We start from the raw sequence: 57,671 nt of genomic DNA on the forward strand, positions 1-57,671 counted from the left end.
ACAGGAAGCACAATGCGTTTACTTCATCTTGGCGACGTTCTGGGGCAATCCGGTCGCAAGGCAGCGCTCGAAGCGCTCCCGATGCTACGTGACCGTCTCTCGGTTGATATCGCGGTGGTGAATGTCGAAAACGCAGCCCACGGCTTTGGCGTGACGGCAAAGATTTGCAAGGAATTCTACGCCGCCGGTGCCGATGTCCTGACCACAGGCAACCATGTCTGGGATCAGCGCGAAATCATCGCCTATATCGACGAAGATGAAAAACTGCTGCGTCCTTGGAACTTCCCGGACGGCACGCCGGGCAATGGCGATTACGTTTTCAAAACCAAATCAGGCAAGAAGGTATGCGTGATCAACATGATGGGCCGCCTGTTCATGGATCCGCTATCCTGCCCGTTCCAGGGGGCGGACAAGCTGTTTGCCAAACACAAGCTTGGCAAGAATGTCGATGCGATGATCCTTGATTTTCATGCTGAAACCACCTCGGAAAAAATGGCGTTTGGCCATCATTGTGACGGTCGGGCATCGCTCGTGCTTGGCACGCACACCCATGTGCCGACTGCCGATGCCCAGATCCTGCCAAATGGCACGGCCTATCAGACCGATGTTGGCATGTGCGGTGATTTTGATTCCGTCATCGGCATGAAAAAGGAAAACTCGGTCCGCAAATTCATCACCAAAATGCCGTCCGGCCGGTTTGAGCCGGCAGAAGGCCCGGCGACGGTGTGTGGCGTTTATGTTGAAACCGATGACAAGACGGGCCTTGCCAAACGCATTGAATCGGTCCGTATCGGCGGCCGCCTTAAAGGCAGTTGGCCCAGCGCCTGACCCAAGGCCGCAGGGATGCGAGCAAAGAAAAAGGCCCGCCAAATGGCGGGCCTTTGTTGTTTTAGGTGTTTTCTAGAGATCAGGCGGCGCGATCACAGGCCTGCTGGCGCAGGTCATCAAGGATCGCGGAAATACGCGTGCGCATTTCGCTGACTTTCTCTGATGCAGTGCGCGAGGTGGTCAGAACCTCACCCGACAGCTGGCCGGTACGACCAGTTTCATTGGCAACCTCGGCAATCGATGCCGAAACCGCACGGGTGCGATCCGCCGCACCACGCACGTTGCGCGTGATCTCATCGGTAGCGGCCCCTTGCTGTTCAACAGCTGCCGAAATGGTCGTGGCAATCTCATTGAGGCTATCAATGATCGAGCCGATCTCGCCAATCGCGCTGACAGATTCCCCGGTGGCTTTCTGAATGCCGGTAATCTGGCCCGAGATTTCCTCGGTCGCTTTTTCTGTCTGGTTGGCAAGGTTTTTGACCTCGGCGGCAACAACCGCAAAGCCCTTGCCAGCATCACCTGCACGCGCAGCTTCGATGGTCGCGTTAAGTGCAAGCAGGTTGGTCTGCTCGGCAATGTCGGTGATCAGTGCGATCACCTCGCCAATACGGCTTGCCGACTGCGACAGGCTGTTGACCAGCTCGTTGGTGTGCTGGGCACGCTTGGCAGCTTCGTTCGAAATGCGGGTGGTTTCCGCCATCTGACGGTTGATTTCCGCGTTCGAGCTTGAAAGCTGCTCGGTCGCCGAAGCAACCGTTTCAACATTGCCCGTGGCTTCATCTGCCGATTTCGAAACTTCGTCACTCTGCCCCGAAACCAGTTCGGCACTGTCGGTCATCTGACCCGACACGCCCTGAAGCTGCTCGGCCAGTGTGGCGATTTCATTTACCGCACTTTCGACCTCACCCTGCAGGGTATCGGCCAGTGACAGCAACTCGTCACGAAGGGCTTCGTTGCGTTCACGGTTCAGGCGTTCTTCTTCGGCCTGCATGTCGCGGACCTTGATCGCGTTTGCCTTGAAGACGTCAACCGCGCGGCCCATGGCGGAAATCTCGTCACTACCGCCTGACGGGACAGCGGCCTCAAGATCACCATCGGCCAGCGAAATCATCGATTTCTGCAGACCGGCCAGACGACGCAGCAGGTTGCCACGCACATAAACCAGATAGATCAGAAGCGGGATCACGATTGCGGCTGCACCAACGCCATACATCACAAACGAGCTCTGCTGGGTGAGTGTGCTTGCTGCATCGGCCGAACCATCAACACCGGACTGAAGATCAGCCACAAGGGCGTTCACACCGTCTTCCATGGCAGCAGCGAATTCAGCACTGTCTTCGACGATGTCGATCTGCTCGTCGGCGAGCTTAAGTTCGTTGCTGCGTAGCGACGAAATGCTTTTGCGGCCCATCGACAGCTTCTTGATATCGCCCAGCAGCCCGTCATAGAACTTCTTGAGCTTCTCATTGGGCAGCTCGGCAATGGTGTTGGCGACAAGGCCAACCGCACCGCGCACCTGAACCCCCATGATACGAAGCTGCATGCGATCATTCGAAGACGCTGCTGACAGAACCGTGTTGGTGATTTCCGCACCGTTATTCGAAAGTGCCAGGATCGGGGCCTGAGCTGCCATCAGTTCATCAAGCTCGAACAGAAGACCCTTGATCGAGGATTCCTGCTCCTGGGTCATGAAGGCACCTGCCTGACGCAGATCATGAACCTGGCTGGTCACAGCGGTAATCTTGGTCTGGGAGGCCGACAGGATCGGCTGGATCATAGAATTGAATTTGCCGGTCAGCTGCTGGAACTGTGAGATGGAGGACGACAGTTCGCCAGCAACTTCAAACCGCTCGATCGTGGTGTCGTGAAGTTCCTGCAGCGCCTCGGCAAGGCTCTGGCCATTGGTTTCGATCACTGACAGAGTTTCTTCCGGAAGACCGGACTGGCTCAGTACACCGAGGTTTTCCTGCAAGGTGGCCAGCATGACATCCAAGTCAGCCTTGACGGCCTGTTCCTCTTCAACAGTCGAGGCGGCAACAATGCGCGGTGCGGATGCCACGATCTTGGCGCTTGTGGTGGCAAGCTGCTGTGCGGCAAACATCGGCGGAAGCTGCTCATAGGCAATCTTGTCAAGCTGGTTGCCGAATTTCGTGAAAGAGAAGACCGATACGGCCGCGGCGAGGATTGCAATCAGACCGACTAGAAAAAAGGCACCTGCCAGTTTTTCACGTACGCCCAGTCCTGCTTTGTTCGTTTTCTTAACGTTCTTCTTTTTTGGCGAAGACGGCTTGGCGCCGCGCTTGATACTTAAAGCCATATTCAACTTACCCCATAGACCAAAGAGACAAGCGTCAACACAACTTGTGCCGACGCATGTATGTACGTCGTTTGAACGTTTGTTCCCTGCCAAGCCACATTTTGGGGATACCCGATGCCTGCCCCGAACAGGATCACGGGAAGTAAAGTGGGGCCTGATTTATTATTATTAGGGTCAGCTATAACATAGCAACCCTGCCGCAATCATGGGTTTTTGGCCAAACCTGTACGTCTGTATAGCGACGGGTGTTGAATTCAGGTCATTTTTTCATCGGCTGTATTGCGTGCCAGGTGGGGGAGGCGGGTTTTTACGGACGCGACTCACAAAAAAGGCCCGCCATTGGCGGGCCTTTCGATTTTAAGCATATAAGAATTATCAGGAAGCAGCGCGGTCATGTGCCTGCTTGCGCAGATCATCGAGGATACCGTTAATTCTCGACCGCAGGTTTTCAACCTTCTGCGAAGCATCCTGTGCCGTGGCCAGAACCTGACCGGAAAGCTCGCCGGTCTTGCTGGTTTCATTTGCCACTTCGTTGATCGATGCAGACACCGAACGGGTACGGTCCGCAGCCCCTCGCACGTTGCGCGTGATCTCGTCGGTGGCAGCACCCTGTTCCTCAACGGCAGCGGAGATCGTGGTCGCGATTTCATTGATGTTTTCAATGATGCGGCCAATATCGCCGATGGCATTAACGGACTCACCGGTGGCTTTCTGAATGCCAGAAATCTGGCCAGAAATTTCCTCGGTGGCTTTTTCCGTCTGGTTGGCAAGGTTTTTGACCTCGGCGGCAACGACCGCAAAGCCTTTACCGGCATCACCCGCACGGGCCGCTTCGATGGTCGCGTTAAGGGCAAGCAGGTTGGTCTGCTCGGCAATGTCGGTGATCAGGGCGATCACTTCGCCAATGCGATCTGCAGACAGCGACAGGCTGTGAACCAGTTCGTTGGTTTCCTGTGCGCGGCTGGATGCTTCGTTGGAAATACGGGTCGATTCCGCCATCTGACGGTTGATTTCCGCATTCGACGCCGACAGCTGTTCGGTCGCGGCTGCAACCGTTTCAACATTGCCGGTGGCTTCCTGTGCAGAGCTTGCAACGTCTTCGGTCTGACCTGAAACCAGTTCCGCGCTCGACGTCATCTGGCCCGAAACACCCTGAAGCTGATCACCAAGGGCCGCGATTTCATTCACTGCACTTTCAACTTCGTTCTGCAGCGTATCGGCCAGTGCCAGCAGCTCATCACGAAGCGCTTCGTTGCGTTCATGATTAAGACGCTCTTCCTCGGCCTGCATTTCCTGCACCTTAAGGGCGTTCTTCTTGAAGACCTCGACCGCACGGCCCATGGCGCTGATTTCATCATTGCCCTTGGCCGGAACCGCGACCTCAAGATTGCCATCGGCAAGCTGGACCATGGTTTTCTGCAGAAGTCCAAGACGACGCAGAACGTTGCCACGAACATAAAGAACATAAATCAGAAGCGAGATCACAACACCAATCGCTGCAACAGCGGTCAGCGCGGTCAGGCTCTGTTTCTCGACAACCGATGCCTGGGCGGCAGCTTCGTCCACTTCGGCATTCAGGCCGGCAACCAGCTCGGCAACGCTGTTACGCATTGCGTTGGCATATTCGCCACTCTGTACGACAAGTGCCTGGCTTTGTTCGGTTGCTTCAAGTTCGCGCTTGCGAAGGTCGGGCAGGCTGCCGTCCCCAACCGAAAGCTTCTGCATCTTGTCGATCAGATCGACATAGAATGCCTTGAGGCGATCGTTATCAAGTTCTTCAAGCTTGCTCAGCGCGTCGGTATATGTCCCGCGAATACGCACCGGAATGATCGACAGGCGCACGGCCTGGTTTTCCGTGGTGCTGGCGATGATCATGTTCGCAGCCGACGAACCAAGGCGTTCGATATCAAGGATCGGGCTGCGGGTTTCAATCGCGCTTGCGTATTTCTGGAAGGACTCAAGGATCTCGTCCTTGTCCGCGCCGTATTTCTTTGACGGATCATCGGCGAAGGACGCGGCATATTCGCTGCCCTGTGCGATGTCATTCTGGGTATAGGACAATACCGGTTTCAGGGTATCGCCATACCGTTTGGCCAGATTCTGGAACTCTTCGAGCTTGCTTGCTTTCTCGTCGCTGATCTGGAAGCGTTCCTGCGTGACATCGTGCAGTTGTTTGAGGTTGTCCTCAAGCAAGGCGCGATTGTCATTGATGCTTGCGATCACAGCGGGCATGAAGCCTGTAGCTTCAATCTCGGCGATGCGCACACCAAGCTCTTCAAGGCGAACTGCAAGTTCGTCGTTGATCGCGGTTTCTTCTTCCGGATTGGTCGCGGCCACAATGCGTGGGGCGATTGCGACAATTTCCGCACTGCCGGTTGCCAGTGCCTGCGCAGCAGCAATCGGCGGAAGTTTTTCTTCGGTAATGGTGCTAAGCGCGTTACCGAACTGGTTGAAGGAGACAGCCCCGACGATGGCAGAAATAACCGCCATCAATCCAACCACAGCAAACGATATCAATAGTTTGCTTTGGACCCCGAATTTAGTTCCCATTCTATCTAACCTTTGTTTCCTAGCTGTTCCCGCATGGCTTCTTTGTCCATTCGGTTTGTGTCTGGCGCCACAGGATCCTTTTAAATCCTGTGTGGGTGGCGTCAGCTTGGACCCCTGAGAGTGTTCTTCTTTAGTTTAATGTTCTACTGCAATGTTTATTAATGAAAGAATATCATGTGGTCTGCAACATCTATCCGCGTATAGGGCAGGACTATCCTCGGATAGGATAGGGTTTGAATACGGTTGAAGCTCCTTCAACCTTGCCGTTTCTTTTCGATATTCTGCGTTGTGACCAAGCATGGCTGGACCTCGCAGAGCAAACAGGATATAGGAGCGGTCGAAATTTTCGTTCGCGTATGTCGCAGATGTGAATGCTCACCCTGTGCATGCCCGAACGGGCTGGTCTGTCAGGGAACGCCCGTATGACCGGCGAGGTATCGCCCGATACCGTTCCAAAATGAGTTCAATGACGACAGGTTTTAGGTTATGGCCGGCCATTCCCAATTTAAGAACATCATGCACCGCAAAGGTGCGCAGGATAAAAAGCGCGCCAAGATCTTCACCAAACTCGCGCGCGAAATCACCGTTGCCGCGAAAATCAGCGAAGATATCGACAGCAACCCGCGTCTGCGCGCGGCGATCTCTGCTGCCCGTGCTCAGAACATGCCCAAGGACAACATCGATCGCGCAATCAAAAAGGCGACTGGTGCTGGCGAGGGCGACAACTACGAAGAAGTCCGTTACGAGGGCTATGGCACCGCCGGTGTTGCCGTCATCGTCGAAGCACTGACCGATAACCGCAACCGTACCGCATCCGAAGTGCGCGCTGCCTTCACCAAGCATGGCGGTAACCTTGGCGAAACCGGATCGGTTGGTTTCATGTTCAACCGTCTGGGCGAAATCGTCTATCCGGCTGACAAGGCCGATGCGGATGAAATCTTCGAAGCAGCGCTTGAAGCCGGTGCGGCCAACGCGGAATCCGATGAAGAAAACCACATCATCGATACCGAGATCGAAGACCTCAACACCGTGCGTGAAGCCCTGACCGAGAAATTCGGCGATCCGGAAAGCGCAAAGATGGTGTTCCGTGCCACCACCGAAGCCGACATCACGGTTGATCAGGCACAGAGCATCATGAAGCTTGTTGATGTTCTCGAAGACAACGATGACGTTCAGAATGTCTGGACCAACGTCAACTGGACCGACGAAATCGTTGCTGGCCTCGACAGCTAATTAATATTTGCCAACACCCGCCTTTCGCTTTTGAATGGCGGGTGTTTTGTATCTGGAACCCGGTTTTCTTTGGGGGATGTAGTGGTCAGAGTGCTCGGGATTGATCCCGGTCTGCAACGTACGGGGTGGGGGGTCATTGACCTTGATAACAACCGTATGCGTCATGTCGCCAATGGTGTGGTGACATCTACCCAGTCACTTACCCTGGCCGAACGCCTTGATCAGCTCCATACCGGCCTGATGGAAGTCATCAAGGTCTGGACACCCGATGAAGCCGCGGTCGAAGAAACGTTCGTGAACAAGAACCCGGTCTCGACCCTGAAACTGGGGCAGGCGCGTGGTGTTGCGCTACTCGCCCCGGCACGCAATGGCATTCCGGTAACGGAATATACACCCAATGCCGTCAAAAAGACTGTGGTCGGTGCCGGTCATGCCGCCAAGCAACAGGTCGAAATGATGGTTTCGACCCTGCTTCCGGGATGTGACATTGCCGGGCCGGATGCTGCTGACGCCCTTGCCGTTGCCATCTGTCACGCGCAACATGCCGGGAACCGGTCGCTTGCCAATTCAATGGCATCAAAGCCAACACGAAACGGGAGAAAATACAGGTGATCGCCAAACTGCGCGGAATTGTGGATTTCATCGGCGAAGACAGCGTCATCATTGATGTCAACGGTGTCGGATATCTGGTTTTTGCCTCCCGCCGAACACTTTCCATGCTGCCGCCCAAGGGCGGGGACGCCGGGTTGATGATCGAAACCCATGTCCGCGAAGATCACATTCATCTCTATGGCTTTGCCGATAACGCTGAAAAGCAATGGTTTGCATTGCTCACCACCGTGCAGGGTGTTGGCGCCAAAGTCGCACTGGCCTTGCTATCTGTGCTGACCCCGACCGACCTTTTGCGCGCGCTGGCAGCCCAGGATACCACGGCCCTGTGCCGCGCACCGGGAATCGGCCCCAAGGTCGCGACCCGTATTGTCGGCGAGCTTAAGGACAAGGCCGCCAAGCTCAACCTTGGCCCGGTCGCAGCCCCCGCAGCGCCGGCAGCTGATGACGCCAAGCCCGCAGCAAAATCAAAGAAATCGACCAAACCGGCTGCTGATGTGAGCGCGGACACAGCGCCAAGCGAACCGGTCGTTGATGATAGCGTTGTTCTGGCAGACGCCGTATCCGCACTGGTCAATCTGGGCTATGGCCGCTCCGAAGCCTTCGGCGCGGTCGGCAAGGCCGCCCAGCAGGCCGGTGATGACAAGTCGATTGATACCCTGATCCGTCTGGGACTAAAGGAGCTTAGCGCGTGAGCGAAGAAGAAGACCGTCTGCTCAGTGGTGAGCGTCGCGAAGAAGACCATCAGGATGGATCGCTGCGTCCCCGTCGGCTTGATGATTTTACCGGCCAGAAAGAAGTCCGCGAAAACCTTGATGTCTTCATCAAGGCTGCCAGTGCGCGCGAAGAAGCCATGGACCATGTCCTGTTCTTCGGTCCGCCGGGACTGGGTAAAACCACACTTTCGCAAATCGTTGCCAGTGAACTTGGTGTCGGCTTTCGTGCAACCTCCGGCCCGGTGATTGCCAAGGCCGGCGACCTTGCAGCCCTTCTGACCAACCTGCAGCCGCGCGACGTTCTGTTTATTGATGAAATCCATCGCCTTAACCCGGCGGTCGAAGAAATCCTGTATCCGGCGATGGAAGACTTCCAGCTTGATCTGATCATCGGCGAGGGGCCAGCTGCCCGCTCTGTCCGGATTGATTTGCCGCCCTTTACGCTTGTGGGCGCAACAACCCGTTCGGGCCTTTTGACGACCCCGCTACGTGATCGTTTCGGTATTCCGCTGCGCTTGCGGTTCTATGAGCCCGAAGAACTGGTCAGCATCGTTGCGCGTGGTGCGAAGCTTCTGAATTTCGACATGACCGAAGAAGGTGCGATGGAAATCGCACGCCGTTCGCGCGGTACCCCGCGTATTGCCGGTCGCTTGTTGCGTCGTGTGCGTGATTTTGCCGCAGTGGCGGAAAAATCACCGGTCGATAAATTTATTGCCGATGCCGCACTCACCCGGCTTGAGGTCGATAACCTTGGTCTTGATAGCCAGGACCGTCGTTATCTTAGTTGTATCGCCAGCAACTATGGCGGTGGCCCGGTTGGTGTCGATACGCTGGCCGCAGCCCTTTCGGAAGAACGCGATACCATCGAAGATGTGATCGAACCCTATCTGCTCCAGCAGGGGCTGATCCAGCGCACCCCGCGCGGGCGCATGCTGGGCGTTAAGGGCTTCAAGCATCTTGGTCTGACCCCGCCGCGCGAAGCCGGTGGCATGCCGCTTTCCGATCTGTTTGATGGTCAGCCCGGGGACGATTCCTGATGTCGCAAAAAAATCATGAAGTCCTTCTGGGGCACCTTGAAGGCAAGCGGCATATCTATCCGCTTATTGTTTATTACGAAGATACCGATGCAGGTGGCGTGGTCTATCACGCCAATTATCTTGCCTTCGCCGAACGGGCGCGTTCAGCGATGCTTAACCTCTTGGGCTTTACCAATCGAAATGTTGCAGAACGCCACAAAGTTGCCATAGCCGTTCGACACTGTACGCTCGACTTCAAACGTCCAGCTCTTTTGGAGGACCGTCTGACGGTCGAAAGTCGGGTGATCAAGCTTGGGGGCGCATCGCTTGGCTTTGAACAAAAGATCATGCGTGACGGCGACGAACTTGTGGTGATCGAGATTTATCTCGCCTGCATGTCGTTGGAAGGACTTCGGGCACAACGCCTGCCCGATGAATTAAGAACAGTATTTAATCGATGTCTCGATGTGACAAAGGACTGACGGGAATATGGAAAATCAAGTGGTCGACGCGGTAACGCTGGGGCAGTCGGTCATGGCGCATGACATGTCTCTCTGGGGGCTGTTCATGCAGGCTGGACTGGTCGTCAAAACGGTGATGATCGGGCTTTTGCTGGCTTCTGTCTGGGTATGGGCGATTGTGATTGAGAAAATCCTGCGGCTGCGCAAACTGCGCGCTCAGGCCCACACCTTCGAAGAAGCCTTCTGGTCGGGCGGATCACTTGAAGACCTGTATGACCGCATCGCCGATCAGCCGCGCGATCCGATGTCAGCCATCTTTGTTTCGGCCATGCGTGAATGGCGCCGTTCAAACGCCAAGGGTGTCCATGGCGACACCATGCGCGCCCGCCTTCAGCAGCGCCTTGAAAAATCCATGGAAATTACCCTCGGCCGTGAAATGGACCGGGTGGAACGCTACATGACCTTCCTGGCATCGGTCGGTTCGACCGCACCGTTTGTCGGTCTGTTCGGGACCGTCTGGGGCATCATGGTGTCGTTCCAGTCGATTGCGGCTTCCAAAAACACCTCGCTTGCGGTCGTTGCACCGGGTATTGCCGAGGCACTGTTTGCAACCGCCATGGGCCTTGTTGCCGCCATTCCGGCCGTGGTTGCCTATAACAAGATTTCCAGTGACCTGAACCGGTACAGCAACCGCCTCGAAGCTTTCGTGGACGAGTTCTCCTCGATCCTTTCGCGCCAACTTGACGACACGAGAGACTGATTATGGGCGCTCAACTTGCCAAATCAGGCGGAGGACGCCGTCGCGGTCGCCGGGGGAACCGGCGCGCTGCCATGAGTGACATCAACGTCACCCCGATGGTTGACGTTATGCTCGTATTGCTCGTGATCTTCATGGTCGCAGCCCCGCTGATGACGGTCGGGGTCGAGGTCGATCTGCCCGAAACCAGTGCCGCCCCCATGACCGGGCAGGATGAGCCGCTGGTGGTGTCGGTTTCGGCCGAAGGCACGATCTACATCATGGATAGCGAAATCGCGCAGGACACCCTGACCGAAAAGCTCGCGGCGATTACCGAGAACAAGGCCGACACCCGCATCTTCGTGCGCGGTGACAAGGCAATTGATTATGGCCGCGTGATGCAGGTCATGGGCCTGATCAAGGATGCCGGCTTCACCAAAGTCGCCCTGATCGCCGAATTGCCGGCAAAGGGTTCGTAATCGAATTATGCTGCGTTACGCTCTCATATCGCTTGGTCTGCACGTCGCCCTGTTTTTGGTGGCGTGGCTTGGGCTGCCCGATCTGTTTGATGAAACACCGCTGGATTTGCAGTCCATTTCGGTGGAAGTCGTGACGGTGGATGAATTCTCTGCCGCGCCGACCAAGGCTTTGCCAAAGCCTGAACCGAAAGAGGAACCCAAACCGGCGCCGAAACCGGAACCAAAGCCCGAACCCAAGCCGGAACCGAAGCCCGAGCCAAAACCAGAGCCCAAGCCGGAACCAAAGCCAGAGCCGAAACCCGAACCAAAACCGGAACCCGTGCCTGAGCCGACCCCGGAACCTGCGCCAAAGCCAGAGCCGGTCCCGACGCCAGAGGTCAAAAAAGAGCCTGATCCACAACCGACAGAGCTTGCCGCTGTAAAGCCGGCTGCTAAACCGACGCCGCCGAAACCGGAACCGGTCAAAAAGCCGGAACCGAAAAAGGAAGAGCCGAAGAAACGCGACCTCATGAGCGTTCTGAAGGATGTCAGCAAGCTCAAGGAAACCTCGCAGGCAACACCGGAACCGCAGCAGGAAGAAACACCGCAGGAAAATGCCAGCGAGGTTGTGGCAACGCGTCTTGATGCCAATCTGACCATGAGCGAGCTTGATGCCGTCAAACGTCAGATCGAAAGATGCTGGAGCCCGCCGGCAGGGGCCAAGGAAGCAGGCAACTTTGCGGTTGAAATTCATGTCAGCGCAAACCCTGACGGAACCGTCCGTCAGGCGCGGATCAGCAACCTGAACGAAATTCAGGGCGATACTTCCCGCCGTACGATTGCGGAAAGTGCCCTGCGAGCAGTGCTAAATCCGCAATGCAGTCCTCTAAAACTGCCGCTGGATAAATACGAAATGTGGCGCACATTCACGTTCAATTTTGACATGCGTGAAATGCTGGGCCTTTAACAAACAAGTTCTTGAACACGCGTGGAAAATAGCGAGGCAGGATGACGATCAAGACCAACGCAAAAAAACGATTTTGGGCTAAAGGCAGTGTCGCGGCACTGTGCGCCCTTGCCGTTGTCGCTGGCCTGAATGTCGGGTTCATGTCGCCGGCAAAGGCGGAACTCCGGATTGATATCACCCGGGGTGAATTGAAACCGATGCCAATTGCCGTCACCCGCTTCCCGGGCGAAGGCGTTGCCGAAACCGAAATCGGTCAGAACATGACCCAGGTGATTGCCGCCGATCTCGAACGGTCCGGGCTGTTTTCACCGATCAATGAAAATGCATTCATTCAGAGTGCAGCGTCATTGGCGGTGAACCCGAACTTCGCGGAATGGCGCGCGATCAATGCCCAGGCACTGGTCAATGGTCGCGTTGTGACCGAAGCGAATGGTCTTTTGCGCGTTGAATTCCGTCTGTGGGATGTGCTGGCCGAAACCCAGATGTCGGGCGTTGCCTATCGCACGCAGCCGAGCAACTGGCGCCGCATCGCGCACAAGATCGCCGACGAGATCTATAAGCGTATCACCGGCGAAACCGGCTATTTCGATACGCGCGTTGTTTATGTTTCTGAAAGTGGTCCGGCCGATAACCGGACCAAACGTCTGGCCATCATGGATCAGGATGGTGCGAACCACCGCTTCCTGTCCGATGGCCGGTTCCTTGTGCTGAACCCGCGTTTCTCGCCGACGGCACAGGAAGTGGTTTACATGTCGTACTTTAACGACAAGCCGCGCGTCTATGTACTTGATATTGATAGTGGCGAGTTGGAATTGCTGGGCGATTTTCCGGGGATGACCTTTGCACCCCGATTCGCGCCAGACGGGAACTCGGTTGTGATGTCGCAAGCGCTTGACGGTAACAGTGAAATTTACAGTCTCGACCTGCGTACGCGCGAAAAACGTCAGCTGACGCGTCATCCGGCCGTGGATACTTCGCCTTCCTATTCGCCAGACGGGTCGCGCATTGCGTTCAACTCCGACCGCAGTGGGGCACAACAACTTTATGTGATGAATGCTGATGGTGGCGGGGCACAACGCATCAGTTTCGGTGGCGGGCGTTATGCCACACCGGTCTGGTCGCCACGCGGTGACCTGATTGCATTCACCAAATCCGAAGGAGGTCGTTACTATATCGGTGTCATGCGGCCAGACGGCAGTGGAGAAAGGCTGCTGGCCGAGGGGTATCTCGTAGAGGGACCCACATGGGCGCCGAACGGTCGAGTTTTGATGTACTACCGCCAGCACCCGTCCAGGGACGGGACCAAGGATCGCTATCGTTTGTATTCGATTGATCTTACCGGTTATAACGAGCGAGAGATCGTTACACCGGCGGATGGGTCGGATCCTGCATGGTCGCCCTTGATTCCCTGATATCTCAAGAGTATAGTCATCGCGAAGCACTGAATGCGATTCGCTTTAATCGCGGGCATTTTCGGTGTCGCGAGACATGGAAAACACCAACCTCGGGCGAATGCGTCCGGTGTTAAGGGGAAAACTTAAATGAAACTTCGTATTCTCAGCGTTTTTGCAGCTGCCGCTCTTCTGGCTGCTTGTGAAACTGCACCTGATAGCACGGCAACCACTGGTGGCGACGGTGCAAGCACTTCTTCTAGCGCGTCGTCTTCGAGCTCTCTGGCTGAAAACAGCCCTGAGTGGTTCGCTGTCAACGTTGGTGACCGCGTCTTCTTTGGTTTCGATAAATACGATCTTGCCGGTGAAGCACGTCGCACCCTCGAACTTCAGGCCGCTTGGCTGAAGAAATATCCGCAGTACAAAGTTGTTGTTGAAGGTCATGCCGATGAACGCGGCACCCGTGAATACAACCTTGCACTCGGCGAACGCCGCGCGAACTCGGTCAAGGATTACTTGATCGCTCTGGGCATCGACCCGTCGCGCGTTGAGACCATTTCTTATGGTAAAGAGCGCCCGGTTGCTCTTGGCCATGACGAAGAAAGCTGGGCTAAAAACCGCCGCTCTGTTTCGGTTATCCGTTAAGCGCGTGCAGGTGAAAGCCTGACTTGAAGATCAAGGCGCCTGTCCCGCTCGGGGCAGGCGCCTTATTTTTGCCGCCTGAAAATGTTTGAAAGTCACGACATGAATTTTCATAGTGACCTTTCAAAGACTGAATTGACGACAAAGGACCCGAAAATGATCCGTGTTCGATCCGCCATTTCGCCAAGAAGCCGGTCCAAAAGCCGCAACCTCCTGATGGCCCTTGCCGTCGGAGCCGTGTTTGGCATGACATCACTCGGGTCTCAAACGGTCCACGCGCAAGACGCCAACATGTCGCGTCAGGTCGAACAGCTGCGCAAGGACCTCGATCTTTTGCAGCGCTATGTCTATCGCGAAGGCACAGGTGATGCTGCGCAGGCCGCTGCATCTTCTGGTGATGGCGGGGCTGCAACCCCAGCTGCTGCCCGTCAGCAGGTCCAGATCAGCGCGCTTGAACGCACAACCACCCAGCTGACCGGCCAGCTTGAAGAATTCGACTTCCGCATTCGCAAAATGGAAGACCGTCTCGAACGTCTGGTCTCCGATATCGATTTCCGCTTAAGCCAGCTTGAAGGTGGTGCTGTGTCCACCAACGGGGCTGCCAGTAGCGCGGCACCTGCTGCTGGTGCAGCAGCCCAAGGCAACGCCGCTGCTCCGACGGCCGGGCAGGGCGGTGCAGGGACTGGCGAACAGCTTAATAATCGTGGCACCCAGCTGTTTGGTGTGATCGAAAGCGAAGGTCAGCCGCCGCAAATCCCGACAGGTGCAGCTGCAAGCAATAACGCCGCGCCGGCCCAGAGTGCTGCGGCAACCACCGGCACCCCGGAAGAACAATATCGCGAGGCCTTTGGCCTTCTGCGCCGTCAGGATTTTGATGCCGCCGAACAGGCGCTTGGCAATTTCGTCAGCAACCATCCCAATGATCCGCTGGCCGGCAATGCGCAATACTGGCTGGGCGAAACCTATTATGTGCGTGGCCAGTATGAAAATGCCGCCATCGCCTTTACCGAAGGTTTCCAGACCTATCCTGACAGCACCAAGGCACCGGACAATCTCCTGAAACTTGGCATGTCGCTCGGAAATCTTGGCAAGAACGAAGATGCCTGCACGGCGTTTGGCCACCTGCTGGATAATTTCCCGAACGCATCCAACGTCGTTCTGGATCGTGCCCGTCAGGAACGCCAGAACCGTGGTTGCCCGCAGTAATCAAATTCAATGATCGACAACGTTACGTCATCATATGATCAGGATACGGCGTCCCGTGGAACTCCACTGGACGCCGTTGTCTTTGATAAGCTGATGATGGCATTCGCCCCGTTTGAAAGCGTGCCCAAGCTGCTTGTCGGTGTTTCGGGTGGGGCCGACAGCATGGCCCTTGCCGTGCTCGCCCATGACTGGTGTCAGGCCCGCGGCGGGCAGGTGATTGCGGTGACGGTCGATCACGGCCTGCGCAAGGCCGCTGCCGACGAGGCCCGCTGGGTCGCGGCTGAGCTTGCCCGATACGAGATCGAACACATCACCAAAGTCTGGCAGGGCGCAAAGCCAACGGGCGCGGTCCAGGAAAAGGCCCGTCAGGCCCGCTATCAGATTTTTAACGACCTGATGCAGGAGATCGGCGTCTTCCATTTGCTGGTTGCCCATCACGCCAGCGATCAACGCGAAACCATCGCCATGCGCCGCGACCGTGGTACAACCCCGCTGGGGCAGGCTGGCATGTCAGCGCGCCGGTTTTTGCGCCATGGCCGTTTGCTTCGGCCACTTCTGGGCATTGCCAAAGCCGATCTCGTCGCCACCTTGTTGGCCCGCCAGCAGCCATGGATCGAAGACCCGTCAAACCGGGATGAAAAATTCGAACGTGTGCGTGTCCGCAATGCGCTTGCCGATGACGCCTCGGCCGACGTCGACCTGAAACGTGATGCCGCAACCCGGCACAACCTTGAACGCAGCATTGGACGCCTATTGGCTGACGCAGTGACCCTGCACGCCAATGGCATTGCCATCCTCAATGCAGATGTGCTTTTGGCCGCCGATGCAGATCGCGATGCCGCGATCCATACGTTGGGGCAGGTGGTGCGCACCGTCCGCGGGGCTTCCTATATGCCCGCACGCGATAAACTGGCTGGCGCGCTTGATCGATTGCGTACCGATAACACCGCACGGATCAGTCTTGGGGGCTGTGTTTTACATGGCCGGAAAGGCGGGATTTGCGTTTACCGGGAATTTGGCCGGATGGCGAAGGATCCGATCGCACTCGATACAGAATCGCTTCCCTTATCCGGCGTTGTGAAGTTCGATAATCGCTTTGAATGGCAGGCAGATGACGCCGGTTTTGGTGCGCAAAGTGGGCTTTGGATCGGGCCGCTTGGTCTTTGTGATGTGTTTCACACGAAGTCTTTTCGGACCGCATTGCGCGAAATTGCACCATTTATTGGTAATTTACCGCGCGCAGCCCTTGCATCCATGCCTGCACTCTACGATAAAGAAGGCTTGTTATCCGTTGGCGGGCTTGAGGTTTCGGAGCTTTCCGACGTACTATCCGCCGCCGGTTGCGAACGGCCTCTGGGCAGGGGCCAGATCGCATCAGGTGGCAGTTGGCAGTTTGCGCCGCAAGTACCTTTGTGGGAAAGTGGTTTCAAATCGTCACCGAAACCCGACAACCTACTTGCGTAAGCGGGGCTTATGACTATTTGATTGTCAGACCCTGCGCAGGAAGTTTTGCGTCATGGCACACATAAATTGCGACCAGTAGCTTGGAATGAATATGGGAAAAAATCTCGCACTGTGGGTTATTATCGCCATCCTTTTGGTGGCGCTGTTTAACCTGTTTCAGTCGCCCTCCGGACGGTCCGGTCAGTCGTCGCTGGCATTCTCGGACTTCCTGGCCGAAGTGGATTCAGGCCAGATTTCCGAAGTCACCATTCAGGGCAACAACCTGACTGCAGAAACGCGCGACGGTCGCTCTGTTAATGTTTACACCCCGGATTATCCGAACCTCGTCGAAAAGCTGAATGACAAGGGCGTGCGCATCATCGCACAGCCTGAGGAAAGCCTGTCGCCTCTGATGAGCGCGCTGATCAGCTGGTTCCCGATGCTTCTGATCATTGGTGTGTGGATTTTCTTCATGCGTCAGATGCAGGGCGGCGGCGGCAAGGCCATGGGCTTTGGCAAGTCCAAGGCCAAGATGCTGACCGAGAAATCCGGGCGCGTCACCTTTGAAGACGTTGCAGGTATCGAAGAAGCCAAGGGCGAGCTTGAAGAAGTCGTCGACTTCCTGCGTGACCCGCAGAAATTCCAGCGCCTTGGCGGCAAGATCCCCAAAGGCATGCTGCTTGTCGGCCCTCCGGGTACCGGTAAAACGCTTCTGGCGCGTGCAATTGCTGGCGAAGCAAACGTCCCGTTCTTCACTATTTCGGGTTCCGACTTCGTTGAAATGTTCGTTGGTGTCGGTGCATCGCGTGTGCGTGACATGTTCGAACAGGGCAAGAAAAACGCACCTTGCATCATCTTCATCGATGAAATCGACGCCGTTGGCCGCCATCGTGGTGCCGGTCTTGGCGGCGGTAACGATGAACGCGAACAGACCCTTAACCAGCTCCTCGTCGAGATGGATGGTTTCGAAGCCAACGAAGGCGTAATCCTTGTCGCCGCAACCAACCGTCCGGACGTTCTGGACCCTGCATTGCTGCGTCCGGGTCGTTTTGACCGTCAGGTCGTTGTGCCGAACCCGGATCTTGAAGGCCGTGAACACATTCTTGGTGTCCATGCCCGCAAGGTTCCGCTGGGTCCGGATGTTGATCTGCGCACCGTTGCACGCGGTACCCCGGGCTTCTCGGGTGCGGATCTGGCAAACCTTGTTAACGAGGCTGCTCTTCTGGCCGCCCGTCTTGGCAAGCGTGTTGTCACCATGGCCGATTTCGAGAACGCCAAGGACAAGGTCATGATGGGTGCGGAACGTCGCTCCATGATCATGACCGATGACGAGAAAAAGCTGACCGCCTATCACGAAGGTGGTCACGCCCTCGTCGCACTCCATACCCCGGCCTCCGATCCGATCCACAAGGCAACCATCATCCCGCGCGGTCGTGCGCTCGGTATGGTGATGCGCCTGCCGGAACGTGATCAGGTCTCCAAGTCCTATGAACAGCTGATCTCCGACCTTGCGGTTGCCATGGGTGGCCGTGTGGCTGAGGAAATCATCTTTGGCAAGGACAAGGTCACCACGGGCGCTTCTTCGGACATCAACATGGTGACGCAATATGCGCGCAAGATGGTGACCGAGTGGGGCTTCTCCGACAAGCTTGGTAACGTCAAATACGTTGATAACCAGGAAGAAGTGTTCCTTGGTCACAGCGTTGCCCAGCACAAAAACGTTTCGGAAAAAACCGCTCAGCTGATTGACGAAGAAGTCCGTCGTTACTCTGACGAGGCTTATGAATTCGCCAAGCGCGTTCTGACCGAACATCTTGATGACCTGCACAAGCTTGCCAAAGGTCTTCTGGAATATGAAACCCTGTCGGGTAGTGAAATCGACGCGTTGCTGCGCGGCGAGGAAATCAACCGTCCGGGCCATTCTTCCGGTGGCGGTAAGGATGCCGGTGGCGGACGTCGCTCCACGGTGCCAAGCACCGGCGGTGCCCGCAAGGATAACCCTGGTGATGGTGGCGGGGACCTTTCCCCGGAACCGCAACCGGGAAGCTAACAGAAAGAGACTGATGGACGAGATCAAAAGATCGGTCCTGCGAAGCCCCGCCGATGTGCGGGGCTTTGCCGATTTTGAAGGACCGCTTTACTACGCACCGACCGGTTTCATCGACCATGCCGATGATCCCAACACCCTGCCTCTTGCCGGATCACGCAGGGGCTTTTCCGCCCTTGAAATCATCCGTCGCCGCGAAGGCGGCGGGGCCGAAAGCATGATCCTGCCACTCCTTGCCCTTGAAGGCTGGGTGCAAAACAGTGGCCGGGTGGATGAAATCAATGCCGTGCTGGACCGTTTGATGGCCAAACGCCCGGATTTCGCCGGGCTTGATATGGCATCCTGCCATGTCATGGGCATCGTCAATGTCACGCCCGACAGCTTTTCTGACGGTGGCGATTACAACACCACCGAACAGTCCGTAGCGCGCGCAGAAGCCATGGTCGAGCAGGGAGCATCGATCATTGATGTCGGCGGCGAATCCACCCGCCCGGGTGCCGATGACGTGTCCGAGGACGAGGAAATCAACCGCGTCGTGCCGGTTATTCGTGAACTGGCCGCCAAAGGTCATGTGGTTTCAATCGATACCCGTCATGCCAGTGTGATGGAAGCCGCTATCGAAGCTGGCGCTGCCATCATCAATGACGTCACCGGCCTTGAAGGCGACGAACGTTCGATGGAAGTCGCCGCGTCTTCCGGCAAGCCGGTCATGCTGATGCATATGCAGGGCGAACCGGGCACCATGCAGGCCAACCCGCAATATGATTGTGCGGTTCTTGATGTTTATGACTATCTGCTCGACCGTATTGAAAGCTGCGAACGTGCGGGGATCTCGCGTGATCGCATTTGCATTGATCCTGGCATCGGCTTTGGCAAGACGCTGTCGCACAATCTTGAATTGTTGTCGCGACTGGCAATCTTCCATGGTCTGGGCTGCCCGATCCTGCTTGGCACATCGCGCAAGTCCTTCATTGGCAAGATCGATCCCAAGGCCGACCCCAAGCAGCGTCTGGGCGGTTCCATCGCCTCAGCCGTCAATGGATGGCGCCATGGTGTGCAGATGATTCGCGTGCATGATGTGCCCGAAACGGTACAGGCCCTCGCGGTCGCAAGTTCGACTGCCATCGTATAGTGGTGTGCTGAGCGCATCGTCTGCACGTATAACTTGTCATTTTAGCGTCATGGTTTATTAACGGGGGCGCGGAACCGGTTTCAGGCTTGGCTTTGGACCGGTTCCGCGCCCTTCGTTTGATTTGTGGCCGATTCTGGCATTTTCTGACCATTGAAGGTTGAGGGTTGCAGAATTGATGCAATGACCACATACCAATAAGGATCAAACAAAAGTGGCGCCAAAGTCACAGTTGATGGTTGGAATACGCAAACGCGAAGGTCTTTAGATGAACGAGATTGGCGGTCTGACGCAGCCGTTCCCTGGTGACGTCACGTCTGGCTGGAATGCAATGACGCACTGTGTATATGTCGTGGAAGATAACACGGACCTGAACAAGGATCTGTGTGAGTATCTGGAGATGTGCGGTTTCGATGTGGTCGGTTGTGAAACCGGTGCCGCATTTTACCGGGCTCTTGACGCGCGCAAACCTGATGCCGTCATCCTCGATATCATGCTTCCCGATGCCGATGGCTATGAACTGGCCCAGCATGTCCGCAAGACGATTGATTGCGGCATCATGATGCTGACCTCGCTTTCGGGTATGGACAATCACCTGACCGGCTATAAATCCGGTGCTGATGTGTATCTGACCAAGGATAGCCCGCTTTCTGTGATCGAGGCCGCCCTTAAGCCGCTTCTACGTCGTGCATCAAGATCCGATGGCGATGCTGCGGTGGAAACGCAGATTTCCGAAGATAGTTGGGTACTTGATATGCTCAACTGGAAACTCCGCAATCCCGAAGGCAATGAAGCGACCCTGACCGCGACCGAACGCACCATCGTCAAGCTTTTGATCGAAGCCAATGGCGCTTGGCTGACCCGTCCGGAAATTGTCGAGGCACTTGGCAAGGCTGATACGGCGGAAAACTGCCGAAACCTTGATACTGCCATCCGACGTGTGCGTCAGAAGATCATGAAGGATATCGGTGAAGAATTGCCGGTGCGCACCGCCTATGGCCGTGGCTATGCCTTTACCTCACCGGCCGCTGTGCTGGGCGAGGCCGAGGCTTCCTGATCCAAACTTTCTAATTTTTTCGAACTTAAGTGTCGGCCGGTTACTCACACGGTAACAGCAGGCAAAGTTCAATGCTCTGCATGCGGCTTTGACGCAGCGTGATCGATCCGCCATGGGCATCGACAATGCGCTGTGAAATATGTAGGCCAAGGGCGCGGCGCAGCGCATGGGTTTCCATATTGCGCCGGAACAGCGCATCGGCGATCAGCCCGATTTCGTCATCATCAAGTTCATCACCATGGCATGGAATGCTGATCTCGACCAGCGTATCGGATTGCCGGTGGACATTGATGTGGATCGGCGCCCCGTGGGCAAAACGCCTGGATGTTTCGATCAGGTTGGTGATCGCAAGCCCCATCAGGGTTTCATCGATATAGACCTCGACGGTTGATGTCCCGTGGGTGCTGACACGCACCTCTGCACCCTCGCGTGTGGTTTGGGCGGCAAATTCCTGCAAGAAGCGGTTCACCGGAACCGTTTCACGCGCCAGCGACAGGTCCTGCGTTTCGATCCCGTCCTTGGTCAGGAAGATATCGACCAATCGCGCCAGTTTCTGCGCCTGTAACTGGATGCGCTGCAGACGTTCCAGAACATCGTCCTTGTGGTTCTTAAGGCGCAGCATCAGCATCTCGGAGGATCGCTGGATCACCGCCAAGGGGGTTCTGAATTCATGTGATAGCATCGAGATCAGTTTGCGCTGTTCTTCGACAAGGGTCGTGGTTTCCTCGGCCTTCTGGGTCACGGTGACCCGTTCCTTGTCCATTCTCGACAGGCGCACGGTCATGATGATGCCCATGCCCACCAGATGGAACAGTAGGGTGAACTGATGCAGGTCAAGTCGAAGTCGGGTTGCCTCGATCACGCCGGAAAGGGCCAGCTGGATCATGATCGCCGCCCCGGTCGGGATGGCCAGCACCACAAGAAACGCCCAATGCTTTGGATTGCGGAAATCCTTGAACGCCCGTCTGAACAGGATCAGGCACATGGTCGCCATGAACAGCGCATGGCTTGGCACGATATAGGTGCCAAAGACCGTATAAAGATCGGTCGCGGCCCCGGCGGCAAAGGCCAGAATGATAAAGCCATAGAGACAACATAACCGATAGGCACGCGGATGGTTCTTGCGTGCCTCGATGATGTAAAGCCACAGGAACACCGTTATCCCGTAGGAAATGATGTTCATCGAACCCAACAAAAAGTCATTCAGCCACGGCGTGTCTGGTTGCACCTCGCTCAGGATCACGCCATTCACAACCGCCGTCGTGGTACCAATCGCACCGACCCAGATGCTGTAAAGAATAACCGCCCGGTCCCCGGCAATCAGGCCAAGCGCCAGATAGGCAATCCCAAGCGTAATAAAGAAGCCAAAGAACACATTGGTCGCCAGATGACGGAACGACAGCGACGTAATCAGTTCCTTGGTCGGCCATAGCGTCATCCAGATCAGATTGGCGCTGTTGCTTTGTGATCGGACATAAAGCCGGTAGTTCCCCGGCACCAGAAGGGGCAGGGCCGCAATATGTGTCCGTCCGCCATACTGCCGTTCGCTGGCCGGGACATGGTCGCCAAGGCGCGTACGCCACATCGGATTGCGCGCCTTGCCCGCCATCAAATACACATCGATATAGTTCAGATAGTTCGGCGCAATCTCAAGCAAGGCCCGCTTGCCGAGCTTGTTCTCCACCGTGAAATCGACCTGATGCCAGATAATCCGGCGTGTATAGCCAAAGGACGGGATGGCGTTTGATCGCTGAAACGACCCTTCGGGCAGTGCCAGAATATCATCAAGCTCAAGCGCGCGGGTTTCATCGGCATAAGACGCCACATAGCGCGTAATCTCGCGCGGCGCTGCAATGTCACCGCTCAAAACCAACCGATCCGGCGTCGTGCTGCTTGTGTTCTCAGCCGTTTGCGCCTGTGCTGCCTGTCCGGGCACCATAAACACCGTCATTGCGATGAACAGCACCGTTAAGGCAAGGTGGCGCATGATTAATCCCGATCTGATCATCATGCCGGGTCCCCATTTCTTGGGGGCTCTGGATAGCCGGTCAGGGACCGGGTGCGGTTTTCATTGGCCCGCAGAACGGTCTTGTCGCGGTCATAGGGCAGCTTGATCAAAATGGTCGTGCCGCCTTCTTCGCCAACACTGACCGAAAGCGATCCGTCATGGGCCTCAATGATCCGGTTGGTCAGATGCAGGCCCAGCCCGACACCCTGTGTTTTTGTCGCATCCTTGCCGCGATAAAAGGCATGCAGAACATTCTGAAGATCGTCGGCGGCAATACCGGGGCCTTCATCGACCACCCGGATATAGACATAGCCATTGGCTTCACGCTCCGCCGAAATCCAAACAGCCGCACCCGGCGCATATTTCCGCGCATTCTCGATCAGGTTGAGCATCGCACGTTCCATCAGGATGCGGTCGATCTCGACAATGGCGGTATCGCATTTGATCAGGCTGATATTCTGGCCGGGCACCTCGCGGTGACGTCGGGCAATCAGATCGCCCAGAAACGCATCAATCGCCACCGCCTCGCGTGTGGTGCCAAATGTCGCGCTATCAAGCGTCTCCTTGGTCAGGAACGCATCAACAAGGCCCGAAAGCTGGCCTGCGTTTGACCGGATGGTGGACAAGCGGTTCAGAACCGCTTCCGGTTCCTTTTGAAGATGAAGGCCAAGGATCTCTGCGGATCGCTGAATGATGGCAAGCGGGGTGCGGAACTCATGCGACAGCATCGTGATGAAGGTACGCTGCTCACTGGCCAGCTGATTGGCCCGCTGGCTCGTTGCCAGGGCATCAACCCGTCGATTGATCAGGCCATAGGTCCGATAGGCCATCGCCATCGCAACCATGACCAGCTGAATAACCGCACTGGTGGAAAAGATGCTGGTTGTGAATTCATTGACGGGCAATTGCCCCATCAAAAGCATCAGATGTGCCATTGTTCCGATGGTCGGAATGCCAAGGGCAATCATCATGAATAATGTCTGCAGGTACTGCTGCTGGTGAAAGCCGCGATAGACCAGATTGATCAAAAGCACTGCCAGAAGAATAACCTCGGGCACAAAGAAAAGCTTGGCATACAGGATGTACAAATCCGATGTGGCGGCAACGAGACCGGCAATTGCCAAAACCGAATAGACGGACATGAAACGGAAAAGCCACCGGTTGGTCTGATCAAGACGGGTAATATAGCTCCACATCATGATCGATGAGCCAAGCGCAAGTGCTGTTCCCGTTCCGGTGACAAAATCCGACGCCAGCGCCCAGACCGGCTTGAAGATCAGCTGCGCATATCCCGTGATCCCGAAATAGATCAGAAACAGCGAAAAGACATAGCCCGCATACCAGATAACCGACCGGTCCCCCGACAGCAGGCCAAAGGTGAAATAAAGCCCGAAGGCAACAATCAGGACACCAAGGCTGGCCCCCTTGATGAAGCTCTCGCTGCCCGATTTCGTTATCAGTAGCGTATCGGGCAGGAGTTCCGCCTCAAGCACATGCGCACTGGTGGTCTTGACCCCGATCACCAGCCAATAGTTGCCCAGTGCCAGTTTCGGCCATTCGGCAACATGCGAAAGGCCGTGCACCTCGTTGCGCGCGGTTTGAACACGGTCGCCGACCCGCTCATACCAGATGATCCGCCGGCCGTCCTCGGAAAGGATGCTCAGGGCAATGTCATTAAGGTAAACCTGCCCGATATCAATAAATGAACTGCTGCCCAGACGATCCGCCTGGTTCACGATCCGGACCGGGGTGCGATACCAGATCGTGCGATCGGTATAGCCGGGGCCCGGTGTCTGATACACTGGGGCAAACTCGATCTCGTCTATCTGGACAACGTCAAACGGGGTATCTGCCTCGCGATCCGTCACCAATCGTTGTAGATAACGATTAAGATCAATGGCTTCGGCTGCGCCGCTTGGCGGCAAGACAAGTATTCGCCCCGGTTCATGGGCAATGCTTTGATTGCCATAAACGGCAAGCAGCCCCGACGTGATTGCCATCAACACCGCCAGAAGGGCTATTTTCAAGCGGATGTTGCGCAAAATTCCCTCGGTTTCAGTCCTTTAAACCATGCACCATGTGATAGCCGGTTTTTGACCGAAGGTCATGGGTTTTATCGGAACAGGACCTTGTTCACCTGTTAACGGATTGGTCGCCAGTTTTCCGCTACAATCCTTGGTGAAATATGCCGATTGCCAGTGGCATTGCGACGTCACTTTGATATAACCGGCAGTCAGATTTGATCGACGGGGCAGCAATGCCCGCAACGCAAGCAGAGACACAGAGTATGAGCCGCAAATATTTTGGCACCGATGGTATCCGCGGAACCGCCAACACGGCCCCGATGACCGCCGAGGTCGCCCTGAAAGTCGGGATGGCCGCTGGCCACTATTTCACCCGTGGTAATCACCGCCACAAGGTCGTGATTGGCAAGGATACCCGACTGTCTGGCTATATGCTTGAACCTGCCCTTGTTGCCGGTTTTACCTCGATGGGAATGGATGTCATGCTGGTCGGCCCGATGCCGACCCCGGCTGTGGCCATGCTGACCAAATCGATGCGTGCCGATATCGGTGTGATGATCTCTGCCTCGCACAACCCGTTTCAGGATAACGGCATCAAGCTGTTTGGCCCCGATGGCTTCAAGCTCTCGGATGAGGTCGAACTTGAACTCGAAGCCCTGATGGAAAGCGATCTGTCGGGCAAGCTGGTTCCGGCAAACACGCTTGGCCGCGCCAAGCGCATTGACGATGCCCCGGGCCGCTATATCGAGGCCGTCAAATCATCCCTGCCGGGCTCGGTCACGCTTGAAGGCCTTCGGATCGTTCTCGATTGCGCTCATGGTGCGGGCTACTCCGTCGCACCCAAGGTCCTGCGTGAACTCGGGGCCGACGTGATTGAAATCGGTACCAGCCCGAATGGTCTTAACATCAATGACCAGTGTGGCTCGACCCATACCAAAACCATGTGTGACCGCGTTCTGGCCGAAAAGGCCGATGTCGGGATTGCCCTTGATGGCGATGCCGACCGCGTTCAGATGTGTGATGAAAAAGGCCAGCTGATCGATGGGGATCAGTTGATGGGCCTTGTCGCCACCCATTGGAAACGCACCGGTCAGCTGCGCGGTAATGCGCTGGTCGCGACCGTGATGTCGAACCTGGGTCTGGAACGCTACCTTGAAAGCAACGATGTCCGCCTGATCCGCACCAAGGTCGGTGATCGCTATGTTGTCGAACAGATGCGCGCCCTTGATTGCAATGTCGGCGGCGAACAGTCCGGCCATATCGTGCTGTCGGACTTCGCATCGACCGGTGATGGCCTGCTGGCGGGTCTTCAGGTGCTGGCCGTTCTTGCCAGCCGCGAAGGCCCGGTTTCGGAACTGAGCCGCGTGTTCGAACCGCTGCCGCAGATCCTTAAAAACGTGCGCTACAGCGCTGGAAGCGATCCGCTGGCGCAAAACAGCGTGATCGAAGCCATTTCCTCGGCCGAGCGCGCCTTTAACGGTGATGGTCGTGTTCTGATCCGCAAGTCCGGTACAGAACCGCTGATCCGCGTCATGGCCGAAGGCGACGACGCGATCAAGGTCGAACAGATCGTTGACGGCATTGTTGCTGAAATCACCGCCGTCGCCGGCTAACCGGGCAGCGTAAAGAAACCTGATATCTGCAGGATAAGGAAGGATCGTATGAAGGGTCGTGTCTTGATTATTGCCGGGTCGGATTGTTCCGGCGGGGCTGGCATTCAGGCCGATATCAAGTCGGTGACCGCTCTTGGCGGCTATGCTGCAACTGCGATCACGGCACTTACGGTGCAAAACACCACCGGAGTCTTCGACGTTCTGGGTATCGATCCCGACATGATCGTCCATCAGGCGACGGTCACGATTGATGATATCGGGGCTGATGCGCTTAAAACGGGTATGCTGCATTCCGTGCCGGTGATTACTGCCGTGGCGGAATTTATCAAATCAAAGGCGACTGGTATTCCGGTCGTGGTCGACCCTGTGATGGTATCGCAAAGCGGTTCGCGCCTGCTTCACGAAGACGCGGTCGAAGCTCTGATCACCCATATGATTCCGCTTGCCAGCCTGCTGACGCCAAATATTCCCGAGGCCGAAGTACTATCAGGTATGAAAATCACCTCTGAAAGTGATATGATTGCTGCAGCGCACAAAATTGGCGATCTGGGGGCAGAGGCCGTCCTGATAAAAGGTGGTCACGCAGACGGGGACAAAATCGTCGATATCTTATGGCGCCGGGATGGCGATGTCGAAGGCTTCGAAGGCACGCGCATTCCGTCTGAAAATAATCATGGTACGGGCTGCTCGCTTGCAAGTGCCATTGCAACCGGGCTGGCTCAGGGCATGGGATTAAGTGATTCCGTTGCCCGCGCACGGGCTTTTGTCCGTGAAGCCATCCGAACCGCGCCAAATTTTGGCAAAGGAAACGGTCCGCTAAACCATGCGCATCCTGTGACCGGTTGAGTTTCTCAACAAGAATGTGACAGGACGCTGAAAGTTGGGACACTTGAGGTATGCCGGGCACATCGTTTTTCCATCAGGCGCGTAACAACGCCTGGTCCAATCACCGTTTGTATGGTGTCTGTCAGAAATTGACGGATGACGAACGCAACACCAAACGAACAGCGTTTTCATCTTCCATTCTTGAAACCCTGAACCATATTCTGACCAATGACTGGTATTATCTTGATGCACTGGTCGGCGGTGGACGTGGTCGGGATTGTCTTGCCAATGAAATGCCGTTTGCAGCCATCGACAAACTGGCCGCTGCCCAGCGTGATACGGACATGCGGCTGATGGCCTTTTGCGAACAACTGAACGACAAGGACGCCATTCGCAGTGTCGAACTGATCCGCGAAGAAGGTAGCAAGACGTTTGAAACCGTGGCGGATATCCTGTCACATCTCTTTGTGTATCAGACCCACCAACGCGGGCAGGTACATGCACTTCTGGCGGTCACCGGTCAGGCGCCGCCACCACTTGATGACTACCATCTTGAATATGATGCACCGATGCCAAGGATCGATTTCTCGGCGCTTGGCCGCAAAGGCGCATAAAGGATACGAATGAATACAAGAATGCTACGGCGCGCAATTCTGGCTGCCGGGATTGCGGCACTGGCGGTGGTTAGTCTGGGCAACCCGCACCGCCACATTGCCGATGTTTTGTGGCCGGATGATGCCGCGCCTTGGGAACATGTCACAGCGGTGTACGTCCCGGATGTCAATCAACCGACCCGGGTCAAGATATCCGAGGCGACCTTTGACGATCTGGCGGACTGCCGCGATCACGTGATGGAACAGGCAGCTGAACATGGCGACCCGGACCTTGATAAGGGCCGATTTGAATGCGCCATCGGATTTTATGCTGACAAGGATGATGGTACAGGCGGCGAATACCGCCTGATCGTCAAGTAAGCTTCGGCTGTGTGCCCTGTGGTGCCTCGGGTTACAGCACGTACCACAGAAGGGCGGGCAGCGCGACGGCGGCCAGGAAGCTTGAGCTGATGACAACACCAGCAACTTCCTCCGGCTCGCGGTTATAAAGCTGCGCAAACAGGTAGCAGAACACGGCAACCGGCATCGAACATTGCAGGATCACAACCCCGCGTTCCATGCCGGTAAGGCCCATGACTTCCGACAGGCCGAAACCAACCCCGAAGCCCATGCCAAGACGAAGCACGCTAAGGGCTGTGCTGCGCGCAAGGCTGACCGGGCGAAGCTTCGCCAGTGACACACCAAGGGTAAACAGCATCAACGGAATGGTCAGCTGACCAATCAGGTTGGTGGTGTTGTAAAGCCATTCCGGCACCGGCGTTTCGGTGGCCAAAAAGCCCGTGGCAATCAGGGTGGCGGGAATGATCGGCATCTTGGCGAGTGACCGGATCGAAAAACTGCCCGATACAAACGCCACACCGACGGTCAGCTGGATCACGACATAGGCGGCAAAGAACGCGACTGAAAGTGCAAGCCCTTCCTGCCCATAAGCCAGCATACAAAGCGGCAAGCCAACGTTACCGACATTCGGCCAGGTCAGCGATTGCAGATAGGTACGCGGTGACAGGTTGAAAACCTTAAGAACCGGCCAGCCGATCAGGGCGAAAATCACGTTCGCGGCAAGGGCGGCTGTCCCCATCAGAACCAGCGTATCACCGCCAAGCTCGACCGTTGCAAGGGCTGCAAAGGTCAGACACGGCGTTGCGAAATAGGTGACAATGGATGTGACAAGGTTGGTGTCAAAATGCTTGCCGGCGCGGGCCCAGAAATATCCCAGTCCGGTGGTGATAAAAACCGGGGCCAAAATCGCAAAAATATCGGCAAACATAGAACGTTATTCCTTGAAGGTCTTATTATCGTGAGGCGTGACTTGCAGGGAAATTGTCACGTCTTCCGGTTGCTCTGCAAGTGAATAATGGTAATACCAATTTCTTTTTCGCGCTGCAGAAAAATGCGGCCGGACCTGTGAAGCCTTGCTTTTGCAAATGGCTTTGCGCCATTGTTGGCAAAATTTGACCATGCAAAAGGCCCCTGATGACCGGCTCTGTCCATCAATCTGTCAAACGTCACCTGATCGATCCGGCCCCGCGCTTTCGCGATCAACGCCATCCGGTTCCGGCCGTGTTTCTGGACCGCGACGGCGTGATTAACGAAGAAGTCCATTATCTTTCGGACGTTGCCGACCTCAAACTGATCAAGGGGGCCGGGGAGGCGATCAAGCGCCTCAATGACGCGGGGCTCCCGGTGATTGTGGTGACCAACCAGTCCGGTGTCGCACGCGGCTACCTTGCCGAAGATCAGCTGCTCGAAATCCACAAGGCGTTGGTGGCCCAGCTTTCTGATCACAACGCATCGGTGCAGGGCATCTATTATTCGCCCTATCATCCAACCGGGCAGGGCGATTACGGCCGCGAAAGCACATGCCGCAAACCCGAACCGGGCATGCTTTTGGCATCTGCTGAGGACTTTGCCATCAGTCTGGCTGAAAGCATTCTTGTCGGGGATCGCATCAATGATATCCGCGCCGGGCATCGGGCCGGTGCGCGCGCCATCATGGTCAGAACCGGCCACGGGGCCAAGGAAGCCATCCTGCCCGAAGCTCAAGAGGCCGATTTCATCGCCGATGATCTGTCAGCCGCCGTCGATCATATCCTGAGCAACTTGCCCTAGGCAGGCCAATATCCGCTCGGAAACTCTTTTGGCCTAGCGCGCACCAAGGCACCAGTTCTGCCACATCTCGCGGCAGGCTTCCTCGAACTCTGCCGCGACGGCCGGACCGTGGAAGGCACGGCTGCCACGAATGCGGTCGCGCATGTTCTCGCGAATGCTGGCCAGCGCCTTAAGGTCGGATGCCAGCATGATGCATTTATCGACATAGCCCTTTTCGGTTTCGGCACACAGCGCACCAAGCCCGATATCGCCAAGCACCGCCAGACCAAGCCGTGAACCCGGCCGATCATCAGCCAGCGACACAAACGGAATGCCAAACCACAGCATCTCGTAATAGTTCTCAAGGCTGATGGCGGGAAACGGTGCCAGCCCGATATCAATCTGGGCATAAAGGCTTGCGCGATCCTGTGGTTTTACCCTTCCTGCAAGATCAAGTCGGTCGCGTTTGATCCCGGCTTGGCGGGCGCGATCAAGGAACGTCTTGGCAGCATAGGAATCCTCAAGCACATCATCCTGAATGACAATGCGGCTGTTGCTGACCTTATTGAGGATCCGCGCAAAGCAATTCAGCGTTTCGTTGCTGATATTGGCCAGCCGGTCAATGCAGCCAAACCGGATGATTTCAGTACCAATCGCGGCCGGAAGCGGCGCCAGTGGCAAGGCATCATCAAGCTCTGCCGGAAGATAGGGGCCAAGCGCCAGCGGATAGGGGCGCTCGGAAAACTTCTTGTTATCAGCAAGATCACCGCCAAGCACATCCTTGTGCCCGATCAGGTAATCCATTTCCGCCATGCCTGTGGTGATCGCAGAAAGGCTGGCCTGCACCGGGGCGGCCTTAAGCGCAAAAACCTCGATCGGTTGGGTCGGGTGGATGCCACAGACATCAATCAGGATATCGACCTTGTCCTTGCGGATGCGATCGGCAATCTGCATCGGGTCCTGCCCGCATACCTCGCGCCAGCCATCTGCCATCACCTGCCATTGGCGCGTGACATCATCCGGGCGCGGGGTTGCGGAATATAAAAACAGCTCGATCTCATGCCGGTTCAGATGACGCGCAAGCGCACTCAACAGCCCGAAGGACGGATGCTGACAGAAGAACGGCGAAATCCACCCGATGCGCAGGCGCTTGTCCGACTGGCGGCTATTGCCAAAGGCCGGAAGGGCCGCAATCGGCATATGATGCTTGGCCCATTCCTTGGCTGCCTTGGCATGCGTTGCGCCGTCGGTGGTATCAAGCTTGGCACGCGCCCGGATCAATAATGCATCCGCCGTCGCATTGTCCGGGGATGTCTCAATCAGACTGGTAAGTGTCTTGATCGTACTATCAAGGTCGCCGCAGCGCAGGGTGATGTCGGCCAGAACCAGATCAATATCGCCGGTTTCCTTGGTCAGGCGGCGCGCGGTTTTTAAAATCGCAACCGCCTTGGAATATTGCCCCTGATGGGCAAGCGACTGTCCAAGTCCGCGCAGGCCAGCAACATATTTCGCATCAATGCTCAGCGCACGCTGATAAAGGTTCTGCGCAAGTTCCGGATAGCCAAGCCGTAAAAAGGCCGATCCCACCCGGCAAATCATTTCTGGCGAAATGCCGGCGGCCTCGGCGGCATGTTCAAGCGACTTAAGCGCTGCTTCTTCCTGTCCCAGATCATGCAAGGTCTGCCCGAACAGCAGCAATCCTTCGTAATGATTGGGTTTAAGGCCAAGTAACCGTCCCAAAAGATCCATCGCCTGACCAAGATGGCCGCGCGGAATTTCAAGTCGGGCAAGGTGATAAAGCGCGGTGGGGAAATCCCCATGGTAACTCAGCGCCTGCTTGAACTGGTCAATCGCCTTGTCGATTTGCCCGGAGCTTTCCAGCGCGATGGCATAATTGCATCGCACTGCCGGGTTGGCGGCAAAGCTCGACAGGCAGTTCTCAAAAAGCTCAAGCGCCTCGCGGTGGCGGCCAAGCCCGGTCAGAAGGGTGGCAAGAAGATGCTCGACCTCCGCATTGCCCGGTGACATGGCAAGGGCAGCGCGATAGATTTTCTCGGCTTCTTCGGGGCGATTGCCCTCATGCGCAGTCAGTCCACGACGCAACAGTGTCTTGAGTTGGTCGGACATGGATGTGCGGATCTCCACCTGATGGTCTGGATAAGGGATTGAACCCAAGCAGTTCTTTCCCTGACATTAAAGTGTTCAGAGCATCCTTTAAAGCGCGCAGTTACAAGATGGTGGTTTCCGGCCCGAAATCCGGGCAAAAAAGAACCCCGAACCTGTATGAGGGTCCGGGGTAAGAATGGGAGTGGGAGAATCGCCTGGCGGCGATAATCCTCCTTAAAGTATTTGTTGTTTGGCTAAAGGTCGCCTATCCAATGGTATGGTTTTTTGGATATTAGGGATAGGTTTTGGAGCCAATTATGGCAAAACCTGTGAATTGGGTCACAAAGGCGCGCCATCGCACTGGTAGAAGCCTGATGACATGCAAACTCTGCGGGTAGAAACCATCGCCCAAAATGCGTCGCAGACCCGTGGTCGATTTCACTGTCGTGTAGCAATCGTACCGTATGACGGAATTTGGCGACATTTTCAGGCAAAAAACTGTCAAAGCGCGCGAATACTGTGCTAGAACGCAGTCATATATAGAGGGCACCGGGCTTCGGTTCTGGCGCCCGCAAGAAACGCCACCAGTGATGTAAAGAGAGGTTCCTTCCATGCCGGAATATCGGTCCCGTACAACAACACACGGCCGCAACATGGCAGGTGCGCGCGGCCTTTGGCGCGCCACTGGCATGAAAGATGAGGATTTCGACAAGCCGATCATCGCGGTCGTCAACAGCTTCACCCAGTTCGTGCCCGGACACGTGCACCTCAAGGACCTCGGTCAGATGGTCGCACGCGAGATCGAGGCATCCGGCGGCGTTGCCAAGGAATTCAACACCATTGCGGTTGATGACGGTATCGCCATGGGGCATGACGGCATGCTCTATAGCTTGCCGTCGCGCGAAATCATCGCCGATTCCGTCGAATACATGGTCAATGCCCATTGCGCCGATGCGATGGTCTGCATTTCCAACTGTGACAAGATCACCCCGGGCATGTTGATGGCTGCAATGCGCCTGAACATCCCGTGCGTCTTCGTCTCCGGCGGCCCGATGGAGGCCGGCAAGGTCATCCTCGATGGCAAGGAACATCACCTGGATCTGGTCGATGCCATGGTGCAGGCCGCTGATCCGAAAATCTCGGACGAACAGGTCAAAACTGTTGAACGTTCGGCATGCCCGACCTGTGGTTCATGCTCTGGCATGTTTACCGCCAACTCGATGAACTGCCTGGCCGAGGCCCTTGGCCTTGCCCTGCCGGGTAACGGTTCGGTGCTGGCAACCCACGCGGCGCGTAAGGAACTCTTCCTTGAAGCGGCCCGCACCTCGGTTAAGCTCGCACGCCGTTATTACGAAGAAGAAGATATCGGTGCGACCCCGCGCGGTATCGCAACGTTTGAAGCATTTGAAAACGCAATGGCACTTGATATCGCCATGGGCGGCTCGACCAACACGGTCCTGCACTTGCTTGCCATCGCCAAGGAAGCCGAAGTCGACTTCACCATGGCCGATATGGATCGCCTGTCGCGCAAGATCCCGTATCTGTCGAAGGTCGCGCCGAACCATCCGATGTTCCACATGGAAGACGTCCATCGTGCCGGTGGCATCATGCGTATTCTGGGTGAACTCGAACGCAAAGGTCTGCTGCACACCGATGTGTCGACCGTGCATTCGAAAACCATGGCCGATGCCCTGGAAAAATGGGACATCAAGCGCACCACCAACGAAGCCGTGCACAAGTTTTTCCGTGCGATGCCCGGTGGCGTGCCGTCGCAAACCGCGTTCAGTCAGGAACGCTATTGGGACGACCTTGATCTTGATGAAAAAGAAGGCTGCATTCGCGACGTCGAACATGCCTATAGTCAGGATGGCGGTCTTGCCGTTCTGTTTGGCAATCTGGCCGCCAATGGCTGTGTAGTCAAAACCGGCGGTGTCGATGAAAGCATCCTGAAATTTACCGGCCCGGCCGTGATCTGCGAAAGTCAGGACGAAGCTGTTGCCAAGGTTCTTGGTGGCGAGGTCAAGGAAGGCGACGTGGTCGTCATCCGCTATGAAGGCCCCAAAGGTGGTCCGGGCATGCAGGAAATGCTCTATCCGACCAGCTATCTGAAATCGATGGGTCTTGGTAAGGCTTGCGCGCTGGTCACTGATGGTCGCTTCTCGGGCGGGACGTCGGGCCTTTCGATCGGTCACGTTTCCCCCGAAGCTGCCGCTGGCGGTGACATTGCTCTGATCGAGCCGGGCGACATGATCGAAATCGACATCCCGAACCGTTCGATCAAGATCGCGGTCGACGACGCGACCTTGGCGGCCCGCCGTCAGGCGATGGAAGCCAAGGGCCCCGAAGCATGGCGTCCGGCCAAACCGCGTAAACGCAAGGTCTCAACCGCCCTTCGTGCCTATGCCGCCATGGCCACCAGTGCCGATCAGGGTGCGGTGCGTGACGTCACACAGGTCGAATTCTGATCTGATATCTGTTTTGCAGACAACCAAACAAAAAGGGCGCCATCTGGCGCCCTTTTTTCATGATCGGTTTTGGGCCTTCAGGCCAGCGCGCTTTCCAGCGGCAAGTGATCATAACCCAGCGCATCAGCCACGGCCTTATAGGTGATCTTGCCTGCATGGACGTTGAGGCCTGCTGCCAGATGCGGATCATCCTGACAGGCTTTCTTCCAGCCCTTGTTGGCAAGGGCCAGCGCAAAGGGCAGGGTGGCGTTATTCAGCGCAAAGGTCGATGTGCGCGCAACGGCGCCCGGCATGTTGGCCACGCAATAATGCACGACATCATCGACGATATAGGTCGGATCGGCGTGCGTCGTTGCCTTGGACGTTTCAAAACATCCGCCCTGATCGATCGCGACATCGACAATCACCGATCCCGGCTTCATGCGCGATAGCTGCTCTTTCTTGATCAGTTTGGGGGCGGCTGCCCCCGGAACCAGAACCGCACCGACAACCATATCGGCCTCAAGCACGTAGGCCTCGGTATCATCGATGGTGGCATATTGCGTTTTGATGCGCGGGCCATACAGATCATCCAGATAGGTCAGACGTTTGACGTTTTTATCAAGAATGATCACATCCGCCCCCATGCCTGCGGCAATACGCGCCGCATTGGTGCCGACAACGCCGCCGCCAATGACAACGACCTTGGCCGGGGCCACACCCGGCACACCACCGAGTAGCATACCCCGTCCGCCATTGGCTTTCTGAAGGGCCGCCGCACCGACTTGCGGCGCCATGCGCCCGGCAACTTCCGACATCGGCGCCAGAAGCGGCAGGCCACCGGATCGGTCGGTCACGGTTTCATAGGCAATCGCTGTCACACCGGATTTGACCAAACCGGCCGTCTGATCCGGGTCCGGTGCCAGATGCAAATAGGTAAACAGCAACTGACCTTCGCGGAGTTGCTCATACTCGACCTTCTGCGGTTCCTTGACCTTGATGATCATTTCCGCACTGGCAAAGATTTCCGAAGCCGTGCCGGCAATAGTTGCGCCAGCAGCAACATAATCCTCATCGGCAAAGCCGATCCCGGCACCGGCCAGGGTTTCAACCTGAACCTTATGGCCATGGGCGACGAGTTCGCGGACCGAGCTTGGTGTCAGTCCGACGCGATATTCATGGTTTTTGATCTCTTTTGGAACACCAATCAGCATGTCGTTTTCTCCCGACAATAACGGTGGCAATCGGGGGAACTCCACGGCGTTTCCGGGGATTCCCGGGCGGTTAGAACGTGCTGCCGCCTCTTTTGTCATTATTCTTGAATGATACCCTAAAAATTGGGCAATTAATCTTCAATTCAAGGGGCATTTGATGGTATCATTGCTATATAATTCAACAGAAAGACGGTGACGTCGGAGGATTGTTCGAATGGAGATGGACGAACGAGATCGGATGATTCTGCGTTTGCTGCAGAAAGACGGTCGCATCAGCAATGCGGAACTCGCTGAAAAGGTAAACCTTTCGGCCTCTGCCTGCCTGCGGCGTGTGCGGCTGCTTGAAGAAGCCGGCTTCATTGATCACTACACCATGCTTCTCAATCCCGCCCGGATCGGCAAGCCGGGCAACGCGTTCGTCAATATCGCAATCACCCGCCAGACCCGCGAGGCACTCGAAACCTTTGAAAAGGAAATTCAAAAGGTTCCCGAAGTCGTCGAATGTTATTTGCTGGCCGGGCAAAGCGATTATCTCGTCCATGTCGTCTATAGCGACACGGCCGACTACGAACGCATCCACAGCGAAGTCCTGACCCAGCTGCCCGGCGTCGAACGCGTCCAGACCGTCATCACGCTGCGCGAAGTCAAACGTACCACCGAACTGCCGGTTTAAACCCGCGGTCACTGGCAGGGGGCAGGTATTTCACGATACGGAATGACCCGGTGTAATGCAGTGTTCATTGGCACACGGTCAGTATCCCAGTGGTTGCGGGGCTGTACGACTCGAAAGAAAATCTGTACGAATTTAGGGAATTTGTTCAGGAACGAATGTTCCGATTGATTGTATGTGACCGGAATTCACCTAAGAACGTAGGTGTTTGGTGGCTAAAAAGCATGAATTTTCAAGGGTTCATGAATTTTATCCATTTATTCCAAACCTGCAGTTTGACTTTTAGGTGAATTACAATGCAATAATATGCCCGGGGAAAATACGTTGGGGGAAGTTAATCAAATGGAACAAGACAATCTTGTTCGTGCTCGTAGTCACGAGCAGAAACTAAAACGTCGTGCCGATATTCTGGAAGCTGCACGCAAGCTTTACATGGAAGGCGATGGTACGTTGCCGTCGGCTGCTGAAGTTGCGCGCAAGGCCAATCTCGCCAAAGGCACGCTTTACCTTTATTTCTCAAGCAAGGAAGCACTGTTCCTTGAAGTGCTGCGTCACTTCCAGAAAGAGTGGTTTGAGAACAATCTCGATGTCATTGATCAGGAAGCCCTGCGTCGGCCGGAAGAACGGGACTCAACCCGTGTCGCCCGCCAGTTTGTGCGGTATCTGGTCAAGAACGAGAAGTTCCTGTATCTCGCCTCGCTGTCGCAAGGCGTTCTGGAATCCGGCTCTGACGATGAAATGGTCGTCAATCAGCGCCGCTTCCTGGCATCCATGGTCAAACGTACCGCCGATGCCCTGGCAGAGCTTTATGAAATCACGCCGGAAGACGCTAGCAAGCTGATGCGCTCATCCTATGCGCTGGTGCTTGGCCTGTGGCAGATGTCGCAGTTGCCTGACCGTGTCAAAAAGCTCATGGAGCAGAACGCGCTCAACAATCTGATCATCGATTTCGAAGAAGCCGCCGAAGAAGCCGTTGTCTCCTATTGGCAGGTTTCCGCACCGGGCATGCATTGCCGTGAAATGATGCGCCGCGCGGCCGAGACGGATAGCTGATCACAAGGCTCTAATAGCCCAAACAAAAACAGCGCCGGATGATATGTCCGGCGCTGTTTTTTTATGTCTTATGCCTGTGTGGGGGCTTTAAGGCTGTGCCTCGGCCCCGGCGGATGCCCGACTGCGCATCCGCTCGGACCGCAGGATCATCAGGCTGGCAATCACGATCATCACCGACACTGCCAGAATGATCAGGGTCGCAAGCGCATTAATCTCGGGCGAGACACCAAGACGCACCGACGAGAACACCTTCATTGGCAGTGTCGTCGAGCCCGGACCGGCAACGAAGCTTGCAATCACAAGGTCATCAAGCGACAGCGTGAAGGACAGAAGCCAACCGGCAAGCAACGCCGGCAGGATCATCGGAAGGGTGATGACAAAGAAGATCTTGGCAGGCTTGGCGCCAAGGTCCATTGCCGCTTCCTCGACCGAGGTATCCATCCCGGACAAGCGCGACTGCACGACAACCGCGACATAGGCCGCACAGAAGGTCGTATGCGCAATCGTGATCGTCGAAAGACCACGACCAGCTGGCCAGCCAATCATTTGTTCCAGTGTCACAAACAACAGCAGAAGCGACAGACCGGTAATGACTTCCGGCATGACAAGCGGGGCGGCAATCATGCCCGAAAACAGGGTGCGTCCCTTAAACCGGCCAAAGCGTGACATCACAAGCCCGGCTGGTGTGCCAAGGGCAAGCGCAAGGGTGGCTGACATCACCCCGATCCGCAGGCTGTTCCAGGCGGCATCAATCATGCCGTCATTGGAAAACAGCGACACATACCACTTGGTCGAAAAGCCCGCCCAGACGGTCACCAGCTTGCCCTCGTTAAAGGAATAGATGATGACAAGCAGGATCGGCACATACAGAAAGGCAAAGCCAAACACCAAGGCCGAAATCAGGAAGGTTGAACGTTTGCTGCTCATTGCTGGCCTTCCTCCTGCTTGGTCTGGATATGCTGGAACCACATGATCGGTACGACAAGGAACAGCAGCATCGCAATCGCCACCGCCGATGCAATCGGCCAGTCACGGTTGGCAAAGAACTCGTTCCAAAGCGTTCGGCCAATCATCAGCGTGTTCGGGCCACCCAGAAGTTCCGGAATGACGAACTCGCCAACCGCTGGAATAAACACCAGAAGCGATCCTGCCAGAATGCCCGGCATCGACAGCGGCAACGTGATCTTGGCAAAGGCCTGCCAAGGCTTGCAGCCCAGATCAAGTGCGGCCTCGACCAAACTGACATCCATCTTTTCGAGCGTGGAATAAAGCGGCAGGATCATGAAGGGCAGGTAGGTATAGACAATGCCGACATAGACCGCGAATTCGGTCTGACGCATGATTAGCGGCTCGGAAATGATCCCGGCCCACAGCAGGAACGCGTTGATCAGCCCTTCACGATCAAGAATGCCGATCCATGCATAAACACGGATCAGGAAGCTGGTCCAGAACGGCAGAATCACAAGCATCAGAAGCACACTGCGCATCGATCCTTGCGCGCGCGCAATGCCATAGGCCATCGGATAGCCGATCAGAAGCGTGATGATGGTCGAAATCGCCGCAATCCGGATCGAGTTCAGATAGGCCGTGGCATAAAGGCTGTCGGAGAGCAGGAACAGATAGTTCCCGAAATTAAGTGTGATCGTGATGCCTTCATCAATCCATTCGAACAGCGACGTGTAAGGCGGCTGCGCATATTCAGCCATGGAGAAACTGATCTTGAGAACGATCAGGAACGGCACAAGGAAGAACAAAAACAGCCAGAAATACGGAATGCCGATCACCAGCACCCGGCCATGTTTGATCATCCAGCGATCAAATTTTTGCTTTAAGCTAAGCTTGTCACTGCTCATTTGTTCAGAACCGAAGCAGCCCCGGCCTCCCACGATACCCAGACCGTGTCTTCCCACGTATAGCGTGGCTCGATCTGGCGGGTGGAGTTCGGCTCGGTCACCTTGATGCGTTTGCCGCTCTCAAGGCGCACGTGATAGGTCGAAATACCGCCAAGATAGCCGATCTCTTCAACCTTGCCCGACACGCAATTGTATTTGGCATCTGCGGGCGCTTCCTTGGTGATGCGCAGGCGTTCGGGGCGAAGGGCTGCCCAGAATGTCATGCCCTGATGGCCCTGAACCGCATGGTCGATATAGATATCGCAACCGGCTTCTTCGGATTTGATGACAGCATATTTTTCGTCATCATCAACGAGAACGCCTTCGATCAGGTTGACCTGACCAAGGAAGTTCGCGGTGTAGCGGCTGTTGGGATATTCATAAAGTTCGAACGGGGTGCCGATCTGGTTGATCACCCCCTCATTCATCACGGCAATGCGCGATGCCATGGTCATGGCTTCTTCCTGGTCATGGGTCACCATGACAAAGGTGGTGCCGACCTTTTCCTGAATATTGACCAGCTCGAACTGGGTCTGTTCGCGCAGTTTCTTGTCAAGCGCACCCAGCGGTTCATCAAGCAACAGTACCTTTGGCCTTTTGATAAGCGAGCGCGCAAGCGCCACACGCTGGCGCTGACCACCCGAAAGCTGATGGGGTTTGCGCTTGGCAAATTTGGTCATCTGCACAAGGCCAAGCATCTCGGCGACCAGTTCCTTGATCTCGCTGCGAGAAACGCCGTCCTGGACAAGGCCGAAGGCAACATTCTGCTCGACGCTCATATGCGGGAACAGGGCATAGGACTGGAACATCATGTTGGTCGGGCGCTCATAGGCCGGAACACCGGCCATATCGACGCCATCGATATAAATCTTGCCCGATGTCGGTTCCTCGAACCCGGCCAGCATGCGCAAAAGCGTGGTTTTGCCGCAGCCCGATCCGCCCAGAAGGGCAAACAATTCGTGGCGATAGATATCAAGGGAAACATCATCGACGGCATAGAAGTCGCCGAATTTCTTGGTCACATTCTCAAAGCGGATATAGGGAACCGCGTCCGGATTGTTCCAAGGTTGCGTCTTGTGCACATCCTCGTGCACGCGCTCCAAAACCGCCTCTGACACCAGCATTCTCCCCTTGTTCAATGTCAAGATGAACCGATTAAATCAGACGTCAGCCCCTGATGACCTGATGTGCACTCTTTTAGTGGTGCAGCATTGCTGAAAGGTCGGTTCTTCCTGATAACAGGATGAACCATTTCTGCAATCTGTAAAGAGGGGTGTGCGATATTTTGAACATCCATCGCCATTTGATGCCTAAATCGGCAGTAAATCGGCATGGAGTGTTCAGAAAATGTGCAATCGGGTGCGGAGTCGTAGTTGCTGAAGTGGTGTCACCCACAACCAAACAACTTGCCAGTGCGCGAGTCACAGGCGGGCACAGGGCGGGCGATGACGCGGCGCAAAAGCAAAAGGGCGCGAACAATGTCGCGCCCTTGGCAAAGATCAGGGATCACAATCCATTAGGATTGCTTACTGACCGGTTTTAAGCTTCGTCCACATGCGGGTACGGGTGCGCAGAAGGCGACCGCCCGGCTCAACTTTGGACTTGAGGCGTTCTTTGACTTCCTGCGGCGGATAGATGCCCGGATCTTCCAGAAGGGACGGGTCTACCAGTTCCATCGCAGCAAGGTTCGGCGTTGCATAGGCAACATAGTTCGCGATTTCTGCTTCGACGTCAGCACGCAGGACATAGTCGATGAATTTGTGCGCCAGATCCGGGTTCGGTGCATCTTCCGGGATCATCATTGCATCAAACCAGATGAGCGTGCCTTCCTTCGGAATGACATACTTGATCTCGTTGCCGTTGCCAGCTTCTTCCGCGCGAAGGGCGGCCATGCCGACATCGCCCGACCAGCCAACAGAAATACAGGTGTTCCCGTTTGCAAGGTCGTTGATGTATTGCGAGCTATGGAAATAGGTCACATGAGGACGGATCTTCTCAAGCTGCGCAAAGGCGCTTTCGATTGATTCCGTGGTCGGCTCCCCATCCGGCACATTGCCAAGATAGAAGTTCACAAGCGGAACGATCTCGCCCGGATCATCCAGAAGCGACAGACCGCATGAGGACAGCTTTTCGGCATATTGCGGATCAAAGATCATCGCCCAGCTGTCAACCGGTGCGTCGTCACCCAGGACTTCCTTGATCTTGGCAACATTATAGCCAAAACCGTTGGTGCCCCAGAAATACGGCACGGCATAGGTGTTTTCCGGATCGTACTTGGCCTGCTGCTCAAGGATGATCGGATCCAGGTTGCCATAGTTCGTAAGCTTCGATTTATCGATCGGCTGGAACAGTTTCGCCTTGATCAGGCGTTCGGCGTCGGCAAGGGTCGGAACCACAATGTCATAGCCAGAATTGCCTGCAAGCAGCTTGGCTTCGACAAGCTGGTTGCTGTCATAAACGTCATAGTTAACCTTGACGCCATATTCCTTTTCGAAATTCGCAACGGTTTCCTCGCCGATATAATCCGACCAGTTATAAACGTTGAGAACTTCCTGTGCCGATGCGCCGGTTGCGAAGCCCGATACGGCTGCCGCAAGCACAACAAGGCTTGATGTTTTAAGAAGAGATTTCATTTCGCTGAGCCTCCCATGTGGCAGCGTTTGAAAGTTTACGGTCCTGTTGTTTGATCTCCCAGAACCCGGAGATAATCCCAATATCCTTCGAATGCTTCAGGATATTGTCAAATACAAGATGGAAAAATGTGCATTTTTCGCATCAAGTCAAAATTTGTGTATTTAACATGCAACATTCTTGCGCCGGGCAGCAATACCCGGCGCAAAATTCGACAGGCGTCTTTTATACGTTCAGCAGCAGGTGCTCACGCTCCCACGCGCTGATCACGGTCTGATAGGCATCCCATTCCGCTTCCTTCACCGCGATGACGGCGGCGGCAAATTCCTCGCCCAGAAGCTCTTTAAGTGGCTTGCAACGTTGGAATTTCGCAAGTGCTTCATGGATGTGACGCGGCAGGGAATGCGCGCGATCATAGCCGGACCCTTCGATCGGGGAGGTGGCATCGACTTCCTCGAGAATCCCCAAAAGACCACAGGCAAGCGATGCGGCAACCGCCAGATACGGGTTGGCATCCGCCCCCGGCAAGCGGTTTTCAATACGGCGTGCTGCGGGCGGGCCGTTCGGCTGGCGCAAGCCGACCGTGCGGTTATCAAGCGACCAGTGCATGTTGATCGGCGCATCCGACCAGGGCTGCAAACGGCGATAGCTGTTCATGTTCGGTGCCAGAAGCGGCATGGCAGCTGGCAGGTAACGCTGCAGACCACCAATATAGTTCAGGAACAGCTTGGAGTTTTCCCCGTCATCATCGGCAAACAGGTTCTTGCCGGTTTTGATATCAAGAAGACTCTGGTGAATATGCATCGAGCTGCCCGGAAGGTTGCCCATCGGCTTGGCCATGAACGTGCCATAGACACCGTGCTTGAGTGCCGTTTCACGCAGCGTACGTTTGAACAGGAAGGCCTGGTCGGCCAGTTCAAGCGGATCACCATGGTTGAAGTTCATTTCAAGCTGGGCCGGACCCGACTCGTGGCTCATAGTATCGGCATCGATATCCATGGCCTCGCAATAGTCATAAAGGTCTTCAATCAGCGGATCGAACTCGTTGATCGCATCAATGCCAAAGGCGTTCGATGCGCGTTCCGGGCGACCCGACCGACCAATCGGCGGCTCAAGCGGGTTGTCAGGGTCGGTGTTCTTTGCCACCAGATAAAATTCAAGTTCCGGCGCAATCACGGGCTTCATGCCGCGTTCCTCAAAAGCCTTGAGAACGCGTTTCAGCACGCCGCGCGGGGACGTTGAAACTTCTTCGCCGGAAAAATGGAAACAGTCGCAGATGATCTGGGCCGTTGGCTCCTCGTACCACGGCACGACGCGCACGGTGTCCGGGTCGGGCACCATGGCCACGTCCTTTTCGGCCGGGTCAAGGAACGCATCGGTCTCCTCCGGGTAGCCGCCGGTCACCGTCAGGCAGAAAATTGCTTCGGGGATGGCAAGGCTTTTGGCCTCCAGCCCCTTCAGGAATTTCTGTGTCGGAAGAACCTTGCCGCGGGCAACGCCGGACATGTCCGGAACAATGCATTCGACTTCTTCGATTTTTCGCTCGGATAGCCACGTCTTGAGATCGGTGCTCATGTGTAGTCGGGCGCTTTCACGCCAGTCCTTCAAAATTGCATTTTCTTGCGTTTTTCGGGCCATTCCCGAACAAATTCACAAGAAAGGATGTTGGTCTTCGAAGACTATTGTATTTAATTTCGTTATTGTCGTGTTTTTTAGAATTATAGACGAAATATCGGTTAGATCGTCGAAGATATCGTTTCATATCTCTGGAACGATCCTACCAGATTGCGCTATAGTCCCGCCACAATATTAAGAGCAGCGTTTGGATGCTGGTCAAGGAGGTATTATGAAAATCGCACATCCGTATCTTATGTTTCTTGGTGACGCGCCGGACGAACTGGCTGCAAAAACCGCAATCGGCATCAAGCAGTGGCGCCCGGAATGGTGCGTCGGTCAGCTGAGCCTGCCGGGCTGTCAGGCTGATCTTGGTCTGCCGGAAATGTCGATCGCCGAAGCCAAGGCTGCAGGCGTTAAAACCCTGGTGCTTGGCGTTGCCAACCGTGGCGGCATCATCGGCCCGGCATGGATGGAAACCCTGCTGGCTGCAATCGATGCCGGCATGGACATTGCCAACGGCCTGCACACCCGTCTTTCCACTATTCCGGAGCTGGTCGAAGCCGCTGCTGCCAAAGGCGTCAAACTGTTTGACGTTCGCCACTTCGACGGCAAAGTGCCGGTCGGTAACGGTGAAAAACGTTCCGGCAAGCGCGTTCTCGCAGTTGGTACCGACTGCTCGGTTGGTAAAATGTACACCGCCCTTGCGATTGACGCCGAATTCAAAAAGCGCGGCATCAAGTCCGATTTCCGTGCCACCGGCCAGACCGGTATCTTCATCGCTGGCGAAGGCATCTCGGTTGACGCCGTGATTTCCGACTTTATCTCGGGTGCTGTTGAAACCATCGCACCGGCCAATGACGCTGATCACTGGGACGTCATGGAAGGGCAGGGCAGCCTGTTCCACGCATCCTTCGCCGGTGTTTCCATGGGCCTGATCCACGGTTCCCAGCCGGACGCACTTGTTGTCTGCCACGAGCCGACCCGCGCACATATGCGTGGTCTGCCGGGCTACAAGCTTCCGGATCTGAAAACCTGCCTCGAGGTCAACCTGCAGCACGCAAAACTGACCAACCCGGATTGCAAGGTTGTCGGTTTCGCGATCAACACCAAGGCGCTTGACGACGCAGCAGCCAAGAAGCTTCTCGCTGACATCGAAGCCGAATTCGGTCTTCCGGCTGTTGATCCGGTCCGTACCGGTGTTGCACCGCTGGTCGACAAACTTCAGGAGATCTAAGTTGCCAAAACTCAGTGTGATTTCCGAAGTCTTCCCTCTCGCACAGGTCTTCAAGATCTCGCGCGGGGCACGGACCGAGGCACATGTGGTCAAGGTGACGCTTAGCGACGGCACACATACCGGGTACGGGGAATGCGTTCCCTATGCCCGGTATAATGAAACGGTCGAAGGTGTCATTGCCGACATCGAAGCACAGGCAGACGCCCTTGACCGTGGCATGACCCGCAAGGAACTTCAGGACGCCATGAAGGCCGGCGCTGCACGTAATGCAGTCGACTGTGCCTATTGGGATCTTGAAGCCAAGCGTATGGGCCGTCGTGTTTGGGAATTGATCGGGCACAAGGCACCGGAAGGATTGATCACGGCGGAGACGCTGTCGATCGATACCCCGGACAATATGCGCGAAGCTGCCCGCAAGATCGCCCATGCGCCGCTGCTAAAGGTCAAGCTCAATGGCGAAAACGTCCTTGAGTCGGTCCGCGCTGTGCGTGAAGGCTCGCCCAAGGCGCGCATCATTGTTGATGCCAACGAAGCCTGGTCGCTTGATCTGCTCGAAGATATCGGTGCCGAACTTGACGGCCTTGGTGTCGAGATGATCGAACAGCCCCTGCCTGCCGGGCAGGATGGCGGTCTGATCGATATCGATTGCCCGGTGCTTCTGTGTGCGGATGAGTCTGTTCATACGATGGCCGACATTCCGCGTCTGGCCAATCTCTATGACATGATCAACATCAAGCTCGACAAGACCGGTGGTCTCACCGGCGCGCTCGAACTGGCAGAGGCCGCATCAAAGGCCGGCATGCAACTGATGACCGGCTGCATGGTCGGTACATCGCTTGCCATGGCGCCCGCCATGATCACCGGTGCGATGTCGCGCATTGTCGATCTCGATGGCCCGATCTGGATGGCCAAGGATCGCGACCATGCCCTGACATTCAAAAACGGTGTCATGGGTCTGCCTGATCGCGAACTTTGGGGCTGATCAGCGTCGCTTTGATCACGACGCTATACCACGGCATAATCACCCTGCGATTGGGGTGAATTTGGACGGCGCACCGTAAACCCGGTGCGCCGTTTCAGTTTCTGCGATAAAAAATCCCGCACGCCATTTTTCGACCCACGGTAGAAAGTCCCGAGGAAATTTTTTTTACCGCCAGATGTGGTGGGTTTCGGGTTAACTTTTTGTTTGCAAATCAATATCTTGCGGTCGAAATTTGCCGTTTAAAAACTGTATTCTGATCCTTATGCCGCATTACGCCACCCTAATGTATAGTTGTGTCTTCGACCAAATAAGGGAACGATGAACCTGCTGAAAAACGGGCTGAAATTGGCCTGATATCATCTGGTTGGAGCGGTTCGCGTGGATACAGGCCCTCAGGAAAATAGCAGCCCGCCTAAAAAGACCTGGCGATGTTGCTATCGGGATTTTCTCTACACGCCACGGCATGCAGAGCTTTTGCATCTGCGTCGCAAGGAATCGATTCAGCTCTCCGCCCGTTTTGCCGCTCTTTTCGTTATTGTTCTGATGATTGCCGTCCCGTTCTGGGATGGGGCCTTTGCCTCGGAAATGTGGTCCTCGCAGACCTTCATCCTGCGCCTTCTGGTCGCGGGTGTCGCGCTTGCGGTTCTCACCAATCGCGCTGTCAGCGCACGCTTAAGGCGGCGCTTCCCGTATCTTCCGATGTTGATGCTGATTGTCGCAGCAAGTTTGCTGTGTGTCTTTGCCGGTAATGATCCGCTGGCAACCGACCATATGCACAGCTCGCACAGCTTCCTTCTGATCGGGCTGGTGATGATGATTGCCATCATGCCGGTCACCCTGGTCGAGGCAGGGCTGCTTTCCGTGCCCTTTATGGTGTTGCTTGCCATCGGTGCGCAATCCGGGCTTGAAACCGGCTTTGTGCCGTTTGAAATGCTGCTTGCCTTCCTGTTGCCGCTCGCACTGGTGTCCGCCCTTGTGCAGCTTTATCGCACCATCACGGCGGCGCACGAAATCGCCATTGATCCGCTGACCAATTGTTATACCCGTGCCTTTGGTATGGAGATGATCCGCGTCAGCTTCGAGGGCGCTCTTCGCAAGAAGGTTCCATACACCATCGCCTTCATTGATCTTGATGACTTCAAGCAGATCAATGACCGCTATGGCCATGATTATGGCGACCGCATTCTCGGCGAAGTCGGCAACAACCTGATCCATCGCTTCCGCCGCTCCGATATGGTCGTGCGCTGGGGCGGGGAGGAGTTCCTCGTTCTGCTGCCCGAGCTCGACCGCGCCCGCGCGGCTGAGGTGCTTGAACGCGTTATGGCACCGGGGCTGGCAAAGCTTCAAAACGGGAAGGTGCAGTGCGCCAGTGTCGGCCTGTCCGAACGCATCGAAGATGCCATTGCCCTGCCGCAGAACCTGATCGATCTCGCCGATCAGCGCATGTATGACGCCAAAAAACGCCGGGATCGCGATGATCTCGTCGCTCAGGGCTATTCCGGCCGCCGCAACACCGTCAGCGCCATGGCCACCCCGTCAGCCTCAAACGCCCCGTCTGTCGACCGCAGCGTCAACTAAACGCCTGTTGCCGGTTAGTCACGCCCAAAGCGGCCCCAACCCACGCCACCATCCCCTCTGAAACCTCCCTGACATTGCTCTTGTTCATGCGGGGGCCCGCTTGCATGAGCAGTTCCGACCATCGACGTGTCGGGCTTGCTAAGCCCCGCACACCATATCGCGCCTGTCGCAGAGACGCAGTTTCGGCTTATTGTCTGCGTAGTGCCTCCCGACACTTCTTTAGCTGTGCCGCTACCTGCCGAGGGAGCGCTGCGGGTGTAGGGTAGGGGCGTCGCTGTCCTCCGATGCGCGGGGCGGGCAAGCTTTTGCTCCTGCCTGTCGCATGAAAGGTGGAATCGATACGGAAAATGGGCGTGGAATCCGCTTCAGGCCGACTCAAGGCAGTTCGGATTCGCGTCGATTCTCTGCTCTATTTCGAAAATTCTGTTTTCTTCGATGATCAAAAAATAGCCGCGAGATGTGAAATTTTCGGGCGTTTGAGGGGCAATGCCTTAAAATAATGCACAAAAAAGAAGCAGTAATATTTTTGACAAAAAAATAGTCAAAAAGCTATTGCGTCCTCCCCATCGAATCAGTAATCTCCATTTGTGCGCTGCGGTAGGACGCAGTGCATTCCGGCGAGCGACTTGTCGCTCGTTTCTTGGACGTTTCCTCCCTAGACTTGGGCCGCTGTCACAGGCGGCCTTCTTTTTTGCCTAAATTCAGCCAATTAGACAAGTTTCAAGCATCTGCTCAGCCGATGAGTAACTGATGTTATTTGGAATTGGTGAAATGGTGCGGTGCAAATCAACTCATGGTCATCTGACGCCAGCGCATGGAAAAAGGGCGCTGTCCGACATGCCGTGACAACGCCCCTTGAAATGTTTGTAAGCCGTTTAGCGCCTATTTCTCGCGCGTGGGATTGCCATCGGGGGTATCGCTGTCCCCGTCACCCAGGCCGCGCTGCATGATCACGCTATCGACCCAGCGGCCCATTTTAAAGCCGGCTGACTGAAGTGTACCGGCAACCCGGAAGCCCAGCCGCGCATGCAGCCCGATCGATGCGACATTCGCACTATCGCCGATCACGGCAACCATCTGGCGATAACCAAGGGCAGTGACCCGTTTGATCAGTTCCGAAAGCAACGCACTGCCAGCCCCTTTGCCGACGACTTCAGGTGCGATGTAAATCGTGTCCTCGACCGTGAAGCGGTAGGCAGGCCGTGTGCGGTACGCCCCGGCATAGGCAAAGCCCTCAACCCGGCCGTCAACATCGGCCACCAGATAGGGCAGGCCGCGTTCGCGCACATGCTGCCAGCGTGATGTCAGTTCGGCGATTTCGGGCGCGCGTTCTTCAAACGATGCCAGGCCATGCAGAACGTGATGGCCGTAAATCTCGGTGATGCGTTCAAAATCTTCGGGTTCGGCATCGCGAATGACCAGATCGCTCAAAACGTCACTGGTATCGGTGGCGTTGCTGGTGGCGGTGGTGGCGTCAGTCATTAGAACGGGTTCCCGTCGAGATCATGGAAGCGCGATATCAGATCGGTCATCTGATCACGCAGAACGTCAAAGCCGCGATGCGGGCTGATTGTCGTTTCATCCATATAAAGCGCTCGCGAAAGCTCGATCTGAAGGCTGTGCACATGTTCTTGCGGGCGACCGTAATGGCGTGTGCAATAGCCCCCGGCATATGGATCATTGTGCGCGGGCGCAAAGCCCATATCACGGAAACAATCTTCCACAAACCGCGTCAATGACGGGTGGCAGGAACTTCCATAGCAATCGCCAAGCACCAGATCAACGCGGTTTTTCATGCTGTCGCACGAATCTCCGGGCATCGAATGGCAATCAATCAGGATGCAATAGCCAAACGTGGCCCGCGTCTGATCAATCAGTTTTTGCAATGCCTTGTGATAGGGCCGGTAATAGGTATCGATCCGCGAAAGCGCTTCTTCGGCGGGCAGGCGGGGCTTGTAAATCTCGACCCCGCCACTGACCACGCGCGGGATCGATCCCAGCCCCGAAAGCGCGCGCATCGAATTGATCTCGTTGTCATCGGGAAGATCGCCATCAAACATCCGTGGATCAAGTTCCATGGCGGCCCGGTTCACATCAACATAGGCGCGCGGAAATGTCGCGCACAGCAACGGTGCGCCAAGCTTGGGGGCGGCAGTGAACAACTGATCGACAAAGGCGTCCTCGGATGCACGCAGCTCAAACGCGCCGATCCGCGCCCGGTCAATCAGATCCTGCGGGTACTGGCGGCCTGAATGCGGGGATGCAAACACCACAGGCAGGGTTTGCCGTGGTGGCAGGATAACGGTGGCGGGGCCGGTTGTGGTAAGTTCCGAAGGCAACTGGTTCATTGTCTTTCGTGATGTCCATCCCTTTTGACACGGCGTCAGGCGTCCTGCGACCCATTCTCATACTATCTTGTAGCATATGGGAATTGCCACGGAATTGATGAACATTTTTTGTCAAAAAACCATTTCTGGGGTTGCGCCAAGGTCCGCCTTGGGATAAATACCGCCTCGCCGACGCAAACGGCACAGATCATGGTTTTCGGTTACGAAGCCCTGGTCTTCTGAAAGATGGATTTGCGGGCCTATAGCTCAGTTGGTTAGAGCGTTCGCTTGACATGCGAGAGGTCACAAGTTCGAGTCTTGTTAGGCCCACCATCTTTCCCACCCATAGGGGCCTATAGCTCAGTTGGTTAGAGCGTTCGCTTGACATGCGAGAGGTCACAAGTTCGAGTCTTGTTAGGCCCACCATTCCCACCCCGCCGGGTTCCCGCGCGGGGTTTTGTGTGTCTTGATCGCGAGTTAGCGCATCTGCGCGATGCTCTTCCTGAACCGCATAGCGCTGAAGGCAAAGAAGCCCACACCAATCGCAAACACCAGCAGGAATTCCGGCCAGACGACGTCTATGCCAGCGCCGCGGAACAGGATCGCCTGCGCGTATTTGACGAAATGTGTGGCGGGCGAGAACTGCATGATGTTCTGAAGTTCCTCGGGCATGCTTTCAAGCGGTGTGCTGCCCCCCGAAAGCAATCGCAGTGGCAACACCACCAGTATGAACAGCAGGCCAAATTGCGGCATCGAACGCGTCATGGTGGCCAAGAAAATGCCAAGTGCGGTGGCAAAGAACAGATAGATCACCACACCGCCCATGAACAAAAGCTTCGATCCGGCAATCGGCACGCCCAGCACCAGCTGGACGACAAAAATCATCGACAGCATGCAGGCAATCAGGATCACAAGCCCGTTGGCCCAGACCTTGGCCAGCATGATCTCATAGGGATTAAGCGGCATCACAAGCAAATGCTCGATCGTGCCATGTTCGCGTTCGCGAATAAGCGCCGCACCCGAAAGAATGATCGACAGCATGGTGATCGCGTTGATGATCTCCATCGTGCTGGTAAACCATTCGCTTTTGACATTCTGGTTATAGGCATATCGCGTCACGATTGACGCGGCATCAGAACTGTTCTGTCCGGCCCAGGCCGACTTGCCACCAAGCCAGGTCGAGACTTCCTGCGCGATGATATTGCTGACATAGCCCTGACCGATCCCTGCCTGCATCATCGCGGTGGCATCGATATTAAGCTGCAGCTCCGGATCGCGGCCCGAAACCACATCGGCCTCGAAACGCGGCGGGATCACCAGCACAAAGGTGAATTCGCCACTATTCATCGCCGCATCAATATCGCGCTCATTGATGCGCACGGGCTGCTGGAAGTAGGGTTCGAGAAACGCGTCCGAAATCCGAAGCGACAGGGCCGACCCATCCTGATCGGCAATCGCGATCGAGCCGCGCCGCAAATCATGCGAAAAGCCGGTGGCCGAGTTATAAATCGCAAAGGAAAACGCCCAGACAATAAGCGCAATCAGCACCATGTCACGCCGGAGGCTGAAAAGCTCCTTGATGCCAAGGCGATAGATATTACTGATCCGTCTGCCAAGCATGGTTTACGCCTCCTGCTTTTTCAAAAGCAGCATCGAAAGCAGGGTCAATGCCGGGAAGAAGATCAAAAGGCTGATCAGTTCGGGATAAAGCTCCGCAAAGCCAAGCGCCTTGGTGAAGGTGCCAACACTGATCGACATGAAATGCGATGTCGGAATGGCCTTGGACATCAGCGCCGAGACCCCTTCAAGCGAGGAAACCGGCTGCATCATCCCGGAAAACATTACCGATGGCACCATGGTCGCAATCGCGGTGCCAAAAAGGGCGGCGATCTGGGTGCTGGTAAAGGACGAAATCAAAAGCCCCAGGCCCGTGGTCGCGGTAACAAACAGGATCGCCCCGATCAAAAGGGTCAGGCCATTACCGCGCAACGGCACCTCAAACCAGAACAGCGCCATCGCACTCATCAGGAAAAAGTTGATCAGGCCAAGCGCTACATACGGCAATTGCTTGCCCCAAAGAAACTCAAGTTTGGACACCGGTGTCACATAAAGGTTGGTGATCGATCCCAGTTCCTTCTCGCGCACCACGCCCACCGCCATCAGGACGGCGGGGATAAACACCAGCAACAGCGCGATGACTGAGGGCACCATGGCATAGATGCTTTTGAAGTCCTGATTATAGCGAAAACGCGTTTCAATCCTGAGCGGCTGACCGGTATCGGAACTTCCAACATCACGCTTAAGATGCTCGCTCAGATACCGCTGATGAATGCCTTCGACATAGCCATGAATGGTCTCGGCGCGAAACGGCATGGAGCCGTCAATAAACGCGCCGATTTCCGGGCTGCTGCCACGGCCGACATCGCGGCCAAAGCCCGGCGGAATTTCAATCGCCAGCGTGATCTCGCCTGCAAGTAGCCTTGCCTCAAGATCATCAATACTGGTTAGCGGTTCCTGTGCTTCGAAATAACGCGATCCCGACAGGTTTTCGGTATAGGTCCGGCTTTCCGCACTCTGATCGCGGTCCAGAACCGCATAGGTCAGGTTTTCGACATCAAAGGTAATACCCCAACCAAACACCGGCATCAGGATCGCCGTGCCAATCAGGGCAAACATCAAACGGATCGGATCGCGCACCAGTTCCATGGTTTCACGCAGTGAATAGGCCCACAGCCGCCGGAAACTGAATAGCGACGCATGCGCCGGTTTCCAGTTGGCCTGATCACCATTCGACGCGTTCAATGCATCTTCCGGGGCAGGGGCGGGCGCAGATTGCCCGTCCTCGCCATCGGCTTCCTCAAGGTGACTGATAAACGCTTCTTCCAGCGTCTCGCAGCCACGCCCCTTGGTGATCGCGTCCGGCGTATCACTGATCAGAACCTTGCCGGCATGCATCAGTGAAATGCGGTCGCAGCGCTCCGCCTCGTTCATGAAGTGGGTGGAAATGAAAATCGTCACCCCCTGATCACGTGAAAGCTCGACCAGTAATTCCCAGAAACCGTCACGTGCCACCGGATCAACGCCCGATGTCGGCTCATCCAAAATCAGGATTTCCGGATTGTGAATGATCGCCACCGCCAGCGACAATCGCTGGCGCACGCCAAGCGGTAACCGTTCGCTCAGATCATCATGATAGGGGCCAAGACCGAACCGCTCGGAAAGTTCCTTGATCCGTGGTTTGATCTTGTCTTTGGGGATGTGAAACAGATGCGCATGCAGCTCAAGGTTCTGCATCACGGTCAGTTCGGAATAAAGCGAAAAGGCCTGGCTCATATAGCCAACCCGGTTACGCAGCGCGATATCCTGCCCATCGACCGGTTTGCCAAACAGCTCGGCCATGCCTTCGGACGCATTCAAAAGCCCGGTCAGCATCTTCATGGTCGTGGTCTTGCCGCAACCGTTGGAGCCGAGAAATCCGAAAATCTCGCCTTTCTCAATCCGGAAGCTGACATCATCAACGGCGGTAAAGTCGCCAAACTTCTTGGTCAGATGTTCGGCGACAATCGCTGGCGTGTCGCCATGAATGGTGCGTTCCGGGATGTTAAGCTCATGATGATCGCGCCGCTGTTCTTCCGGCAAAAGCGCGATAAAGGCGGCCTCCAGCGTGTCTGATCCGGTGCGTTCAAGAATTTCATCGGCCGTACCGCTCGCCAGTACCTTGCCGTCATTCATCGCAATCAACCGGTCAAAGCGTGCGGCTTCATCCATATAGGCCGTCGCCACCAGAACCGTCATTTTGCTTTGCGTCTGGCGGATCGCATCGATCAATTGCCAGAATTGCTGACGCGACAACGGATCAACACCGGTGGTCGGCTCGTCCAAAATCAGGATATCCGGGTCATGGATCAGCGCACAACAAAGCCCAAGCTTCTGCTTCATCCCCCCTGAAAGCTTGCCCGCCGGGCGCTCGGTAAAGGGATCAAGGCCGGTCGCCTCAACCAGCCTTGTAATGCGTTCATCACGCTCACGCTTTCCCTGACCAAACAGGCGGCCGAAAAACTCAAGGTTCTCACGGACTGTCAGGTCCATATAAAGGTTCTTGCCAAGCCCCTGCGGCATATAGGCAATGCGCGGCAGGATCGCATTGCGGTGCCTGGCATCCGTCATCGATCCGCCAAGCGTCTCGACCGTGCCATCCTGCACCTTGCGCGCACCCGATATCAGGGCAAGCGCGCTTGATTTACCGCCCCCGTCCGGGCCGATAAAACCAACCGTCTGGCCAACCGGAATTTCAAGGCTGATGCCATCAAGGGCTGCCACCTTGCCATAGCGGTGCGAGACGTCTTCAAGACGTACGGCGATCTGATCACTGCTGCTTTCGGTGTTTTCCACCATGGTGGCGCACTCTATTGCGCGGTCTGACGCAGGGTCGCGTCATCAGGCACATTCGGGGTGAATTCATTCGGCCAGTCATTATGATCGGCCAGCATGATGTAGGCCTCCCCCGGAAGGCCGGTTTTCACACGTTTGAGATGCTCGTTAAGCAGTTCCTGATCAATACGCACCTTGACGCGAAACATCAGTTTGTCGCGCTCGGCCCGGGTCTCGACCTCGCGCGGGGTGAATTGCGCATCATCGGCGACAAACGATACCTTGGCCGGGATGACAACGCTTGGTGCGGCATCAAGGATGATGCGCGCATCATTGCCAACAAAGGCCAGACCCGCCTGACGGGTCGGCAGGAACACATTCATATAAACATCGGTCAGATCGATCATCGTGATCACCGGACCACCACCCGAAAGAACTTCGCCCGGTTCGGCAAGGCGATATTGCACGCGGCCATCACGCGGGGCCTTAAGGACCGAATCATCAATCTGAACTTCAATGCCTTCAAGCTGGGCTGATGACGCCGCAACATTCAATCGCGAACTGGTCAGGCGTGCTTGTGCGGCCGTCAGGGCCGCCTTGGCGATATCGCGATCTGCACGGCGCTGATCGACTTCCTGTTGGGAAATGTTGTTGTTTTTGACAAGCTCTTCGGCGCGCGAAAGCTGCTGCTCGGCAAATGAAAGCTCGCTTTCGCGCTGCACGATCTGGGCTTCGGCCTCGGCAATGCCTTGTTCGGCAGCTGCGACTTCGGCACGCGCACGTGCGCGGCTTGTCATCAGCTCGGCCGTATCCATGCGGGCCAGGATCTGGCCGCGTGTGACCTGATCACCTTCCTCGACCAGAACTTCTTCGACCCGGCCGGCATATTTGGTCGCAACCCGGATTTCCTCGGCTTCAATCCGCCCGTTGCCCGATGCGATGAATTCCGGAAGTTCGGATTGCTGTGACTGCCAATAGGCATAGCCACCCCCGGCAGCAGCGACAATCACCACAAGCACGATCAACACAGCACGCAAGCTTTTCATTCCATTCTCCGGTATCGGGGGGCGGACCAAGGCAGGGCATTGGCAGGCCGGGATGGGTTTCTGAATGATGGTCAAACCATCTGACCAAAGTTCAACAACTTTTGCAACGCAGCACGTAGGGGCCAAACTCATTCAAATAACCGACCCTAGAATGATCCTAGATGATTGTTTTGGCGTAGGCTTTGATGTTGCGCAATTGAATGGGCAACCGATTCACTGTTTTCTGCGTTATCAGATAGAAGGCCGCAAAACCTCCTTCATAGGGCCTATGAAGCCCCCTCATAAATATCGGCCACTTTGGCGGGGATTGTTGCCGGCGTTTCGGCTATATTGCGCCTGAATTTTTCTTAAAGGATAGTTTGTTCCGTGTTTCTGTTTCACGTCGTCGTTGGTCTTGCCTGTTTATATGTTCTCTTGCGTCATGTGCGCCATCTGGCCTGGCCGCGCTGGGCCAAGATCGCTTTTGCCGTTTTGCTGGTCATCGGATCGCAGCATCACCTTTATGCCCGCATCGCCTTTGGCAGCATGTTCGTTCCCGAATTCCCGCAGCCGATTGTGGTGGCGGTCAATGTCGCCTTTGGCGTGATCTTTTTCCTGCTGTGGTTCCAGCTGGCCTATGACCTGATCGGCTTGCTGCTGCGCTGGGTGATCCTGCGTCGCAAGGTGCATGGGCCGGTCGTTTTGCGCACGGTCATGTCCTTTGCCGCTATTGCGCTGGCCTGCTTTGGTGTGGCGCAGTCGATGCGCGTGCCCGATGTGAAGGAAATGGATGTCACCATCCGCGATCTCCCCGACGGGTTTGACGGCTATCGTCTGGTCCAACTCACCGACCTTCACATCAGCAAGCTTTATGAACGCCCCTGGGTGGCCGAGGTCGTGGCAAAAACCAACGCGCTTGAACCCGATCTGATCGTCATTACCGGCGATCTGATCGATGGGGAATTGCCGCTGCGCTATGATGATGTGCAACCGCTGCATGAGCTTAAGGCACCCGATGGCGTCATCACCATTCCGGGCAATCACGAATATTATTTCGGCTATGAAAACTGGATGAACCACTATGGCGGGCTCAATATGCTGACGCTTGAGAACGCGCATATCGTTCTTGAACGCGGGCGCGATCAGCTCACCATTGCCGGGGTCACCGATCTTCGCGCCGATCGCACCAACCGGCCCGAGCCCGATGTCGCCAAGGCGCTTGAAGGCAGCCCGGAAAACGCGCCGGTCATCCTGCTCGATCATCAGCCGAAAATGGCCCGCGATGCGGAGCCGCTTGGTGTGGACCTGCAGCTTTCCGGTCATACCCATGGCGGCATGGTCGCCATCTTTGACAATATCGTCGCGCTTTTGAATGGCGGCTTTGTCTCTGGCATGTATGACATCGGCGACATGCAGCTTTACGTCAATAACGGCACCGCCCAATGGCCGGGCTTCGCCATCCGCGTCGGCGTGCCCGCCGAACTCACCGTCATCACGCTGCGCAAGGGCTGATCCGAAACGCGCCTTTGCCGCCGTCGTCATTCCCGCGCAGAGCTTGTGCCCGCGAAGGCGGGTACGGGAATCTATATCGGTGGGCATCGGTGGCCCAAGCGACGGATTCCGGGTCTGCGCCCGGAATGACGGGATTTCATGATGGAAAACAGAAACGGCGTCCTGATTGCTCGGGACGCCGTTTTCCTTGTGATGGTGGCACAAGGGGAGGGGCGAGACGTTGGTGGAGTGGATGGTGTAGGCGTTAGCGCGAAACACACGCCTTCACGGCATCGCCAATGATCGAAATGCCCTGATCGAGTTCCTCGGAACTGATGGTCAGTGGCGGGGCAATGCGGAACACACCGCCCATGCCCGGCATCTTGACGATATTCATGCTCAGCCCACGCTTGAAGGCCTCGGCCATGATGGCGGCACCCATTTCGTGATCGGGCGCGCGATTACCAGTTTCCTTGATGATCTCCATACCCAGAAGCAAGCCGCGCCCGCGCACATCGCCAACGCAGGCATATTGATCCTTAATCTGGGATAACCCTTCAAAAAGCTGCGCACCCATTTGCTTGGCGCGCGCCACCAGCTTCTCATCGCGCACCACATCAAGCACCGTCAAACCAACCGCGGCGGGCAGGGGGTCTGATACGTGGGTGGTGTAAAACAGGAAACCTTTTTCATAGGCAGCCTGCTCGATCTCGGGCGTCGTCATCACGGCAGAGAGTGGCAAGCCAGCCCCGATGGTTTTCGACAATGTCAGGATATCGGGTGTGACCCCGTCGCGCTGAAACGCAAACATGTCGCCGGTGCGCCCGATGCCGGTTTGCGCCTCATCCAAAATCAACAGCATGCCGCGCTCTTCGCATTTCTTCTTAAGTGCTGCGAGGTAGCCTTTCGGCAGTTCAAGGATCCCGCCGCTGGACAGGATCGGCTCGGCAACGAATGCCGCCAGATTTCCGGTCGATTGCGCGTCCAAAAGCTCAAACGCATCATCAAGCTCCGTCTGCCAATCAAGCGACCCGTCAGGATGCTTAAAGCGCGGGCGA

46 protein-coding genes and 2 tRNA genes (1 of these 48 running past the window's edge) are annotated in these 57,671 nt (G+C 56.0%); 30 read left to right on the plus strand and 18 right to left on the minus strand.

Annotation, left to right across the window (positions count from 1 at the left end):
- The first annotated feature begins 12 nt into the window (after positions 1-12).
- Complete coding sequence (locus tag CMO10_RS16255; RefSeq protein ID WP_297024229.1) at positions 13-828, plus strand: TIGR00282 family metallophosphoesterase; 816 nt, start codon at positions 13-15, stop codon at positions 826-828.
- Positions 829-907: 79 nt separating this feature from the next.
- Here CMO10_RS16255 and CMO10_RS16260 read toward each other — a convergent pair whose 3' ends face one another.
- Both CMO10_RS16260 and CMO10_RS16265 read right to left on the minus strand, forming a co-directional pair.
- The gene (locus tag CMO10_RS16260; protein WP_297024230.1) at positions 908-3,145 is read right to left on the minus strand and encodes a methyl-accepting chemotaxis protein; all 2,238 of its coding nucleotides are present in this window, start codon (positions 3,143-3,145) and stop codon (positions 908-910) included.
- Between the two features lie 375 nt (positions 3,146-3,520).
- On the minus strand, positions 3,521-5,695 hold the full coding sequence (locus CMO10_RS16265) for a HAMP domain-containing methyl-accepting chemotaxis protein (RefSeq protein WP_297024231.1): 2,175 nt from the start codon (positions 5,693-5,695) through the stop codon (positions 3,521-3,523).
- Between the two features lie 486 nt (positions 5,696-6,181).
- Between CMO10_RS16265 and CMO10_RS16270 the strand changes: the two genes are divergently transcribed.
- The 15 genes from CMO10_RS16270 to CMO10_RS16340 all read left to right on the plus strand — a co-directional run bounded on the left by CMO10_RS16270 (position 6,182) and on the right by CMO10_RS16340 (position 20,806).
- A complete protein-coding gene (locus CMO10_RS16270; RefSeq protein ID WP_044828571.1) occupies positions 6,182-6,928 on the plus strand; it encodes a YebC/PmpR family DNA-binding transcriptional regulator in 747 nt (248 codons plus the stop codon).
- Between the two features lie 81 nt (positions 6,929-7,009).
- Positions 7,010-7,540 (plus strand): crossover junction endodeoxyribonuclease RuvC, encoded by a 531-nt coding sequence (ruvC, locus tag CMO10_RS16275; RefSeq protein WP_297024234.1) that lies wholly within the window; start codon positions 7,010-7,012, stop codon positions 7,538-7,540.
- A complete protein-coding gene (ruvA, locus tag CMO10_RS16280; RefSeq protein ID WP_297024237.1) occupies positions 7,537-8,232 on the plus strand; it encodes a Holliday junction branch migration protein RuvA in 696 nt (231 codons plus the stop codon). The genes ruvC and ruvA overlap by 4 nt, the downstream gene beginning before the upstream one ends.
- Positions 8,229-9,290, plus strand: coding sequence for a Holliday junction branch migration DNA helicase RuvB (gene ruvB, locus CMO10_RS16285; RefSeq protein WP_297024238.1), 1,062 nt, complete (start codon positions 8,229-8,231; stop codon positions 9,288-9,290). Before ruvA ends, ruvB begins: the two co-directional genes overlap by 4 nt.
- Positions 9,290-9,751 carry a YbgC/FadM family acyl-CoA thioesterase gene (locus CMO10_RS16290; RefSeq protein WP_297024240.1) on the plus strand — a complete coding sequence of 154 codons (462 nt, stop codon included), beginning with the start codon at positions 9,290-9,292 and terminating at the stop codon, positions 9,749-9,751. Before ruvB ends, CMO10_RS16290 begins: the two co-directional genes overlap by 1 nt.
- Positions 9,752-9,758: 7 nt before the next feature.
- A complete protein-coding gene (tolQ, locus tag CMO10_RS16295; protein ID WP_167721624.1) occupies positions 9,759-10,490 on the plus strand; it encodes a protein TolQ in 732 nt (243 codons plus the stop codon).
- 2 nt (positions 10,491-10,492) lie between these two features.
- Positions 10,493-10,945, plus strand: a complete 453-nt coding sequence (gene tolR, locus CMO10_RS16300) for a protein TolR (RefSeq protein WP_297024243.1) — start codon at positions 10,493-10,495, stop codon at positions 10,943-10,945.
- Positions 10,946-10,952: 7 nt separating this feature from the next.
- Positions 10,953-11,891 (plus strand): energy transducer TonB, encoded by a 939-nt coding sequence (locus CMO10_RS16305; protein ID WP_297024245.1) that lies wholly within the window; start codon positions 10,953-10,955, stop codon positions 11,889-11,891.
- A 41-nt stretch (positions 11,892-11,932) separates the two neighbouring features.
- Positions 11,933-13,303 (plus strand): Tol-Pal system beta propeller repeat protein TolB, encoded by a 1,371-nt coding sequence (tolB, locus tag CMO10_RS16310; protein ID WP_297024247.1) that lies wholly within the window; start codon positions 11,933-11,935, stop codon positions 13,301-13,303.
- A gap of 129 nt (positions 13,304-13,432) precedes the next feature.
- The gene (gene pal / locus CMO10_RS16315; RefSeq protein ID WP_297024248.1) at positions 13,433-13,927 is read left to right on the plus strand and encodes a peptidoglycan-associated lipoprotein Pal; all 495 of its coding nucleotides are present in this window, start codon (positions 13,433-13,435) and stop codon (positions 13,925-13,927) included.
- 153 nt (positions 13,928-14,080) lie between these two features.
- Positions 14,081-15,130, plus strand: coding sequence for a tol-pal system protein YbgF (gene ybgF, locus CMO10_RS16320; RefSeq protein ID WP_297024250.1), 1,050 nt, complete (start codon positions 14,081-14,083; stop codon positions 15,128-15,130).
- A 93-nt stretch (positions 15,131-15,223) separates the two neighbouring features.
- Positions 15,224-16,594 (plus strand): tRNA lysidine(34) synthetase TilS, encoded by a 1,371-nt coding sequence (tilS, locus tag CMO10_RS16325; protein WP_297024252.1) that lies wholly within the window; start codon positions 15,224-15,226, stop codon positions 16,592-16,594.
- Positions 16,595-16,679: 85 nt separating this feature from the next.
- Positions 16,680-18,623 carry an ATP-dependent zinc metalloprotease FtsH gene (ftsH, locus tag CMO10_RS16330; protein ID WP_044828582.1) on the plus strand — a complete coding sequence of 648 codons (1,944 nt, stop codon included), beginning with the start codon at positions 16,680-16,682 and terminating at the stop codon, positions 18,621-18,623.
- Between the two features lie 13 nt (positions 18,624-18,636).
- A complete protein-coding gene (folP, locus tag CMO10_RS16335; protein WP_297024255.1) occupies positions 18,637-19,752 on the plus strand; it encodes a dihydropteroate synthase in 1,116 nt (371 codons plus the stop codon).
- Between the two features lie 265 nt (positions 19,753-20,017).
- Entirely contained in the window at positions 20,018-20,806 is a 789-nt protein-coding gene (locus CMO10_RS16340; protein ID WP_297024257.1) for a response regulator transcription factor, read from the plus strand.
- Positions 20,807-20,846: 40 nt separating this feature from the next.
- Here CMO10_RS16340 and CMO10_RS16345 read toward each other — a convergent pair whose 3' ends face one another.
- Positions 20,847-22,793, minus strand: coding sequence for a sensor histidine kinase (locus CMO10_RS16345; RefSeq protein WP_297024258.1), 1,947 nt, complete (start codon positions 22,791-22,793; stop codon positions 20,847-20,849).
- Positions 22,794-22,813: 20 nt separating this feature from the next.
- Positions 22,814-24,841: a sensor histidine kinase gene (locus tag CMO10_RS16350; protein ID WP_297024259.1), complete on the minus strand. Its 2,028-nt coding sequence runs from the start codon at positions 24,839-24,841 to the stop codon at positions 22,814-22,816.
- A 260-nt stretch (positions 24,842-25,101) separates the two neighbouring features.
- On the opposite strand from CMO10_RS16350, the gene glmM reads away from it, so the two are divergent.
- Genes glmM through CMO10_RS16370 form a run of 4 tightly spaced genes read left to right on the plus strand, consistent with a single transcriptional unit; the run spans position 25,102 to position 28,250 of the window.
- Positions 25,102-26,451, plus strand: a complete 1,350-nt coding sequence (gene glmM / locus CMO10_RS16355) for a phosphoglucosamine mutase (RefSeq protein ID WP_044828976.1) — start codon at positions 25,102-25,104, stop codon at positions 26,449-26,451.
- Positions 26,452-26,499: 48 nt separating this feature from the next.
- Positions 26,500-27,297, plus strand: a complete 798-nt coding sequence (gene thiD / locus CMO10_RS16360) for a bifunctional hydroxymethylpyrimidine kinase/phosphomethylpyrimidine kinase (RefSeq protein ID WP_297024261.1) — start codon at positions 26,500-26,502, stop codon at positions 27,295-27,297.
- A gap of 50 nt (positions 27,298-27,347) precedes the next feature.
- Positions 27,348-27,890, plus strand: a complete 543-nt coding sequence (locus CMO10_RS16365) for a DinB family protein (RefSeq protein WP_297024263.1) — start codon at positions 27,348-27,350, stop codon at positions 27,888-27,890.
- A gap of 21 nt (positions 27,891-27,911) precedes the next feature.
- The gene (locus CMO10_RS16370; RefSeq protein WP_297024264.1) at positions 27,912-28,250 is read left to right on the plus strand and encodes a hypothetical protein; all 339 of its coding nucleotides are present in this window, start codon (positions 27,912-27,914) and stop codon (positions 28,248-28,250) included.
- A gap of 31 nt (positions 28,251-28,281) precedes the next feature.
- Here CMO10_RS16370 and CMO10_RS16375 read toward each other — a convergent pair whose 3' ends face one another.
- Positions 28,282-29,157, minus strand: coding sequence for an AEC family transporter (locus CMO10_RS16375; RefSeq protein ID WP_044828590.1), 876 nt, complete (start codon positions 29,155-29,157; stop codon positions 28,282-28,284).
- Positions 29,158-29,363: 206 nt separating this feature from the next.
- On the opposite strand from CMO10_RS16375, the gene CMO10_RS16380 reads away from it, so the two are divergent.
- Positions 29,364-29,999, plus strand: a complete 636-nt coding sequence (locus CMO10_RS16380; protein WP_297024266.1) for a D-glycero-alpha-D-manno-heptose-1,7-bisphosphate 7-phosphatase — start codon at positions 29,364-29,366, stop codon at positions 29,997-29,999.
- Between the two features lie 33 nt (positions 30,000-30,032).
- Here CMO10_RS16380 and CMO10_RS16385 read toward each other — a convergent pair whose 3' ends face one another.
- Positions 30,033-32,105, minus strand: coding sequence for a tetratricopeptide repeat protein (locus CMO10_RS16385; protein WP_297024268.1), 2,073 nt, complete (start codon positions 32,103-32,105; stop codon positions 30,033-30,035).
- A gap of 590 nt (positions 32,106-32,695) precedes the next feature.
- Here CMO10_RS16385 and ilvD point away from each other — a divergent pair.
- Positions 32,696-34,549: a dihydroxy-acid dehydratase gene (gene ilvD / locus CMO10_RS16390; protein ID WP_297024270.1), complete on the plus strand. Its 1,854-nt coding sequence runs from the start codon at positions 32,696-32,698 to the stop codon at positions 34,547-34,549.
- 77 nt (positions 34,550-34,626) lie between these two features.
- Here ilvD and ald read toward each other — a convergent pair whose 3' ends face one another.
- On the minus strand, positions 34,627-35,742 hold the full coding sequence (gene ald / locus CMO10_RS16395; protein ID WP_297024272.1) for an alanine dehydrogenase: 1,116 nt from the start codon (positions 35,740-35,742) through the stop codon (positions 34,627-34,629).
- Positions 35,743-35,962: 220 nt separating this feature from the next.
- Between ald and CMO10_RS16400 the strand changes: the two genes are divergently transcribed.
- Together CMO10_RS16400 and CMO10_RS16405 are read left to right on the plus strand one after the other, a co-directional pair.
- The gene (locus CMO10_RS16400; RefSeq protein ID WP_249741897.1) at positions 35,963-36,415 is read left to right on the plus strand and encodes an Lrp/AsnC family transcriptional regulator; all 453 of its coding nucleotides are present in this window, start codon (positions 35,963-35,965) and stop codon (positions 36,413-36,415) included.
- 339 nt (positions 36,416-36,754) lie between these two features.
- A complete protein-coding gene (locus tag CMO10_RS16405) occupies positions 36,755-37,465 on the plus strand; it encodes a TetR/AcrR family transcriptional regulator (protein ID WP_297024274.1) in 711 nt (236 codons plus the stop codon).
- An 87-nt stretch (positions 37,466-37,552) separates the two neighbouring features.
- Here the strand turns inward: CMO10_RS16405 and CMO10_RS16410 are convergent, their stop codons facing one another.
- From CMO10_RS16410 to CMO10_RS16430, 5 genes are all read right to left on the minus strand, one after another.
- Positions 37,553-38,392 carry an ABC transporter permease subunit gene (locus CMO10_RS16410; RefSeq protein ID WP_044828594.1) on the minus strand — a complete coding sequence of 280 codons (840 nt, stop codon included), beginning with the start codon at positions 38,390-38,392 and terminating at the stop codon, positions 37,553-37,555.
- On the minus strand, positions 38,389-39,318 hold the full coding sequence (locus CMO10_RS16415) for an ABC transporter permease subunit (protein WP_044828595.1): 930 nt from the start codon (positions 39,316-39,318) through the stop codon (positions 38,389-38,391). The genes CMO10_RS16410 and CMO10_RS16415 overlap by 4 nt, the downstream gene beginning before the upstream one ends.
- On the minus strand, positions 39,315-40,481 hold the full coding sequence (locus tag CMO10_RS16420; protein ID WP_297024276.1) for an ABC transporter ATP-binding protein: 1,167 nt from the start codon (positions 40,479-40,481) through the stop codon (positions 39,315-39,317). Before CMO10_RS16420 ends, CMO10_RS16415 begins: the two co-directional genes overlap by 4 nt.
- 402 nt (positions 40,482-40,883) lie before the next feature.
- Positions 40,884-41,990, minus strand: a complete 1,107-nt coding sequence (locus tag CMO10_RS16425; protein ID WP_297024278.1) for a polyamine ABC transporter substrate-binding protein — start codon at positions 41,988-41,990, stop codon at positions 40,884-40,886.
- Between the two features lie 223 nt (positions 41,991-42,213).
- Positions 42,214-43,563, minus strand: a complete 1,350-nt coding sequence (locus tag CMO10_RS16430) for a glutamine synthetase family protein (RefSeq protein ID WP_044828598.1) — start codon at positions 43,561-43,563, stop codon at positions 42,214-42,216.
- A gap of 271 nt (positions 43,564-43,834) precedes the next feature.
- Here CMO10_RS16430 and dgcN point away from each other — a divergent pair, with 271 nt between their 5' ends.
- The 3 genes from dgcN (at position 43,835) to CMO10_RS16445 (ending at position 47,399) form a co-directional block, all read left to right on the plus strand.
- Complete coding sequence (gene dgcN, locus CMO10_RS16435) at positions 43,835-44,839, plus strand: N-acetyltransferase DgcN (protein WP_297024281.1); 1,005 nt, start codon at positions 43,835-43,837, stop codon at positions 44,837-44,839.
- Between the two features lies 1 nt (position 44,840).
- Positions 44,841-45,821, plus strand: a complete 981-nt coding sequence (gene dgcA, locus CMO10_RS16440) for an N-acetyl-D-Glu racemase DgcA (protein WP_044828600.1) — start codon at positions 44,841-44,843, stop codon at positions 45,819-45,821.
- Between the two features lie 378 nt (positions 45,822-46,199).
- Positions 46,200-47,399, plus strand: a complete 1,200-nt coding sequence (locus CMO10_RS16445; protein WP_297024285.1) for a GGDEF domain-containing protein — start codon at positions 46,200-46,202, stop codon at positions 47,397-47,399.
- Between the two features lie 882 nt (positions 47,400-48,281).
- Here the strand turns inward: CMO10_RS16445 and CMO10_RS16450 are convergent.
- Together CMO10_RS16450 and CMO10_RS16455 are read right to left on the minus strand one after the other, a co-directional pair.
- Entirely contained in the window at positions 48,282-48,881 is a 600-nt protein-coding gene (locus CMO10_RS16450; protein WP_082049709.1) for a GNAT family N-acetyltransferase, read from the minus strand.
- Positions 48,881-49,747: an N-formylglutamate amidohydrolase gene (locus CMO10_RS16455; protein WP_297024287.1), complete on the minus strand. Its 867-nt coding sequence runs from the start codon at positions 49,745-49,747 to the stop codon at positions 48,881-48,883. Before CMO10_RS16455 ends, CMO10_RS16450 begins: the two co-directional genes overlap by 1 nt.
- Before the next feature lie 235 nt (positions 49,748-49,982).
- Between CMO10_RS16455 and CMO10_RS16460 the strand changes: the two genes are divergently transcribed.
- Both CMO10_RS16460 and CMO10_RS16465 read left to right on the plus strand, forming a co-directional pair.
- Positions 49,983-50,059: transfer RNA gene (locus CMO10_RS16460), tRNA-Val, on the plus strand.
- Positions 50,060-50,075: 16 nt separating this feature from the next.
- Positions 50,076-50,152 (plus strand) — tRNA-Val (locus CMO10_RS16465).
- 51 nt (positions 50,153-50,203) lie between these two features.
- Here CMO10_RS16465 and CMO10_RS16470 read toward each other — a convergent pair.
- Genes CMO10_RS16470 through CMO10_RS16480 form a run of 3 tightly spaced genes read right to left on the minus strand, consistent with a single transcriptional unit; the run spans position 50,204 to position 55,143 of the window.
- Positions 50,204-51,346 carry an ABC transporter permease gene (locus CMO10_RS16470; RefSeq protein ID WP_297024289.1) on the minus strand — a complete coding sequence of 381 codons (1,143 nt, stop codon included), beginning with the start codon at positions 51,344-51,346 and terminating at the stop codon, positions 50,204-50,206.
- 3 nt (positions 51,347-51,349) lie between these two features.
- Positions 51,350-54,121, minus strand: coding sequence for a ribosome-associated ATPase/putative transporter RbbA (gene rbbA / locus CMO10_RS16475; RefSeq protein ID WP_297024291.1), 2,772 nt, complete (start codon positions 54,119-54,121; stop codon positions 51,350-51,352).
- Between the two features lie 11 nt (positions 54,122-54,132).
- The gene (locus CMO10_RS16480; protein ID WP_044828980.1) at positions 54,133-55,143 is read right to left on the minus strand and encodes an HlyD family secretion protein; all 1,011 of its coding nucleotides are present in this window, start codon (positions 55,141-55,143) and stop codon (positions 54,133-54,135) included.
- A 366-nt stretch (positions 55,144-55,509) separates the two neighbouring features.
- Here CMO10_RS16480 and CMO10_RS16485 point away from each other — a divergent pair, with 366 nt between their 5' ends.
- Positions 55,510-56,634: a metallophosphoesterase gene (locus CMO10_RS16485; RefSeq protein WP_297024296.1), complete on the plus strand. Its 1,125-nt coding sequence runs from the start codon at positions 55,510-55,512 to the stop codon at positions 56,632-56,634.
- A gap of 244 nt (positions 56,635-56,878) precedes the next feature.
- Here CMO10_RS16485 and CMO10_RS16490 read toward each other — a convergent pair whose 3' ends face one another.
- Positions 56,879-57,671, minus strand: partial view of an aspartate aminotransferase family protein gene (locus tag CMO10_RS16490; protein WP_297024298.1) — the 3' portion only. It continues 515 nt past the right edge of the window; the window shows 793 of its 1,308 coding nt (coding positions 516-1,308); its start codon lies beyond the right edge, outside the window; it ends in the stop codon at positions 56,879-56,881.

The organism is Thalassospira sp. (genome assembly GCF_002709775.1).
In the GTDB taxonomy this organism is placed as follows: domain Bacteria; phylum Pseudomonadota; class Alphaproteobacteria; order Rhodospirillales; family Thalassospiraceae; genus Thalassospira.

Bases quoted from the DNA above. Each gene is read 5' to 3' on its own strand.
- tolQ (WP_167721624.1), top strand. From the start codon at position 9,759: ATGGAAAATCAAGTGGTCGACGCGGTAACGCTGGGGCAGTCGGTCATG.
- CMO10_RS16480 (WP_044828980.1), bottom strand. From the start codon at position 55,143: ATGAAAAGCTTGCGTGCTGTGTTGATCGTGCTTGTGGTGATTGTCGCT.
- thiD (WP_297024261.1), top strand. From the start codon at position 26,500: ATGAAGGGTCGTGTCTTGATTATTGCCGGGTCGGATTGTTCCGGCGGG.
- CMO10_RS16410 (WP_044828594.1), bottom strand. From the start codon at position 38,392: ATGAGCAGCAAACGTTCAACCTTCCTGATTTCGGCCTTGGTGTTTGGC.
- CMO10_RS16420 (WP_297024276.1), bottom strand. From the start codon at position 40,481: ATGCTGGTGTCAGAGGCGGTTTTGGAGCGCGTGCACGAGGATGTGCAC.
- CMO10_RS16375 (WP_044828590.1), bottom strand. From the start codon at position 29,157: ATGTTTGCCGATATTTTTGCGATTTTGGCCCCGGTTTTTATCACCACC.
- dgcN (WP_297024281.1), top strand. From the start codon at position 43,835: ATGAAAATCGCACATCCGTATCTTATGTTTCTTGGTGACGCGCCGGAC.
- CMO10_RS16415 (WP_044828595.1), bottom strand. From the start codon at position 39,318: ATGAGCAGTGACAAGCTTAGCTTAAAGCAAAAATTTGATCGCTGGATG.
- folP (WP_297024255.1), top strand. From the start codon at position 18,637: ATGGACGAGATCAAAAGATCGGTCCTGCGAAGCCCCGCCGATGTGCGG.
- CMO10_RS16450 (WP_082049709.1), bottom strand. From the start codon at position 48,881: ATGACTGACGCCACCACCGCCACCAGCAACGCCACCGATACCAGTGAC.
- ilvD (WP_297024270.1), top strand. From the start codon at position 32,696: ATGCCGGAATATCGGTCCCGTACAACAACACACGGCCGCAACATGGCA.
- ald (WP_297024272.1), bottom strand. From the start codon at position 35,742: ATGCTGATTGGTGTTCCAAAAGAGATCAAAAACCATGAATATCGCGTC.
- CMO10_RS16385 (WP_297024268.1), bottom strand. From the start codon at position 32,105: ATGTCCGACCAACTCAAGACACTGTTGCGTCGTGGACTGACTGCGCAT.
- CMO10_RS16260 (WP_297024230.1), bottom strand. From the start codon at position 3,145: ATGGCTTTAAGTATCAAGCGCGGCGCCAAGCCGTCTTCGCCAAAAAAG.
- ftsH (WP_044828582.1), top strand. From the start codon at position 16,680: ATGAATATGGGAAAAAATCTCGCACTGTGGGTTATTATCGCCATCCTT.
- tilS (WP_297024252.1), top strand. From the start codon at position 15,224: ATGATGGCATTCGCCCCGTTTGAAAGCGTGCCCAAGCTGCTTGTCGGT.
- pal (WP_297024248.1), top strand. From the start codon at position 13,433: ATGAAACTTCGTATTCTCAGCGTTTTTGCAGCTGCCGCTCTTCTGGCT.
- CMO10_RS16270 (WP_044828571.1), top strand. From the start codon at position 6,182: ATGGCCGGCCATTCCCAATTTAAGAACATCATGCACCGCAAAGGTGCG.
- CMO10_RS16400 (WP_249741897.1), top strand. From the start codon at position 35,963: ATGGACGAACGAGATCGGATGATTCTGCGTTTGCTGCAGAAAGACGGT.
- rbbA (WP_297024291.1), bottom strand. From the start codon at position 54,121: ATGGTGGAAAACACCGAAAGCAGCAGTGATCAGATCGCCGTACGTCTT.
- CMO10_RS16265 (WP_297024231.1), bottom strand. From the start codon at position 5,695: ATGGGAACTAAATTCGGGGTCCAAAGCAAACTATTGATATCGTTTGCT.
- CMO10_RS16365 (WP_297024263.1), top strand. From the start codon at position 27,348: ATGCCGGGCACATCGTTTTTCCATCAGGCGCGTAACAACGCCTGGTCC.
- glmM (WP_044828976.1), top strand. From the start codon at position 25,102: ATGAGCCGCAAATATTTTGGCACCGATGGTATCCGCGGAACCGCCAAC.
- CMO10_RS16405 (WP_297024274.1), top strand. From the start codon at position 36,755: ATGGAACAAGACAATCTTGTTCGTGCTCGTAGTCACGAGCAGAAACTA.
- CMO10_RS16340 (WP_297024257.1), top strand. From the start codon at position 20,018: ATGAACGAGATTGGCGGTCTGACGCAGCCGTTCCCTGGTGACGTCACG.
- CMO10_RS16370 (WP_297024264.1), top strand. From the start codon at position 27,912: ATGCTACGGCGCGCAATTCTGGCTGCCGGGATTGCGGCACTGGCGGTG.
- CMO10_RS16425 (WP_297024278.1), bottom strand. From the start codon at position 41,990: ATGAAATCTCTTCTTAAAACATCAAGCCTTGTTGTGCTTGCGGCAGCC.
- CMO10_RS16455 (WP_297024287.1), bottom strand. From the start codon at position 49,747: ATGAACCAGTTGCCTTCGGAACTTACCACAACCGGCCCCGCCACCGTT.
- CMO10_RS16380 (WP_297024266.1), top strand. From the start codon at position 29,364: ATGACCGGCTCTGTCCATCAATCTGTCAAACGTCACCTGATCGATCCG.
- tolB (WP_297024247.1), top strand. From the start codon at position 11,933: ATGACGATCAAGACCAACGCAAAAAAACGATTTTGGGCTAAAGGCAGT.
- tolR (WP_297024243.1), top strand. From the start codon at position 10,493: ATGGGCGCTCAACTTGCCAAATCAGGCGGAGGACGCCGTCGCGGTCGC.
- CMO10_RS16470 (WP_297024289.1), bottom strand. From the start codon at position 51,346: ATGCTTGGCAGACGGATCAGTAATATCTATCGCCTTGGCATCAAGGAG.
- ybgF (WP_297024250.1), top strand. From the start codon at position 14,081: ATGATCCGTGTTCGATCCGCCATTTCGCCAAGAAGCCGGTCCAAAAGC.
- CMO10_RS16255 (WP_297024229.1), top strand. From the start codon at position 13: ATGCGTTTACTTCATCTTGGCGACGTTCTGGGGCAATCCGGTCGCAAG.
- CMO10_RS16345 (WP_297024258.1), bottom strand. From the start codon at position 22,793: ATGCGCCACCTTGCCTTAACGGTGCTGTTCATCGCAATGACGGTGTTT.
- CMO10_RS16430 (WP_044828598.1), bottom strand. From the start codon at position 43,563: ATGAGCACCGATCTCAAGACGTGGCTATCCGAGCGAAAAATCGAAGAA.
- CMO10_RS16290 (WP_297024240.1), top strand. From the start codon at position 9,290: ATGTCGCAAAAAAATCATGAAGTCCTTCTGGGGCACCTTGAAGGCAAG.
- CMO10_RS16305 (WP_297024245.1), top strand. From the start codon at position 10,953: ATGCTGCGTTACGCTCTCATATCGCTTGGTCTGCACGTCGCCCTGTTT.